Origin of the sequence: Chryseobacterium sp. AG363, from assembly GCF_003610675.1 — a bacterium.
Lineage (GTDB): Bacteria > Bacteroidota > Bacteroidia > Flavobacteriales > Weeksellaceae > Chryseobacterium > Chryseobacterium cucumeris.
The window spans coordinates 1102860-1160530 of sequence record NZ_RAQF01000002.1 but is presented as its reverse complement, the minus strand read 5'-3'; the positions used below and the strand labels follow the sequence as shown (position 1 = coordinate 1160530).

49 protein-coding genes (1 of these 49 only partly in view) are annotated in these 57671 nt (G+C 37.7%); 12 read left to right on the top strand and 37 right to left on the bottom strand.

What is annotated here, in order from left to right; all coding sequences use genetic code 11:
• Positions 1–210 precede the first annotated feature (210 nt).
• From DEU39_RS05160 to DEU39_RS05150, 3 genes are all read left to right on the top strand, one after another.
• The gene (locus DEU39_RS05160) at positions 211–1146 is read left to right on the top strand and encodes an NAD-dependent epimerase/dehydratase family protein (protein ID WP_120231178.1); all 936 of its coding nucleotides are present in this window, start codon (positions 211–213) and stop codon (positions 1144–1146) included.
• Positions 1147–1267: 121 nt separating this feature from the next.
• A complete protein-coding gene (locus DEU39_RS05155) occupies positions 1268–2176 on the top strand; it encodes a helix-turn-helix domain-containing protein (RefSeq protein WP_120232197.1) in 909 nt (302 codons plus the stop codon).
• Between the two features lie 7 nt (positions 2177–2183).
• The gene (locus tag DEU39_RS05150) at positions 2184–2873 is read left to right on the top strand and encodes a type 1 glutamine amidotransferase domain-containing protein (protein ID WP_228436652.1); all 690 of its coding nucleotides are present in this window, start codon (positions 2184–2186) and stop codon (positions 2871–2873) included.
• Positions 2874–3335: 462 nt separating this feature from the next.
• Here the strand turns inward: DEU39_RS05150 and DEU39_RS05145 are convergent, their stop codons facing one another.
• The 18 genes from DEU39_RS05145 to DEU39_RS05060 all read right to left on the bottom strand — a co-directional run bounded on the left by DEU39_RS05145 (position 3336) and on the right by DEU39_RS05060 (position 26398).
• Positions 3336–4853 carry a TSUP family transporter gene (locus tag DEU39_RS05145; protein WP_120231176.1) on the bottom strand — a complete coding sequence of 506 codons (1518 nt, stop codon included), beginning with the start codon at positions 4851–4853 and terminating at the stop codon, positions 3336–3338.
• A gap of 5 nt (positions 4854–4858) precedes the next feature.
• The gene (locus DEU39_RS05140) at positions 4859–7735 is read right to left on the bottom strand and encodes a TonB-dependent receptor (RefSeq protein WP_120231175.1); all 2877 of its coding nucleotides are present in this window, start codon (positions 7733–7735) and stop codon (positions 4859–4861) included.
• Between the two features lie 344 nt (positions 7736–8079).
• Positions 8080–9756 (bottom strand): NADPH-dependent assimilatory sulfite reductase hemoprotein subunit, encoded by a 1677-nt coding sequence (locus DEU39_RS05135; RefSeq protein WP_120231174.1) that lies wholly within the window; start codon positions 9754–9756, stop codon positions 8080–8082.
• Between the two features lie 34 nt (positions 9757–9790).
• The gene (locus DEU39_RS05130) at positions 9791–11503 is read right to left on the bottom strand and encodes a sulfite reductase flavoprotein subunit alpha (RefSeq protein ID WP_120231173.1); all 1713 of its coding nucleotides are present in this window, start codon (positions 11501–11503) and stop codon (positions 9791–9793) included.
• Positions 11493–12338: a uroporphyrinogen-III C-methyltransferase gene (gene cobA / locus DEU39_RS05125; RefSeq protein WP_120231172.1), complete on the bottom strand. Its 846-nt coding sequence runs from the start codon at positions 12336–12338 to the stop codon at positions 11493–11495. Before cobA ends, DEU39_RS05130 begins: the two co-directional genes overlap by 11 nt.
• Before the next feature lie 23 nt (positions 12339–12361).
• Complete coding sequence (gene cysK, locus DEU39_RS05120; RefSeq protein WP_120231171.1) at positions 12362–13273, bottom strand: cysteine synthase A; 912 nt, start codon at positions 13271–13273, stop codon at positions 12362–12364.
• 27 nt (positions 13274–13300) lie between these two features.
• Complete coding sequence (gene epsC / locus DEU39_RS05115; protein WP_120231170.1) at positions 13301–14131, bottom strand: serine O-acetyltransferase EpsC; 831 nt, start codon at positions 14129–14131, stop codon at positions 13301–13303.
• Positions 14132–14136: 5 nt separating this feature from the next.
• Complete coding sequence (locus DEU39_RS05110) at positions 14137–15375, bottom strand: sulfate adenylyltransferase subunit 1 (RefSeq protein ID WP_120231169.1); 1239 nt, start codon at positions 15373–15375, stop codon at positions 14137–14139.
• 94 nt (positions 15376–15469) lie between these two features.
• Positions 15470–16378 carry a sulfate adenylyltransferase subunit CysD gene (gene cysD / locus DEU39_RS05105; RefSeq protein WP_120231168.1) on the bottom strand — a complete coding sequence of 303 codons (909 nt, stop codon included), beginning with the start codon at positions 16376–16378 and terminating at the stop codon, positions 15470–15472.
• 12 nt (positions 16379–16390) lie between these two features.
• A complete protein-coding gene (locus tag DEU39_RS05100; protein WP_120231167.1) occupies positions 16391–17104 on the bottom strand; it encodes a phosphoadenylyl-sulfate reductase in 714 nt (237 codons plus the stop codon).
• 83 nt (positions 17105–17187) lie between these two features.
• Positions 17188–17604, bottom strand: coding sequence for an RrF2 family transcriptional regulator (locus DEU39_RS05095; RefSeq protein WP_062669451.1), 417 nt, complete (start codon positions 17602–17604; stop codon positions 17188–17190).
• A gap of 302 nt (positions 17605–17906) precedes the next feature.
• Positions 17907–18401, bottom strand: coding sequence for a GNAT family N-acetyltransferase (locus DEU39_RS05090; RefSeq protein WP_120231166.1), 495 nt, complete (start codon positions 18399–18401; stop codon positions 17907–17909).
• Positions 18402–18515: 114 nt separating this feature from the next.
• Entirely contained in the window at positions 18516–20660 is a 2145-nt protein-coding gene (locus tag DEU39_RS05085) for a zinc-dependent metalloprotease (protein ID WP_120231165.1), read from the bottom strand.
• Positions 20661–20741: 81 nt separating this feature from the next.
• Positions 20742–22007: an NAD(P)/FAD-dependent oxidoreductase gene (locus DEU39_RS05080; RefSeq protein ID WP_120231164.1), complete on the bottom strand. Its 1266-nt coding sequence runs from the start codon at positions 22005–22007 to the stop codon at positions 20742–20744.
• Between the two features lie 8 nt (positions 22008–22015).
• A complete protein-coding gene (locus tag DEU39_RS05075) occupies positions 22016–23014 on the bottom strand; it encodes a 4-hydroxyproline epimerase (RefSeq protein WP_120231163.1) in 999 nt (332 codons plus the stop codon).
• Positions 23011–24501 carry an aldehyde dehydrogenase (NADP(+)) gene (locus DEU39_RS05070; RefSeq protein WP_120231162.1) on the bottom strand — a complete coding sequence of 497 codons (1491 nt, stop codon included), beginning with the start codon at positions 24499–24501 and terminating at the stop codon, positions 23011–23013. Before DEU39_RS05070 ends, DEU39_RS05075 begins: the two co-directional genes overlap by 4 nt.
• Complete coding sequence (locus DEU39_RS05065) at positions 24498–25421, bottom strand: dihydrodipicolinate synthase family protein (protein ID WP_120231161.1); 924 nt, start codon at positions 25419–25421, stop codon at positions 24498–24500. The genes DEU39_RS05070 and DEU39_RS05065 overlap by 4 nt, the downstream gene beginning before the upstream one ends.
• Before the next feature lie 92 nt (positions 25422–25513).
• On the bottom strand, positions 25514–26398 hold the full coding sequence (locus DEU39_RS05060) for an AraC family transcriptional regulator (RefSeq protein WP_228436650.1): 885 nt from the start codon (positions 26396–26398) through the stop codon (positions 25514–25516).
• Positions 26399–26585: 187 nt separating this feature from the next.
• Here DEU39_RS05060 and DEU39_RS05055 point away from each other — a divergent pair, with 187 nt between their 5' ends.
• A complete protein-coding gene (locus DEU39_RS05055) occupies positions 26586–27974 on the top strand; it encodes an aminopeptidase P family protein (RefSeq protein WP_120231160.1) in 1389 nt (462 codons plus the stop codon).
• 20 nt (positions 27975–27994) lie between these two features.
• Entirely contained in the window at positions 27995–30166 is a 2172-nt protein-coding gene (locus DEU39_RS05050) for a S9 family peptidase (protein WP_120231159.1), read from the top strand.
• Positions 30167–30240: 74 nt separating this feature from the next.
• Here DEU39_RS05050 and DEU39_RS05045 read toward each other — a convergent pair whose 3' ends face one another.
• On the bottom strand, positions 30241–31224 hold the full coding sequence (locus tag DEU39_RS05045; RefSeq protein ID WP_120231158.1) for a hypothetical protein: 984 nt from the start codon (positions 31222–31224) through the stop codon (positions 30241–30243).
• 17 nt (positions 31225–31241) lie between these two features.
• A complete protein-coding gene (locus tag DEU39_RS05040) occupies positions 31242–32165 on the bottom strand; it encodes a hypothetical protein (RefSeq protein ID WP_120231157.1) in 924 nt (307 codons plus the stop codon).
• A gap of 385 nt (positions 32166–32550) precedes the next feature.
• Between DEU39_RS05040 and DEU39_RS05035 the strand changes: the two genes are divergently transcribed.
• Positions 32551–33156, top strand: coding sequence for a DNA-3-methyladenine glycosylase (locus DEU39_RS05035; protein WP_120231156.1), 606 nt, complete (start codon positions 32551–32553; stop codon positions 33154–33156).
• A gap of 3 nt (positions 33157–33159) precedes the next feature.
• Here the strand turns inward: DEU39_RS05035 and mug are convergent, their stop codons facing one another.
• Positions 33160–33663, bottom strand: coding sequence for a G/U mismatch-specific DNA glycosylase (gene mug / locus DEU39_RS05030; RefSeq protein WP_062669477.1), 504 nt, complete (start codon positions 33661–33663; stop codon positions 33160–33162).
• Between the two features lie 231 nt (positions 33664–33894).
• Between mug and DEU39_RS05025 the strand changes: the two genes are divergently transcribed.
• Positions 33895–34212, top strand: a complete 318-nt coding sequence (locus DEU39_RS05025) for a DMT family transporter (RefSeq protein WP_062669479.1) — start codon at positions 33895–33897, stop codon at positions 34210–34212.
• Positions 34213–34375: 163 nt separating this feature from the next.
• On the opposite strand, the gene DEU39_RS05020 is transcribed toward DEU39_RS05025, so the two are convergent.
• The 5 genes from DEU39_RS05020 to DEU39_RS05000 form a co-directional block, all read right to left on the bottom strand.
• Positions 34376–35077: a LytR/AlgR family response regulator transcription factor gene (locus DEU39_RS05020; RefSeq protein WP_120231155.1), complete on the bottom strand. Its 702-nt coding sequence runs from the start codon at positions 35075–35077 to the stop codon at positions 34376–34378.
• Positions 35058–36095 (bottom strand): sensor histidine kinase, encoded by a 1038-nt coding sequence (locus DEU39_RS05015; protein ID WP_228436648.1) that lies wholly within the window; start codon positions 36093–36095, stop codon positions 35058–35060. Before DEU39_RS05015 ends, DEU39_RS05020 begins: the two co-directional genes overlap by 20 nt.
• A gap of 184 nt (positions 36096–36279) precedes the next feature.
• A complete protein-coding gene (locus DEU39_RS05010) occupies positions 36280–36675 on the bottom strand; it encodes a DoxX family protein (protein ID WP_120231153.1) in 396 nt (131 codons plus the stop codon).
• A 353-nt stretch (positions 36676–37028) separates the two neighbouring features.
• Positions 37029–37532: a TlpA family protein disulfide reductase gene (locus DEU39_RS05005; protein ID WP_228436646.1), complete on the bottom strand. Its 504-nt coding sequence runs from the start codon at positions 37530–37532 to the stop codon at positions 37029–37031.
• Position 37533: 1 nt separating this feature from the next.
• Complete coding sequence (locus DEU39_RS05000; protein ID WP_120231152.1) at positions 37534–37962, bottom strand: rhodanese-like domain-containing protein; 429 nt, start codon at positions 37960–37962, stop codon at positions 37534–37536.
• A 150-nt stretch (positions 37963–38112) separates the two neighbouring features.
• Between DEU39_RS05000 and DEU39_RS04995 the strand changes: the two genes are divergently transcribed.
• Both DEU39_RS04995 and DEU39_RS04990 read left to right on the top strand, forming a co-directional pair.
• Positions 38113–39771: an FAD-binding dehydrogenase gene (locus tag DEU39_RS04995; protein ID WP_120231151.1), complete on the top strand. Its 1659-nt coding sequence runs from the start codon at positions 38113–38115 to the stop codon at positions 39769–39771.
• Between the two features lie 18 nt (positions 39772–39789).
• Complete coding sequence (locus tag DEU39_RS04990) at positions 39790–40593, top strand: SDR family oxidoreductase (RefSeq protein ID WP_120231150.1); 804 nt, start codon at positions 39790–39792, stop codon at positions 40591–40593.
• A 59-nt stretch (positions 40594–40652) separates the two neighbouring features.
• Here the strand turns inward: DEU39_RS04990 and DEU39_RS04985 are convergent, their stop codons facing one another.
• The 7 genes from DEU39_RS04985 to DEU39_RS04955 all read right to left on the bottom strand — a co-directional run bounded on the left by DEU39_RS04985 (position 40653) and on the right by DEU39_RS04955 (position 48263).
• Entirely contained in the window at positions 40653–41462 is an 810-nt protein-coding gene (locus DEU39_RS04985) for a phosphatase PAP2 family protein (RefSeq protein ID WP_120232196.1), read from the bottom strand.
• A 33-nt stretch (positions 41463–41495) separates the two neighbouring features.
• Complete coding sequence (locus tag DEU39_RS04980; protein ID WP_120231149.1) at positions 41496–43916, bottom strand: TonB-dependent receptor; 2421 nt, start codon at positions 43914–43916, stop codon at positions 41496–41498.
• Between the two features lie 51 nt (positions 43917–43967).
• A complete protein-coding gene (locus DEU39_RS04975) occupies positions 43968–44723 on the bottom strand; it encodes a hypothetical protein (protein WP_062669497.1) in 756 nt (251 codons plus the stop codon).
• A 97-nt stretch (positions 44724–44820) separates the two neighbouring features.
• Positions 44821–46071, bottom strand: coding sequence for a sensor histidine kinase (locus DEU39_RS04970; protein ID WP_228436644.1), 1251 nt, complete (start codon positions 46069–46071; stop codon positions 44821–44823).
• Between the two features lie 62 nt (positions 46072–46133).
• Positions 46134–46493: a four helix bundle protein gene (locus tag DEU39_RS04965; protein WP_174525188.1), complete on the bottom strand. Its 360-nt coding sequence runs from the start codon at positions 46491–46493 to the stop codon at positions 46134–46136.
• A 38-nt stretch (positions 46494–46531) separates the two neighbouring features.
• The gene (locus DEU39_RS04960) at positions 46532–47206 is read right to left on the bottom strand and encodes a response regulator transcription factor (RefSeq protein WP_120231147.1); all 675 of its coding nucleotides are present in this window, start codon (positions 47204–47206) and stop codon (positions 46532–46534) included.
• Between the two features lie 64 nt (positions 47207–47270).
• Entirely contained in the window at positions 47271–48263 is a 993-nt protein-coding gene (locus DEU39_RS04955; RefSeq protein WP_120231146.1) for an aldo/keto reductase, read from the bottom strand.
• Positions 48264–48488: 225 nt separating this feature from the next.
• Here DEU39_RS04955 and DEU39_RS04950 point away from each other — a divergent pair, with 225 nt between their 5' ends.
• From DEU39_RS04950 to DEU39_RS04940, 3 genes are all read left to right on the top strand, one after another.
• Complete coding sequence (locus tag DEU39_RS04950; RefSeq protein ID WP_120231145.1) at positions 48489–49760, top strand: NAD(P)/FAD-dependent oxidoreductase; 1272 nt, start codon at positions 48489–48491, stop codon at positions 49758–49760.
• Between the two features lie 33 nt (positions 49761–49793).
• On the top strand, positions 49794–50786 hold the full coding sequence (locus tag DEU39_RS04945; RefSeq protein WP_062669510.1) for an SDR family oxidoreductase: 993 nt from the start codon (positions 49794–49796) through the stop codon (positions 50784–50786).
• Between the two features lie 122 nt (positions 50787–50908).
• Positions 50909–52756 carry a chloride channel protein gene (locus DEU39_RS04940; protein ID WP_120231144.1) on the top strand — a complete coding sequence of 616 codons (1848 nt, stop codon included), beginning with the start codon at positions 50909–50911 and terminating at the stop codon, positions 52754–52756.
• A 164-nt stretch (positions 52757–52920) separates the two neighbouring features.
• On the opposite strand, the gene DEU39_RS04935 is transcribed toward DEU39_RS04940, so the two are convergent.
• The 4 genes from DEU39_RS04935 to DEU39_RS04920 all read right to left on the bottom strand — a co-directional run.
• Positions 52921–53865, bottom strand: coding sequence for an aldo/keto reductase (locus tag DEU39_RS04935; protein WP_120231143.1), 945 nt, complete (start codon positions 53863–53865; stop codon positions 52921–52923).
• 382 nt (positions 53866–54247) lie between these two features.
• A complete protein-coding gene (locus DEU39_RS04930; protein ID WP_120231142.1) occupies positions 54248–56056 on the bottom strand; it encodes a hypothetical protein in 1809 nt (602 codons plus the stop codon).
• A 251-nt stretch (positions 56057–56307) separates the two neighbouring features.
• On the bottom strand, positions 56308–57459 hold the full coding sequence (locus DEU39_RS04925) for an efflux RND transporter periplasmic adaptor subunit (protein WP_120231141.1): 1152 nt from the start codon (positions 57457–57459) through the stop codon (positions 56308–56310).
• 7 nt (positions 57460–57466) lie between these two features.
• On the bottom strand, positions 57467–57671 hold the final stretch of the coding sequence (locus DEU39_RS04920) for a CusA/CzcA family heavy metal efflux RND transporter (protein ID WP_120231140.1). 4133 nt of this gene lie beyond the right edge of the window; 205 of the gene's 4338 nt are visible here — the last part of the coding sequence; the start codon falls outside the window, past its right edge — the gene reads right to left on this strand; its stop codon occupies positions 57467–57469.

Genomic DNA, 57671 nt, shown 5'->3' with positions numbered 1-57671 from the left:
TGGTTAAAAATGAATTCAATGCTGTATTTTTATTTTCTCAGCCAAATTATTTCCTGCTTTTTTACATTGGTCAGAGATTATGTTACAACTTCCTTAGATTCAGTTACTCTGTTTTTATAGTTATGCCCGAATTTTGTATCAGAAATAAAAGAAACTGAAAGTATTGGGTTTATTTTCAGTGAAATAGGTAACTCTCAAAATTTAAAAATGATGCAAACTATATTAGGAGCCAACGGCCAGATTGGTGAAGAGCTGGCAAGAGAACTGAAAAGGAATTATACTTCAGATATCCGTATCGTCAGCAGAAAGACAAAAAAAGTAAATGATACAGATACTGTTTTTTCCGCAGATTTATCAGACAGGGAGAAGGCAGTTGAAGCTGTGAAAGGAAGTGAAATCGCTTATTTTACCCTGGGACTTCCTATGGATACCCGTTTATGGGAAAAGCAGTTTCTGACCATCATGAAAAATGTTATTGAAGCCTGTAAAATCAATGGTACCAAGCTCGTGTTTTTTGATAACACCTATATGTATCCTCAAAATAATGAAGTTTTAACTGAACAAACCCGATTTGATCCTGTCGGAAGAAAAGGAACTGTAAGAAAACAGATGGCCGAAATGCTTTTAAAAGAAATGAAAGCAGGAACCATAGAAGCAGTCATCTGCAGAGCTCCTGAATTTTATGGTCCCGGAAAAACACAAAGTATTACCAACAGTCTCGTTTTTAATGCCATTAAAGAAGACAAAAAGCTGAAAGTCCCTTTAAGAGATGATAAATTACGAAGCCTGATCTGGACTCCCGATGCGAGCCGTGCCACTGCTTTGATCGGAAATACACCGGATGCTTACGGACAGACATGGCATTTACCTGTAGATGATCATAAGCTGAATTATAAAGAATTCATTGCGCTGGCTTCAGAAGTTTATGGGAAAGAACTGAAATATTCGGTTATTCCAAAGCTCGCCTTTTCAATCGGATCCTTTTTCAATAAAAATGCAAAAGAGCTATTAGAACTGCTTCCCAGATATCAATATGATAACCTGTTTGATGATTCAAAATTCAGAAAGAGATTCCCGGAATTTCCGGTAACTACTTACAGACAGGGAATTGAACAGATTAAAAAAGAACAGCAAGCCGCAAAATAATCCTATCAAAATAAGTAACTTAGAGACACCATCACCAAAACCGAAGGACAAAATATTCCCCTCCTTCGGAGGGGTGGCGAAAATTCAAAGAATTTTTGACGGGGTGGTAAAAAAGAATAAAATGAAAACTCCAGAAAAAGTAACCTCCATCACAGCATTACACAGGTATCTGAATCTGAAAAGGCCGTCTAATCCTTTGATCAGTGTGTTTGATTTTAATGAAGTAACTATAGATCCGAAGACTGTTCTGAGTGCTGTGACCACAGATTTTTACGTGGTTTCCCTTAAAAAAGATTGTGCAGGGAGATGTAAATACGGACAGCATTATTATGATTTTGAGGATGGAATCATGTATTTTATTGCTCCCCATCAGGTATTACAGTTTGAAGATATTCTGCTTTCCGAAGTAAGAGGAAGTGTACTGGTTATTCATCCTGATTTTTTACAAGGTTATCCATTAGCCGCTATCATAAAGAATTACGGTTATTTTTCGTATTCTGCTAATGAAGCTTTGTATCTCTCCGAAAAGGAAGAAAAATCCGTAACGGATATCATGGATAATATCAGCAGGGAGATAGAAGCCAACATGGATAATTTCACCCAGGATTTGCTGGTTTCCAACATTGATTTACTGTTAAAATACTGTGACAGATTTTACAACCGCCAGTTTTTAACACGGAAAAAGGTGAATCATGATCTTTTGACACAGCTTGAAACTTTACTGGATGATTATTTTAAAAATGAAAAACTGCTGATTGACGGGATTCCTACTGTACAATTTGTGGCAGCTCAGATGAATATCAGCCCCAATTATCTGAGTGATATGTTAAGAGTTCATACAGGACAGACCACACAACAGCATATTCAGAACAGAGTGATTGAAAAGGCCAAAGAACTGCTTTCCACTACTACTTTATCTGTTTCTGAAATTGCTTATAATTTAGGATTTGAACATCCGCAGTCATTTCACCGTTTGTTTAAAAACCAAACTACTGTTTCACCTTTAGAATTCAGAAAATCTTTTAATTAATCGTATCATGATGAAAAAAATATTGCTAATCGTAACAAATATAGATCAGTATGCCAGTGGTAACTTTAAAACAGGTTTATGGCTTAGCGAGCTTACCCATATATATCATGCGGCAAAGGAAAAAGGATGGCAGGTCACCATAGCTTCTCCAAAAGGAGGAAATACTCCTGTTGACCCCGAAAGCCTGAAACCTCTGGTCCTTGATGGAATTTCAAAAAAATATTATGAAGATCCTGAATTCATGAATGAACTGGCCCATACAAAAAGTCTCAATGAGGTAAAGAATGAATCTTTCGACTGCATTTATCTGGCCGGCGGACATGGAACGATGTATGATTTCCCTGATAATACTACTTTACAGACTATACTCAGAGATCAGTATGAAAATAATAAAATGGTTGCTGCAATCTGCCATGGAGTTGGAGGATTGTTGAATGTAAGGCTTTCAGGAGGTGCATATATGATTAAAGGTAAATCGATCACTGGATTTGACTGGTTTGAAGAAACTTTGGCAAGAAGAAAAAATGAAGTTCCTTTTAATCTTGAAGCCGCTCTTAAAGAACGGGACGTACATTACAAAAAAGCATTTATTCCGATGACTTCCAACGTTATTGTTGATGGACATTTGATTACAGGACAAAATCCTTTCAGTTCCAAAGAAATGGCTAAAGTAGTAACTCTTGAGCTTGAAAAATAAAGAGCAGGGATTGACAGTACAATATATGTTGTAAGATAAAGCGAAAAGTAAAACGCAAAGCTTAAAAAAGTAAGCTTTTTAATAAAGTGAGCAAATGGTTGCGACTATGTCGCTGATGAAGGTTTGGCTATACATGCGCTCAAAAAGAATCAATTGCGAAATCTAAATAATTGATGAGAGACTAAGATATCCTGTATTTAATTTTATCGGAGATAAAATCCTTGCGCCTTACAGCAGTTTTTTATTAATCATGTTGCGTCTTTGCGTTTTCCAAAAACATTTTATATGTAGTTTAAAAAAAATAAAAAAACGCAAAGTTTTAATGGTTTCAGATTCTTACTAAAAATGAGTAATGATAGTGTCAATACACTGCATCATTAATTTCCCCCCTGATGCCTCAAAATAAAGTAAAACATTAAAATCTTTGCGTTTAATACTTTTTTTCTGTTTTTATATTTGTTCTTATGAGAAGATCGATTTTGTTATCGTAATAAGGCTCATGGCAATAACCACCATTCCTACCACCACGAACATTTTCTTTGTTGGAAGTTTTGACGTAAGCATCGCAGAAAACGGAGCGGTAAAAACACCTCCCAGCAAAAGCCCCAAAACAATATTCCAGTGGTGGATACCTATCGTAAAAATAAAGGTAATGGCACTGGTAATGGTTAGTAAAAACTTGGCAACGGTAGAACTTCCCACTACATATCGGGGAATCCTTCCCTCTTTGATCAGCGTTCCGGTTACCAAAGGTCCCCAGCCGCCGCCGGCAAAAGAATCTATAAAGCCGCCTGCCAATCCTAATATTCTGAGATTGGTTCTGCGTTTGGCTTTCGCTTGTCCGGTTTTTTTATCTTTAAATGCATTGTTTAAGATATTAATTCCAAGATAGAGCGTGTAGCAGGCAATAATTGGTTTTACGATGTGAGCATAATGTTCACCATAATGAGACAGTGTTAAAGCTCCGATAACAGAACCCACAATAGCCAATGGAAACAGCACCCATACCATTTTTTTATTGACATTTCCCAGTTTATAATGGCTGAAACTCCCGGCTGCTGTGGTAAAAGATTCTGCGGAATGAATACTTGCGCTTACAACGGGAGGCGGGACATTCAGCAGTAAAAGGATTGTAGTACATATCACTCCATAGCCCATTCCCATAGATCCGGCGACAATTTCTGCCATAAAGCCAGCAAACAGCATCCAGTAAAAAATATGGCCATCTTTATTCAGAAAATGCTGAATATCATCTGAAAGATTAAATTGATAAACTACAAGTCCAAATAATCCGAAAAGAAGTAAAACACCTATGATGGCCAGATAGATGTTAGCTTTTCTCTGGGCTGTTTTGGTAATACTGATCAGCTTTTGAATTTCCATATCCGGTTTTGCAGCAACTTTTCCTTCGGACAGATATTCTGTTGTAATCTTATTAAGTTCTTTTACTTTATAATCGAAATCGCCTGTCAGTTGATTACGGATATGCTGCATATTGTCCAATACATGATCCATTTCGTCAGGAATCACTTCGGTAAAGGTTTCTCTTAATCTTTTAGCGATGGTTGGAGATTTTCCATTGGTGGAAATAGCTATTTTAAGACTTCCCTTTTTAACAATAGATCCTAAATAAAAATCACAAAGATCAGGTTTATCCGCAATATTGACCAGTACACTTTTTTGCTGGGCTTTTTCTTTGATTTCCCCGGCCAGTTCAACATCATTTACCGCAATAATGGCCAGATCAGTATCGTTAAAATCATGATCGTCATATGCTCTCTCATGAAGTGTTATATTGGAAAACTGGTTTTGTAAAGTTCTGACCTCCGGAATGATTTCTTTGGCTACCAGTTTGATGGATGTTTCCGGTGAATTGCCCAGAACAGATTCCAGCTTTTCAAGGGCAACCTTTCCGCCGCCAATAATCAGCAGCGAAAGGTTTTCAAGTTTTAAAAATATGGGATATAAAGAATTACTCATCCTGATTACAGTTTTAAGTCATAGGTAAAAGCGAGATAATACAGTCCTCCGATTTCAGGACCTGCTGCATACTGGAAGTAACGGCGGTTCAGCAAATTGGTAGCTCCAATCTTAATATTGGCATGGATTTCAGGCAGTTTCCATGTTGCCTGTGCATCAATGGTGTAATAAGCGGGAATTTCTCCGGATGCTAAAGGACTTTCCCACATAAAACCGCTCTGCCATCTGGCTACAAGAGTGAATCCTATATTTTTAACAATCTCTCTGTTTCCCAAGCTTACATTTACCATCCATTTCGGAGTGTTGAAAGCTGTAATAAACAGGTCTGAAGAATTGTTGGAAGCCAGATCATTATAGGAAACATTGGTGTTGATATTGTAATTTCCTGTGATATTATATCGGATTCCTAAAGATGTTCCGTAGCTTTTGTAGGTACTGTTGCTGTTGGTATAAACCCTGTATCGGTCCTGTTTACTTCTGTCGAGCATGGCAAGAACAGCGGTATTGCTTCCTACCTGGCTGTTTTTAGGAACAGCCACTTCTACCTGGCCCAGGAATCCTTCGTAGATATTGTAATAAAAATCCCAGTCCAGCACCAGTTTATTATTGAAAAAAGTAGACTTATACCCTACTTCAAACGAATTGATTTTCTCCGGCTGTAATTTCTGAAGATTCGCTACCGTTAAAAGCTGTTTGTTATCCTGAGCTGCCTGAGCCTGGGTTTTTCCTGCGTCAACATCAGCGTTTACTGCTGAGGTAAATTTATCGATGGATGCCAGCGTATAAGAGTTTTCCAGATAGCCTAATCCATCATTCACTTTTGAAAGTCCGCCTACTCTTCTTACATTTCCGTTATTCACGAATGAAAGGGCTTCAAATAAAGATGGAAAACGATAGCCGTTTTGAAAAGAGGCCCGGAAATTATGCTGTTTTACTGGGGAATACACTACACTTATTCTTGGATTTAGTTTGGCTTCAAATTCCGGGTTTCTGTCGATCCGTAAAGCGGCATTGATTTTTACTTTATCATCAAAGAAAAGCCTGGTAATCTGTGCAAAAGCCCCATATTTCTGATAGATAACATCTTTCCCGAAAGTACCATTGGCTAAAGGAATGTTTCTTTCGTTCACGGGACGATTGAAATCGACAAAATTGTTTCCATCCGGAGTAATGCTGTACAGTCGGTAATCCACACCAGCCAGAAGGCTGAATATCTTCACAAACCTACTGAAATCATAAGTAAGTTCTCCCTGATAAAAGCGGGATTTCTGTTCAAGTTTCGCTCCACCTGTTGCGGGAGCTCCGGCTACACCTGCATTCGCTGAATCCCAGTTATTAATGCCGACGATGGTATTTTTCAACTGTTCGAAAGCAGCAGTTCCCGGTACTGCCTTGTTTTTGTCGGCTTCCCGACGGGCAAGGATGAAAGCATCATTAAGATTGGTTCCGGCATTCAGACTGTTCTGAAGTGCGGTCTGGAATATATTTTTCCAGTTGGCATTGGAAAGATTCGTCAGATCAAGATTATCTGCCAAAGGTTTGAGATTATAAGAATCTCCTGTATTTTCTATGGATACATAAGCTCTGAAGGTTAATTCTCTTCCTGTCAGTTCTACTTTATGGTTCTGAACTGTGGCATTCTGCAAACGGATTTTATTCCCTCTCTGGAAAGTTCCGTCCAGCAAGCCGTAGCGATACACATAAGATGTTCTCCACTGGTCTCCGAAACGATAATATAATCCAGCATCGAACTTAATGTTCTTCACGTCAGGGCTTACCAGATCTTTTTCCAGATATCCGGTTCTCGAAACGTTGAATGTGGTTGGTTTTCCGTTGTAATCTACTTTTACAGCTACACGGTTGTTTCTTTCGTCACCGTATTTATTCCAAAGATCTTCAGCCGGATTGTTGGCCAAAGCAAAGTTAGGATTGGCTGTTACCAATGAACCTGGATTCTGATCTGTCAGATTATTGGAAATCCAGTCGGTTCCACTGAAATAGGAAGCATTTACCTTTACGGCAAAGTTTTTATTGAATACTTTTGCAAACCGGATGGCACTTTCTCCCAGAGAACTTACTTTATGATTGACATTATCTACATTATTCACTCCGCCCCGGAAATAAACGCTTATCCCTTCAGAGGTAAACGGATCTTTGGTCTGTAAACTTGCCAGTCCGTTGATGGCATTCATTCCGTACAATGCAGAAGCCGCTCCGGGAGTCACTTCCATCGACTGAATATCCAGTTCCGTAGGTCCTATTGCATTTCCCAACGGTACTCCCAACGTTGCCGACTGTACATCTACGCCGTCTACCAATTGCATGAAACGGAAATTGTTAGGTGAATTGAATCCTCTTGAATTTGGAATTTTCAACGTAAGGCTTGAGGTTAAAAGCTGCAGTCCTTTTACATTTTCCAGTGTTTCATAGAATGAGGCTGCCGGACTTTCCCTGATGGTTTTAATATCTATTTTCTCAATAGCGATCGGTGATCTTAATATCTTTTCCGGAACTCTGGAGGCGGAGATCACCACATCATCAATAATGGTATTCTGAGGATTAAGGCCTACCGTTATTTTGTTGGAAGGTGAAAGTATTTCAACCGTCTGACTGGTAAAGCCATCTTTCCGAATCACCACCCTGAATGGTATGGTAACCCTTGTTCTGATTTTAAAATTACCTGCCTGATCCGTTAATGCGGTATCCTGCGTGTTTTCGATCTGTACTTTTACGGAGTCAAGACCTTTTCGTGTATCTGTATTTTTGATGCTTCCGCTAAGCTCTATAAGCTGCTGCTGAGCTTCTGCCAGATTAAAAAATAGAAATGTAAATGCAATAATGCCTGCTTTTGGTAGAAAATTTCCCTGCTTTTTGTTTTTCATTTTTCTTCATTTTTTAGGTTGAGAATGAAGCTGCCTGAATTTTTAAATAAAACATAAAGTTTTTAAACCATTAAGAGTTGATAAGATTTTAAGGTATTTAAGAGTGCTTTGCATTAAAGAACAGGTCTTAAAAAATCATTTGATTTTACCTTAACTTTCCTTAATAACTTTAATTCCTTAATGGTTTGATTTATTAAGTGGTGAACTAAGATGCCTTACTATTTCAAACAGCTTTGTTTGTATTGTTATTTGAGAATCAACAACACATACACATTCGTCCGCTTAAATGAAGAGGTTGAGTTTTTTTGTTTTTTTTCAGATCATAATGAAAATTAGCCATATAATTAATTTAAGGTGTGTAAGTAACGGTATGAAAAATCACCAAATGTTTCCTCTGCCAGTCTTTTCTGTACATAAATCCCGAAAAGTTCATCCAGCGTGGTCAGAATTTCTTCCTCACCAATGTTTTCTTTAAATTTTGTATTCAATCGCATTCCTAAGCGGTCTCCTCCAATGTGGAGATTATATTTCCCGTAAGCAGTTCCCACAAATCCGATTTCAGCATTAGGGGATCTTCCGCAGCCGTTGGGACAACCTGTCATACGGATCGTGATATCTTCTTCCAACAAACCATATTTTTCAAGGATAGGCTCTATTTTTGTGACCAGTGAAGGCAGATAACGCTGGGCTTCCGCCAGTGCCAGTGAACAGGTATTTAAAGCTACACACGCCACAGAGTTTTTACGTAAAGCACTTGCTCCGTCGGTATTTTCTGAAATTCCGTGCTCTTTTAAAATACCTTCGATTTCAGGCTTATCTTCTTCATCAATATCAGCAAGAATAAGGTTTTGGTTGCAGGTAAAACGGAAATTGGCTTTCCCTGTCTGTGCAATTTTTAATAGTCCTGATTTTAAAGGATATCCTTCAATATCAAGGATTCTTCCATGCTCTACAAATACGGTGTAAAACCACTTTCCTTCATGATTCTGTATCCAGCCGTAACGGTCTTTTCTTTGTGTAAACTTAAATTCGCGGGCCGGCTCAAAACTGAAGCCTGCTCTCTTTTCTACTTCAGCTCTGTATTGATCGATACCTAATTTATCAATGGTGTATTTTAATCTTGATAATTTCCGGTCGCTTCTGTTACCAAAGTCTCTTTGTACCGTGATAATTTCGTACACGGCTTTCAATACTTTTTCCTCGGTATCCACAAATCCAAGGATAGAAGCAAGACGGGCATACGTAGCTTCATTTCCGTGAGTGGCACCTAATCCCCCTCCGGCAGCAATATTGTAACCTACGATTTTATCATTTTCGATAATCGCGATTAAGGCAATATCATTGATGAATACATCCACATCGTTATTGGGAGGAACGGCTATTCCAATTTTCAGTTTTCTCGGAAGATATCTGTCCTGATACAAAGGATCTTCCTCTGCTTTACGGTCTACCAGAAGTTCATCATCAATCCAGATATCATAATAAGCTTTGGTTTTCGGAAGACACATTTCACTGATTTTACCTGCCAGTTCGTAGGCTTCCTGCTGTAAAGGGGATTCCGAAGGATTGGCTGTACAGGTTACATTTCTGTTGACGTCTCCACAGGCCGCAATAGAATCCAGATGCTGCAGATTGAAGCTCTGGATGGTAGGTCTTAAATGAGATTTTAAAATACCATGCAGCTGAATGGTTTGTCTCGTGGTTATTTTAATGGTTCCTGTTGAATGATCTTCAGCCGTTTCATTCAATCCTACCCATTGCTCCGGAGTTAAAAAACCACCGGGAAGTCTTAATCTGATCATATAAGAATACAGCCATTCCAGTTTTTTGGAGACGCGCTCTTCCCTGCGGTCTCTGTCATCCTGCTGGTACATTCCGTGAAATTTGATCACAGTCTGGTCATCTTCTCTGATGGCTCCGGTGAAGTTATCTGCAAGACTTTCCTTTAAAGTTCCTCTGAGTCCGTTACTGCCGGTTTTAATTTTTTCTACCGGTGAAAGGTTCTCTTTATTGTTGTTCATAATTGTTTCCTTTAATTTTTACTGGTATTTCTTTTTAATACACATCTTTAGCATATCTGCCGCTCAGTTCCATTTCTTCCAGGTAGGTTACAGCATCTTCTTTGCTGCGTTTTCCTTCAGTCTGGATAATGGTGAGAAGCGTTTGTTCTACATCACGGGCCATTGGATCTTTAGCACCACATACATACACCGATGCTCCGCCTTCAAGCCAGTAAAAAACTTCCTGGGCTTTTTGTTCCAACCTGTGCTGAACATATACTTTTTCAGCTGTATCTCTGGAAAAAGCAAGATCTAAATGCGTCAGACTGCCTGTTTTGAGAAAATCCTGCAGTTCTGCCTGGTAAAGAAAATCTGATACGAAATTCCTGTCTCCGAAAAACAGCCAGTTTCTTCCTTCTGCACCTGTGGCATCACGCTCCCAAAGGAATGACCTGAAGGGCGCAATCCCTGTTCCCGGACCAATCATGATGATATCTTTATCCGCTTCCGGCAATTTGAAATGCCCTGCTTCCTGAATATAAAATTCCAACTCTTCTCCTTCTTTAAATTCACTCAGAAAGCCACTGCATAACCCATTATGTTTCTGATGGTCAATAAAGAATTCTGATTTAGCAACCGTAATATGAATTTCCATATCACCATGAGCTTCCACAGAGGAAGAAATGGAATACAGACGTGGTGCCTGAGCGGTTAATATCTGTAAAATTTCTTCAAATTCGTCTGCATTTTTTACAGGATAAATTCTAAGAAGATCAAGAAGACTTAATCTGACTTCCGGAATGGAATGCCCTGTTATTTTTGCATATTGAGCCACTACAGATTTAAGTAAATAGCTGATGTTAAGATGCTTGAGTAGAAGTTCTTCCACAGTGTCTGTAACTTTTGCTGTTTCAACCTGTTTTTTAGGATTAATTCCTGTGAGTGTAATAATCTCATCTACAACCTCTTTTGAATTGAAAGGGATCACTCCCAAAGCTGCACCTGGTTGATAACTAAGCGCTTCTTCTGTTTCAATTTCAATATGATAGGTTTCTTTTTCTGAGGTAATATCGTTCAGATTGATAATGGCTGAAACTTTCCCCTGATATCTTTTTCTTCCGGCGGAAACTTTTGGGGCTGAAATATTTTTTGTACTCTGCCCCGCATTTTTATTAACTGTTTCAAATACATGCTCTATCCAGTGGGAAGCTTCCTGTTCGTAATCAATGTCACACTTTTTCAATGGAATAATACGCTGGGCACCTAATATTTCAAAGCGTGAATCCACATCTTCTCCAGTCTGGCAGAACAGAGGGTAACTACTGTCTCCCAATGCCAGAACTCCGTATTTAAGTCCGTTGAGATCAATTTCATTTTCATAGATATAATCGTAGAATTTTTTAGCAAGAGCAGGCGGTTCACCTTCTCCCTGAGTACTGATGACGACAAAAAAGAACTCTTCTTTGGCAAGATCTTTAGGCTTGTATTGGGAAAGGTCAGCCAGCTTTACCTGAAGCCCTTTTTTCTTTACGATGCCTGCCAGTGCAGTGGCCAGTTTTTTGCTGTTTCCGGTTTCTGTACCGTAAGCCAGCGTTATTTTCTTTACAGGATTCTGTGTAGTAGTATTCGTTTCCAGTGGTGGCAGAACGGCTGTAATTGATGACCCTCCGGCAATACCCGCAAGATATCCGCTTGCCCAGATGGCTTCGTCTCTGGATAAGTCTCCGGAGATTTGTTTTAATACATTTAATTTAGATTCAGACAGCATATTCAAAGAAATTTTGAGTAGTAGGGATTAGACTTCCGTTTTCCACTGATTTGAAATAAAGACCTTCCTGCTCGGCATTTTCAAGCCATGAAAATTCTTCATGGAGGTTTACAATTTTGCCCACTACCACCAATGAAGGGGAAGCAAAGGTTTTGTCTCCGAATTTTTCGTTAAAATCATCAAATGATGATGTGTACACCTTTTGAAAAGGTGTTGTAGCCTGTTCAATGACTGCAATTTTTTTATCACCTGAAATCTGAAGTGCTTTCAGTTTTTCCACAAGAGGAGTAAGATTTCCTTTAGACATATAGAAAACAAGGGTATCATTGGTTAAAGCAAGCTCTTTCCAGTATTCTTCAGTTACGATCTCCGATTTATAATAGGTCAGAAAACGAACGGATGTGGAATATCCTCTGGCCGTTAAAGGCATTCCTGCAAAGGCGGCTGCTCCTAAAGCGGCTGTAATTCCCGGAATAATTTCGTAAGGAATATAATTTTCTTTTAAAGCCTGTAACTCATCAAGAATATTCGAGAATATGGAAACATCCCCTCCTTTGAGTCTTACGATGGTTTTATTCTGACGGGCATATTCCACCATCAAAGTATTGATATGAGACTGAGGGGTGGAAGCATTTTTGCTGCATTCTTTGCCTACATAAATGATTTCTGTGTTTTCATTAACGTAGGTTTCCAGAATCTCAGGACTTACAAGACGGTCGCATAAAACAACGTCTGCTTCTGCGATTGCTTTTACAGCTTTTACAGTGATCAGTTCAGGGTTGCCGGGCCCTGCACCGATAAGGAAGACCTTTGGTGATTTTATATTTGTTTTCATTGAAGTAGTTGTTAATTAAGGAATTAGAAAAGTCCTTCTACCGACAGATATCTCTCTCCGGTATCGTAATTAATTGTCAGGATTTTAGCGTTAGGTGGTATTTCCGGTAAATGTTTGGCGATGGCTGCTAAAGCGGCTCCTGTGGAAACTCCGACAAAAAGACCTTCTTTTTTAGCTGCGTTAAGGGCATATTCATAAGCTTCTTCTTTGCCTACTGTAATCACTCCATCTAAAAGGGTAATATCCAGAATGGAAGGAACAAAACCTGCTCCCAATCCCTGCAATGGATGTGGCGCCGGGCTTCCTCCGCTTAATACAGGTGATAATTCCGGCTCTACAGCTATTACTTTTACGTTGGGATATTTTTCTTTAACCACTTTTGCTATTCCGGTAATGTGCCCTCCGGTTCCCACTCCGGTAATGATGTAATCCAGACCATCCGGAAAGTCTTTTAAAATTTCCTGAGCGGTGGTTTCTACATGTACTTTTACATTGGCAGGATTGTCAAACTGTCTGGGAATCCATGAGTTGGGCGTTTCTTCAGCAAGCTCATTGGCTTTTTCGATAGCCCCTTTCATTCCCTTTTCTCTTGGGGTAAGCACAAATTCAGCTCCGTACGCTTCCATGATTTTCCGGCGTTCTATACTCATGCTTTCAGGCATAACAAGGATTAGTTTGTATCCTTTCACGGCAGCAGCCAAAGCGAGTCCTATCCCTGTATTTCCGCTGGTAGGCTCTATGATAACGCTGTCTTTATTTAATAATCCTTTGGCTTCTGCATCTTCAATCATCGCCAGTCCGATTCTGTCTTTAATGCTTCCGCCAGGATTGTTTTTTTCAAGTTTGATCCAGATTTCATGATCTGAACCGAAGAGTTTGTTGATTTTCACGACGGGTGTATTCCCAATCGTTTCTAATGCATTCTGAAATTTCATATCAATGTACTTTTTATTTTTGTTTTTTTAGATCACAAAGGTTAATGATTCCGGTAATGAAGAATTATCCTTTATTTTTATTTCACTTTTGTGGTAGACCAGAGAGTTGGCAGGAACATCCTGTGTAACCCAGACATTTCCTCCGATAATACTTTCTCTGCCTATTGTAGTTTCGCCTCCCAGAATAGTAGCTCCCGAATAGATAATCACATCATCTTCAATATTGGGGTGTCTTTTCTGATGGGCTTTTTCTTTGGAAACATTCAAAGCTCCGAGGGTTACTCCCTGATAGATTTTGACATTATTTCCGATAACCGTTGTTTCTCCGATCACAATTCCCGTTCCGTGATCAATAAAAAAAGACTTTCCAATGGTAGCTCCCGGATGAATATCAATTCCGGTTTTGCTGTGGGCATATTCTGAGATGACCCTTGGTAAAATTTTCACTTTCTGACTCCAGAGCTGATGCGAGATACGATAGACATACGTGGCAAAAAAGCCGGGATATGCCAGGTATACTTCTTCCAGTGAGTCAGCAGCAGGATCAAATTCCAGAATGGATTTTGCATCCAGCACCAGCTGATCATAAATTTCTGGTAAAGCTTCAAAAAACCGATTAACCTGTTTTTCAGTAAGGGTTTTATCTCCTGTTACCGTATTGATAAGTTCTGAAAGTGTTTCCTGCAGTGCCTCAAAATTTCTTTTCAGCTCATCTTCAGTATTGTCATGCTGAGGAAGGAAAAGTGTTTCATACAAATCCTTCACCCACTTTTTAGTCTTTATTTTATCAAAGAATCCATGAATACTGTTTTGCTTAGTCTGATGAATTCTCTCTGTTAATTGATCGGAAATTGCCATTTTTTCTATTGAATTATACAGGCTGCTACCGTTGAATTGGACGTTTCATCCACCAGAATGGCAGAGCCCGTTGTTTTGTTATTGGTAAAGCTGTCATAGACCAAAGGCTGTGCCGTTCGCAGGGTAACTTTCACAATTTCATTCAGTTTAATCTCTCCATCGGCCTGTTCCCTGATAAGAGTATTCACATTGATCTTGTAATCAACCTCTTTTACTACTGCTTTTATCAGTCTGCTGTTTTGCTGCAAAAGGTATTTGTTTCCTGGCTGCAGCGGTTTCTGATCCAGCCAGCATAAAAGAATTTCAAGATCTTTTTCAACGGCCGGAATATGTTCTTCCGTGGCAAAAAGATCTCCACGGCTGATATCAACGTCATGAGCAATATGAATAACGGCTGGCTGGCCTTCAAAGGCTTCTTCTTTTTCAATGCCATTGATCTCAATTTTGGTGATTTCAGTGGCCAGGTTTGCAGGAAGTATATGGATTTTATCTCCTTTGGTGAACTTTCCGCTTAATATTTGTCCGGCATATCCTCTGTAATCATGCAGTTCTTCGGTTTGAGGACGAATCACGTACTGAACCTGAAAACGGCTTCCGTTATTTTTTTCTTCATTGATCGTTACTTCTTCAAGATATTCCAGTAAAGAATTTCCTTCATACCAGTCTGTTCTGGAAGATTTTGAAACAATATTATCTCCTTTTAATGCAGAGATCGGGAAATAACTTACATCATTCAGTCCAAGATTTTCTGCAATTTTTGCATATTCTGATTTTATATTTTCAAAAACTTCTGCCGAATAATCTACCATATCCATTTTATTAATGGCTACAGCTACTTTCTTTAATTGTAATAAAGAGGCGATGATGGAATGCCTTCTGGTTTGTTCAATCACGCCTTTTCGTGCATCAATCAGAATAACCATCAGATCTGAGTTGGATGCTCCGGTGATCATATTCCGGGTATATTGTACATGACCGGGAGCATCAGCGATGATAAATTTTCTTTTTGCCGTTGAAAAATAGCGGTAGGCAACATCAATGGTGATTCCCTGTTCTCTTTCTGCACGCAGACCATCTGTTAAAAGAGCAAGGTCTACTCCGTCTTCATTTTTGTTTTTAGAATGTTTTTCAAGGACTTCCAACTGGTCCTGCAAAATACTTTTGCTATCGTAAAGCAGTCTGCCGATAAGGGTACTTTTACCGTCATCCACGCTTCCTGCTGTTATAAATCTTAATATATCCATCCGATTGTAATTATAAATGATAAGTGATAAATTATGAATGATAATTGATGAAAATACTTTGTGTAATCATTAATCAATTATCTTTTATCATTGACTAAAAATAGCCTCCTTTTTTTCTGTCCTCCATAGCGGCTTCTGTTACCCTGTCATCAATTCTGGTTTCGCCACGCTCTGAGATTCTTGTAGCTACGATTTCTTCAATAACGGCATCTATCGTAACAGCATTAGATTCCACAGCTGCAGTACAGGTCATATCTCCTACGGTGCGGTAACGGATTTTCTTAGTAGTAATGACGTCTTCCGGTTCTAAAACCACATGGGAAGAATTGGCCAGCCACTGTCCGTTGAAATCGATTACTTCTCTTTCATGCGAAAAATAGATGGAAGGAAGTGCAATTTTTTCTCTTCGGATATAATTCCAGATGTCAAGCTCTGTCCAGTTGCTGATAGGGAAAACCCTTACATTTTCCCCTTTGTGAATCTTTCCGTTAAAGATATTCCAAAGTTCAGGACGCTGAAGTTTAGGATCCCACTGCCCGAATTCATCACGAACGGAGAAGATCCTTTCTTTGGCCCGGGCTTTTTCCTCATCTCTTCTGGCTCCTCCTATGCAGGCATCGAATTCAAATTCTTCAATCGTATCAAGAAGCGTATAGGTTTGCAGCCAGTTTCTGCTTGGGAATTTACCTTTAGCTTCAGTCAGTTTTTTACTTTTTATGGTGTCTTCCACTTTCCTTACTACCAGATTCACATCCAACTGCTGTACCAGCTGATCACGGAAATCCAATACTTCCGGAAAATTGTGGCCGGTATCTACATGAACAAATGTAAACGGAATTTTCCCATGGAAGAAGGCCTTTCTTGCCAGATGCGCCAGTACGATACTGTCTTTTCCTCCACTGAATAACAACGCCGGACGTTCAAACTGGCCTGCGACTTCTCTTAATATATAAATAGATTCGGCTTCTAACTGATCTAAATAATTTAAACGATGTATTGACATTTTTTTCTTTTTTTATTGATGAATATGCAGACCGCATTCTTTTTTGTTGGCATCTTCCCACCACCAACGGCCTGCTCTGAAATCTTCTCCTTCTTTGATCGCTCTGGTACAGGGCTCGCATCCTATGCTCACAAATCCTTTTTTATGAAGGTGATTGTAAGGTAAATGATGATCTTTTACATACGTTGTCACCTGTTCTGTCGTCCAGTGAAGGATGGGATGAAATTTTATGATTCTGTTATCCGGATCCCATTCCAGCTGAGGCATATTCTGTCTGTTGGGAGAATGTTCGGATCTCAGACCTGTGATCCAGACTTCGTAGCCTTCCAGTGCTTTTCTTAAAGGATGAACCTTTCGGATGGTACAGCATGCTTTCCTTTTTTCTACAGATTGATAGAAGGAATCAGGGCCGTTTTCTGTTACAAATTCTCTGAGCTCGTCCGTATCCGGATAATAAGCTTTGATGTTCTTTTTAAAGAAAGCCTTGGTGGAAGTCCAGGTTTCATAAGTCTGTTCAAAAAGTCTTCCCGTATCCAGGGTGAAAATTTCAATATTTAAATCTTTAATCAGATGAGTGATGACCTGATCCTCGTAACTGAAACTGGTTGAAAAGATCACTTTACCTGGGAATCTTTCAGTCAGTATTTGCAGTGCATTAGTTTGAAAAGAAGCTTCATCAGCCTCTTTCACAAGATTTTCGAATTCATTTTTCAGACTGTTTTCCATTTTGAATTGAGATTTAAGTCTTGCAAATATATATAAAATTCTATAACTCCTATCAAAATAGTAGAATTTAAATAAAAAAAATTTTATTCTTTATTGATGAACTTGGTTAAGGTAGCTTCCATCATGCTTTTTCTGGTCTTTTCACGAACGATCATAAGTTCTTTCCTCAGATAGCATACTGCTTCGTCTACACAATCATCACATGCTTCGTAAAAATTTAAAGAAACGCATGGCGTAAGAGCGATCGGGCCGTCAAAGATTCGGTAAATGTCTGCTAATGAGACCTCATCGGGTGATTTTAAAAGATAATACCCGCCTACTTTGCCTTGCTTGCTGTTAACGAGTTTGGCTCTTTTTAGTTCGAGAAGAATCTGTTCCAGAAATTTCTTGGGAATGTTTTCGTCCTGTGCAATAACGGAAGTTGGCAGAAAGCCCTGGTTATAATTCCTTGCTAATCTGACCATTGCTTTAAGCGCATATTTGCAACGTTTCGACATCATAATTTCTGCAAGTTATGATAAATTATCTGATAAATGAAATGTTTTTATAGCTGAAAACTTTGTATTTTAACCACAAAAGCCACAAAAGATAAAAACACTTAAGTTGATTTTAAGTACAGATAAACTGCTAAGAAGTTCACTTAAGTTTAAAAATCGAAGATTTTTATAATACACAAACATCTGTGTAAATCCGTGAAATCTGTGGGAAAAGCTAACCACCCCGGCAAAAATTCTTTGAATTTTTGCCATCCCTCCACAAGAGGGGAATTCTAAGCCCTCCGTTTGTAATATGAGCCATAAGTTTACTCTTTCTGTAAAATAAAATAAGCCAGTTCTCTATCCTCCCGTTTTAGATTTTCAACTCTTTTAAAGCCGCTTTTCAAAAGTACTTTTTGGGACCCGATATTATCAAGATCAGTTACTGCTACGATATCTTTCTGATGATTTATTGATAAACAGTGGTCAACAAGTGTTTTACAGACGTCCGTTCCGAGACCTTTACCCCAGTATTTTTCATCTAAAGTATAGCCTATTTCCATCTGATCAGGATTGTCGAGAAAGATTCTAGCAAGGCACATTCCAACAAAATCATTGTTCTGGGCTTGGAAAATTCCCCATCTGCTGAATGGTCCCTCTTCATAATCTGCCAATGCTTTGTCAAACATTTCTTTATATTCTTCCGGGGTTTTGTAGGGCAGATATCGGGTTACATTTTCATTTTCAAAAAGAGTGGAAAATAATGAAAATTCTTCAGGGGTAAATTCACGGATAATGATCCTGTCGTTTTTATAATGCATTGAATATTGTTATCAAAGAATAAAATTACATAAATAAATGAAGAACTGCTCATAAACAGGATAAAAAAATTGGGCTTACAATGAAGCCCAATCAACTGTATATGAATAGTAATACTATTTTTTAATGAATTTCTGAGAAGTTTTCCCTAAAGAGGTTTCAATATCAATCAAATAAGTTCCGCTTAGGAAGTGTTTAACGTCAACCTTATCACCAATAACTTTAGCATTCATTTTTCTTCCAAACATGTCGTAGACAGAAATTGATTTGATTTCCCCCTTTGTTTTAATTGTCAAAACATCAGAAACCGGATTTGGATAGATAGATGTTTCTATGTTTGTTGTATCAACATTTGCAGTGGATAATAGTGTACAAGGTGTTGTAATACTTCCATATGGTTGTGTGTTGTATGCAAACTCAGTGACAGAATAATTTGAACCATTTGCCCCCACAATCACTTTGAAATAACCGTTAATGCTGTAGCCATCGAATTGATTTCTAAAACCAACATAAGCTGTTTTTCCGGACCAGGTAGTATAGGTAGGAGTATACACATCCAGTTGTCCGGGAGTCCAAGTTGGATACCCTATATTATTTGCATTCGTTATGGTGGTGCAAGCCGGAATTAAACTGATATTTCGTGTTCCTGTTTCACAAACCAATCCTTTCCAATAGGTTTCCAACTTTAATTGATTGGCAGCATAGTACCAAGCGCCATATCCCGCATCATCACTAAGTTCAGGGTTAATGATAAAATATTTCCAAGGTGCTCCGGGGTTGGTTGTTACTGTTGTTGCTGTTGGGTTGGCATAGCTTTCTAATGGAGTCCCGGTAACTATTTTATAAGGATCTTTATAAGAAAAAGTTAATGCTAAAGCTGTGGTTGATCCTAGTGAAGTTGTGCCTCCTGTTATAGCTGGATTCAGGAATGTAATTGAAGAATTCAGGACCTGACTTTTGGGATGACTGGTTGCAGCACCATTTATGGTAAGTGCAGCAGTTGTTGGGCTTGTAACTACTATAGTTGCTGCTAGTCCTGCTGGTAATGAAGAAGTGAAATGTGTTCCTGCTGTAAGAGTTGTTCCATTGGGTACGGCAAATGTTGCTGAATTTAATGTAATTGTTGATGTAGGAGCAGAGGCTACTGTTCCATCTAATGATACCCTACCGTTATTGTCTAAGTTCTCTGTAAATGTACTGTTGCTAAGGGTCAGCCTAGGTGGCGTATTAGCAACTCCGGTTGCAGCTAAGTTGGCAGGCTGCCATAAATTTATTCTTGAAGGATGGTTTAATGCTGCCAGCATTCTGTTAACCTGTCCATTGGTAAACATTTTATAACAGCCGGCAGAACCATTGTATCCCATATAGTTTTCAACATTTACTTTTTGTCCAAGACAATTGTTACCAGAGTTACATCCCAATCCGGAAGAAGTATTTTCTACAGGGGTGTCTGCAACTCCATCCCCATCATTACCTGGATTTGCAGTTGAACAAAGAACATTGAAGGTGTGCTGAAGATTTAGCCAATGCCCGAATTCATGAGTGAATGTATCAGAAAACTCGTTTGAAGCTACTGTTCCTGCAGCATTAAATATATAACGTCCATTATAAACAACTCTGGCTGTATTTACTGAAGTCATGTATGAATCCGGATACCAGGCAACTCCTGATTGATATAAATCCTTATTGGCATATAGGTCATTTTGGATATACACATTCATATACTTTGTATTATCCCAAGCATCGGAGCCAATTTCTGCATCATATCCGCCTCCATTGCCATATCCGCCTTTGAAAGGGTGAAATACTACTCCACTTGTTGCTTTTCCGGTTGGATCAATTTTAGCTAATCGAAATTCAATGCTTAACGCTCCTCTGATAGATTGGAAATCAGGATCAACGGTATTTGAATCCGTGTTGATTCCATTGAAATTTAAGTTGATTTGTTGCAGTAAGTCAACTACTTTTTGGTAATTTACTTTTACATTACTTTGAGATTCTCCATACACATGAAAAACCACAGGGATGATGTAGGTTGGATTGCTGGCCCTATTATTCAATGAATTTTTGTCTGATCCCATTTTTTTTACGAAATCTTGAGTGTATTTCTCAAAATTTTCATATTCAGCCTTAGATTCAGGGTGCAGTTCAAAATGTTTTTTCATCATTTCATCTGCTTTACACTCACGAGGTCTGTTTTCCTGAGCAAAACCTATTACTGGAAATAGGGAAACAATTAGTAGTAATTTAAATTTTTTCATAAATTTTGGATTTGGTTGTTAATAAATTATTTAAGTAATCAAATTGTTTTAGCTTTAATTTGGTGTGTTATGTGATGTTTTTTAACTAAATCTATCAGGGTTGAATATTTCTATATCAACCGTTGGCTTTTCGTCATTGGCAAGTTCTGAAACTGTTTTTCCAAAAATGGGTCCTAGGCTTAGTCCCATCATACCGCCGCCGCCTGCGATAATCAGGTTCTTCAATTGGGAAGACTGTCCTAAATACGGAAGGCCATCCGGGGCGCAGGGTCTGTATCCAAACCAGATTTCGGATTCTTTAGGGGATTCAACCTTAAAATCGGGTAAATATTTGGGGATGGATTGGATGATTCCTTCTACCCTTTTCATATTAATTTTATCCTGATGGGAAGCCAGCTCCATCGTTCCGCCGAAACGGATCTGTCCATTCATTGGAGTCACTGCTACTCTAGCTTCGAGTAATAAAGCGGCATGCTCTAATGTATTATGCGGATTTTCCGGTTGGTGCATCAACGAATAACCTTTCCCGGGCATTAATTGTATTTTAATACCTGCTTTTTGTGCAAGCTCAGGTAAAAATGAACCTCCTGTCATGATAAACTGGTCGGCTGTAAATTCTTTACCATTGGCAATGACCGTTTTAATCGTATTTCCAAAAGTTTTAAAGCCCGTTACTTGATGATGAGTATGAAAAACGACACCTTTATTTTTAAGATAAGAGATCATTTGTTTCATCAGTTTCATGGGATTCATATGGCCGTCGCACTTATAATTAACCCCACCGGTTACATCCAGCCGGACATTGGGCTCCAGCTCCTGAATTTCTGATTGATCCAGAATATCAACAGATAATCCCATATTGATGGCTTTGTAAGCCAACTCTGTCTCTTCTTCTGCCACTTTCTCAGTTTTATAGAGCATTAGAATACCATTTTGATTCAGTTCAAAATCAAATCCGTCTTTTTGGGCAATTTCATCATACAATTTGCTGCTTGCCAGATTAAGATCCCGGATTGCAGCAGCAGAGTAATCAACATGTTTCTGGTTGGAATGTTTCAAAAACTTCAATCCCCAGGAAACCAGCCTGGAATTGAGTGAAGGTTTTACATAAAACGGACTTTTACTGTCAAACATCCAGCGTATTCCCTGAGCAACTACACCCGGTGCGGCCAACGGGGTAAAATGACTGGGCACAATCATTCCTGCATTTCCATAAGAACAGTTGTTGGTAAGATCATTTTGTTCCAGAATTTCCACCTGCCATCCTTTCTGTAAAAGATAGTACGCTGAGCTTAATCCTGCTATTCCTGCACCGATAATCAGTGCTTTTCCTTTATTCTGTGTCATATGCTTGTTTACATCACCTGAAAACCCTGCCAATAAGGATCTTCATCATCAATAATAATATGATTATATCCGGTAATTCTTGCCCAGCCTTCTACTGACGGAATAATGGCTGGTCTCCCATCTAAAGTAGCAGTCTCTTCAATTCTCCCGATAAACTGGGAACCGATATAGCTTTCATGAATAAATTCTTCCCCTTGCTTCAGTTTTCCCTTAGCATACCATTGGGCCATTCTTGCTGATGTTCCCGTACCACATGGCGAACGGTCTAAAGCATTTTCACCCACCAATACTGCATTTCTTCCACTGGCTTTAGGATCTTTAGGTTTCCCCGTCCACTGAATGTGGCTTAATCCTGTAATATGTTCAATTTCCGGATGGATGAATTCATATTTTTCGTTGAGCAATTTTCTGATAATTTTTCCATAATGGATGAGCTGACTGGCCGTAAAATCAGAGATATCTCTGAAATTTTCCTGAGGATCTATAATAGCATAAAAGTTTCCGCCATAAGCGACATTAGCACTTATTAAGCCAAGATCCGGACATTCAACTTCCAGGTTTTCAGCGTAGAGGAAAGATTTTATATTCGTCAGCTTTACAGACTTTACTTTTTTCCCTTCCTGCATATAATCGATGAGAATAAGCCCTGCAGGGGTTTCAAGACGTAATTTTCCCGGAATTTTAGGTACAACAAGTCCTTCCTCAATAGCAATGGTAACTGTTCCAATGGTACCGTGTCCGCACATGGGAAGACATCCGCTGGTTTCAATATATAAAACTCCGATATCGTTATTTTCATCGACAGGAGGATACAGCATACTTCCGCTCATCATATCATGACCACGGGGTTCAAACATCAATCCTTTTCTTATCCAGTCATATTCTTTCATGAAGTGAAGCCTGCGTTCCATCATGGAATTTCCTTTTAAAATAGGTGCACCTCCTGCAACAAGACGTACAGGACATCCACAGGTGTGAGAATCTATACAAAAAAAAGTTCTGTTCATGTGGTCTGTAATTTTAAAGATTCTGAATTCATTACTCCATCCACCATTCTGCTGATTTGTAATGGATTGCCATTTTTAAGCTCATCGGGTAGAAATTCATCCGGCCAGTTCTGGAAAGAAACAGGACGAACGAACCGCTTTACAGCATCCGGCCCCACAGAGGTAAAACGGGAATCAGTAGTAGATGGAAACGGACCACCATGCTGCATGGCATATACAACTTCTACTCCTGTAGGCATTCCATTGAATAGTAGCCTTCCACATTTATCTTTGAGAATATTGATCAGTATTGGATTATTACGTACATCTTCATCGGTGGCTGCAATGGTAATGGTTAACTGTCCTTTTAGCTGCTGGGCAATCTTCATGATCTCTTCATCTGTTTCACACGCTACAACAATACCAAACGGGCCAAAGACTTCTTCACTCAAGACGGGATTATTCAGGAATGTTTTAGCATTTGTCTTTATCACTGAAGCACTTCCCTGATCATTTTCTGCGTCTGTATTTGATGAAGCAATTATTTCAATATCTGTCTGCTCTGTTGCAATATTTCTATTTTTTTCAAAACTTTCCAATATCCCTTTGTGAAGCATTGTAGCGGGAGCCACATTTTGAATTTCCTCTTTTAGAGCATTGATAAAGCGGTCAAGTGTCTTTCCTTTCAAAGCAATAAACACTCCAGGATTGGTGCAAAACTGTCCTGCTCCTAACGTTAAAGAAGTACTATATTCTTTTGCCAATGCTTCTGCTTTGTTTTCAAGCAAGTTTTGAAAAGCAAATACAGGATTGATGCTTCCCATTTCTGCAAATACAGGAATAGGATTTTCACGGCTGTTAGCAATATCAAACAAAGCCTTCCCTCCATTGAAGGAACCGGTAAACGCAACTGCCCTGATGTCTTTATGCTGAGTTAAATAACCTCCGATCTCATAGGATGTTCCGGTAATATGACTAAAAACTCCTTCAGGCCATCCAAAGGCTTTAACAACGGCTGTTATAGCATCTGCCATCATTTGTGAAGTCTGAGGATGTGCCGGATGTGCTTTTATAATGACAGGACAACCCGCACCGATAGCACTGGCAGTATCTCCTCCTGCAGTAGAAAATGCAAAAGGAAAATTACTGGCTCCGAAAACAACGACAGGTCCGATGCCTACATTATATTTTCTGAGATCTCCTTTTTGTTTTTCAGGCTGGGCAAGATCAATTCGGACTTCTGTATATATCCCGGAAGCAACAGCTTTTGCATAGCTTCTCCATTGTCCTACTGTTCTGGCCTTTTCGCCAATAAGTCTGGCTAATGGCAATGACGTTTCCTGATGAGTAACTTCCAGAAGCTCAACTCCTAATACTTCGATTTGATCAGCGACAGCATTCATAAATTCAGCCCGTTCTGTGACTGTAGTGTTTTTAAGAAACTGAAAGGCTTCAGCAGCCTTTTGGATTCTTCTATCAATATTTTGTGTTGATGTTTCTTCCATCATATTTGTTGTTCTGGAATTAATAATACGGGACGATTCGCTCTGCCTTCTTCAATGATTTTTTGAATTCTTTCAGCTTCCTCTCCATGAAGTTCAAGACGTGGGGCTCTCACATAAGGATTGCTTATCCCTTCTGCTGTTGCAGCCAGTTTAATATACTGAATAAGTTTAGGGTGAATATCGAGCTCCAGCAATGGCATAAACCATCTGTAAATTGCTACAGCTTTATCATATTCATTGGCTTTCACATAGTTGTACATTGCCATGGTTTCATTAGGAAACGCATCTACAAGACCTGCCACAAGACCGTCTGCTCCAAGCATCAGGGTTTCCAGACAAATCGTATCTACCCCGCCAAGAATTTTGATCCTTTTTCCAAAACGGTTGATCATTCTGGTTACGTTCGCCAGATCTCTTGTCGATTCTTTTACAGCCTGAATGGTCGGATATTCAATAAGCTCTTCAAACATTTCAAGAGTAACATATATACCATAATCTACAGGATTGTTATAAATAAGGATCGGAAGATCTGTAGCAGAAGCCACTGCTTTGAAATATTCAACAACTTCATGATTATCAGCTTTGTAACGCATTGGAGGAAGAAGCATCAGCCCGTCTGCCCCAAATTCTTTTGCCTTCAGAGCAAAGCTGACTGCATTTCTGGTGGTGTTTTCAGAAAGATTGAGAATGACAGGAATTCTACCCTGTGTTATCTTTTTGGCATATTTCAGCAGTTCAAATTTTTCTTCTGTTTCCAAAGCACTGGCTTCTCCTAATGTTCCTGCAAGGATAATCCCGTGAACTCCTGCTTCAATCTGGGCTTCTGTATTGGTGGCAAACATGTCAAAGTCTATCTCACCTTCTTTTGTAAAAGGCGTTAATACAGCGGGATAAATACCTTCCCAGTTTAGTTTTGTACTCATATCAAATAATATTTATCCAAAACTAGCAGAATTTTAAAACGGTAAATGTTAATATTTTAATAGGTTCTCACCGTATTTTAACATGTTGTTTTTTATTGCTCTATGGTGGCTTCTTTGTAGTGCTTCAGGTATTCTTTAGGAGAATATTTCATAATGGATTTGAAAACCCTGTTAAAATTGGTAAGGCTATTGAATCCACTATTAAATGCAACGGAAGAAATACTATACATATTACTGGCTGTCAATAGTCTGCAGGCCCGTTGTACACGAAGTTCATTTAGGTATTCAATATAAGTGATGCGGGTACGTTTTTTAAAAGACCGGCAAAATGCCTGAGGTGTCATACAGGCTTCTTTGGCAATAAGATCAAGGGTTAGTTTATGTTGGGCAAAATTTTTCTTGATAAAAGTCTGTGCATTTATAATTCTTTGATCTGTATCAGAAACAGGATTAGGCAGATTTTTTTCTGAGGATAAAGGAATATGCAAATGCCTATTTTGCATAAGGTGGTTTAAAATCCTTATAAAATCAATAATTTGATCTACACCATTTGTTTTTTGCAGTGCAGCAATATCTCCTGCGATATTTTCTTTAAGTTTGGCTGCTACCTGGAAACCCACTTCTGAATGATTGATGAAGTTTTTAAGTTCTTCAAATTCCGGTAAGTCAAAAAATGCAGCAATCTTTTTATGAGGATCAAAGAAAATAGAGATAGCATGAACTTTCTGCTTTTCGTTTTTCTCAAAACTACCCCTGAAAACATGGGATTGATTAGCTCCGAGATAGAAAATATCACCTGCCTCGAAATTAAAGAGATTCTGTTCTATGGCCAGTGTTCCATGCCCTCTAAGAATCCACATGATCTGTGTTTCTGTATGACGATGGAAATAAGGATAGAAATTAGGCATTATATCTTCCTGAATGCGGATACTTTTATTGGTATCGGCAGGAACAGAAAACTGGAGACTCTTCATCATAATATGAAAGCTTTACCGGGTTATTAGATTAGCAAGGTTAAAATATTGCTGAAGTTAAGCAAAATATGAACATTAAATATCATATTAAAATCCAAATTTTACATATTCTTATTTTTAATGAATAAAGTACTATAAATAGTACAAAAGCGTAACTTTAAACTTTTAAAATAAAAAGTATTCATAATATATGTTTTCAGCACAAACTTATCAAGACAGAAGGTCAGTATTACAAAGAAGTGTCTCTAACGGAATCTTATTATTTCTTGGAAATATAGAGAATCCTGTGAACTTTGAACATAATCCTTATTATTTCCGTCAGGACAGTACCTATTTATACTATTTTGGAATTCAGGAACCCCACATTGCGGCTATTATCGATATTGATGAAAATAAGACCATTGTTTTCGGAGATGAACTAAGTATCGATGATATTGTATGGATGGGCAGGCAGGAAACCTTGAAAGAAAAAAGCCTGAAGTCCGGAGTACAGGAAACTTTACCTTATGCAGATCTTTTTCAATATATTGTAAAAGCAAAAGCTTCAGGAAGAAAAGTACATTATCTTCCTCCCTATCAGTCTTCCAATAAAATTGTACTGGGAGACCTTCTTGGGACTAAAATTGCAGAACTGCAACCATCTGTGGAAATGATGAAAGCCATTGTAAAACAGCGTTCCATCAAAGAGCCTCAGGAAATTATACAGATTGAACAGGCCGTGAATGTATCCAATGAAATGCATTTGCTGGCAATGCGTGCAACGAAGCCGGGAATGAAAGAATATGAAATTGCCAACGCGATTCAATATCTTGCAGCGAATAAAGAATGTCAGATGTCTTATCCTCCTATTGTGACCATCAACGGAGGAATTCTGCATAACCATTATCGTCTTAATACCATAAAAGAAGGCGATCTTTTCCTGAATGATTCCGGAGCAGAAACCGCAATGGGATATGCGGGTGATCTTACCAGAACCTTTCCTGTAGGGAAAACTTTTACCACGAAGCAAAAGGAAATGTACGAAGTGGTTTTGAACGCTTTTACTCATGCCCAAAACCTTTTGAAACCGGGAATACGATTTAAAGATATTCACCTCAAAGCGGCACAACATCTGGTAGAAGGGCTTATCGATCTTGGATTGATGAAAGGAAATCCTGAAGATGCTGTAAAGAATCATGCTCATACCCTATTCTTTCAGTGTGGACTCGGGCATATGATGGGACTTGATGTACATGATATGGAAGATCTTGGAGAACAGTATATCGGTTATACAGAAGAAGAACCAAAAGATACCAAAACATTCGGACTGAAATCTTTACGCTTAGGGAAAGCTTTGGAATCCGGTTTTGTTGTAACTGTTGAACCAGGTATTTATATGATTCCGGAACTGATTGACATTTGGCAGGCTGAAAATAAAAACGTAGACTTTATTAATTATGATAAAGTAAATGAATACCGGAATTTCGGAGGAATCCGTGTGGAAGATGATTTCCTGGTCACAGATAACGGATACAGACTTTTAGGTAACGGATTAATTAAAACCGTTGAAGAAATTGAAAATTACAGAGCTGAACATTGAGTTTAATTCAAATACGATCTATGAAGAATATAAAAAAACTAACAGCTATTGCCTTGTATTTCCTGTGCTTGTCACCATTCGTGGCACAGAAGACACAATGGACTCCAGATGGCAACGCTTATTATTCATTTACTAAAAAAGGAGTGGAAATTGTTGATCTATTGCATCCCGGAAAAGATCAGACGCTTTTAAACAGTAGTGAACTGATTCCTGCCGGAAGTTCAGAAGCCTTACAGGTACAGAGTTTTCAGGTATCTCCTGATGATAAAAGTTTATTGCTTTTTGCCAATACAAAGAAAGTATGGAGAGATAATACCCGAGGAGATTACTGGATTTTCGACAAAAATACTAAAAAGCTTACCCAATTGGGAAAAGGATTACCTGCTTCCTCACTGATGTTTGCAAAGTATTCTCCGGATGGCAAAAAAGTAGCTTATGTATCTAAGCATAATATTTATGTGGAAGATCTTGCCAGCAATAAGCAGGCTAAGATCACTACAGATGGTACAGACGGAATGATCAATGGAACTTTTGACTGGGTATATGAAGAGGAATTCGGAACCCAGGATGGTTTCAGATGGTCGCCGGACGGCAGTAAAATTGCTTACTGGAAGCTGGATGCACGTGGTACGAAAAACTTTCTGATGATCAATAATACAGACAGTCTGTATTCTTTTACCGTTCCGGTAGAATATCCAAAGGTGGGAGAAGATCCTTCCGGATGCAGTATCTGGTTTTATGATCTTGCTTCCCAATCTTCAAAGAAAGCCGATATTGCAGGGGATGAGAAGCAAAACTATATTCCAAGAATGGAATGGGTGCTGGATTCTAAATCCATTATTCTGCAGCAACTGAACAGAAAGCAGAATCAAAGTAAAATTATCGTAGCAGATGCCAATTCCGGAAGCTGTAAGGTCATTCACACAGAAACCGATGCGGCATGGATTGATATAAAAACCCGATGGAATGACAACGATCCAAAAGGCTGGGACTGGATTGATAATGGTAAAGAATTTTTATGGCTTTCTGAGAAGGACGGATGGAGACATATTTATAAAATAGATATGAACGGTAAAGAGACCTTAATTACAAAAGATGCTTACGATGTAATTAAACCAGAATTCTTTGATGTTAAGAACAACCAGATTTACTTTTTAGCTTCCCCGAATAATGCCACTCAGAAATACCTGTACAAAGTAAGTATGAAAGGAGGAAAAGCCCAAAGAGTAACCCCTGAATCCTATACAGGCTCTAATACTTATACGATATCACCCAATGGAAAAATTGCCATGTTTACCAATAACAGTATCAATGCATTTTCCGCAGATGCAGTGATATCACTTCCGGAACATAAAGAATTGGTTGCTGCCAAGAGGTCTGCAAAAGCAGATCCTGCAAAATCTAAAACTGAATTTTTCCAGATTACTACCCAGGACGGTATTACATTAGATGGTTGGGTAGTAAAGCCTAAAAACTTTAATCCTAATAAAAAATACCCAATCGTTTTCTATGTATATGGGGAGCCTGCTCTGCAAACAGTCACAGATGATTTTTATACCGGCTGGAATTGGTTATATGCCGGAGATATGGCTGAAGACGGTTATTTATATGTTTCTCTTGAAAATCGGGGAACACCTTCTCCGAGAGGACGTGAGTGGAGAAAATCTGTCTATCGTAAAATAGGTCAGATGAATATCCGTGATCAGGCGATGGGAGCAAAAGCTTTATTTGCAAAATGGCCTTATATTGACACTTCAAGAGTTGCCGTATGGGGCTGGAGCGGCGGAGGCTCTTCTACCCTGAATCTTTTGGGGCAGTATCCCGACATTTACCAAACTGGAATCGCTATTGCACCGGTTGCCAACCAGTTATTCTATGACAATATCTATCAGGAACGTTATATGGGGCTTCCACAGGAAAACAGAGAAGACTTTGTGAAAGGCTCACCATTGTTTTATGCTAAAAACTTAAAAGGAAATCTTCTGTTGGTTCATGGAACAGGTGATGACAATGTACATTACCAAAATACGGAAGTTTATATTAACGAACTGGTAAAATACAACAAACAATTTCAGCTGATGTCTTATCCTAACCGTAGCCACGCTATTAATGAAGGTGAAGGAACCTTGCTGCATCTGACAACTATGTTTACCAAGTATTTAAAAGAACACTGCCCTCCGGGAGCAAGATAAAAATATACAAAAACCTGCAATATTGCAGGTTTTTGTATTTAAAGAGTATTTGTTATTAAACCTGGTATTGTAAACTACGATTTAGTAATGATGATATAGTAACTTGTGTCACCACCAGTTGGTATATTGAGAAAACATTCATCGTGGGTTAACTGATTGGATTCTCCACTGACATATTGAAGGAAAAGTGCCACTTTTTGATTGGGTACTGTTGTTTGTAATGTATGCATTAAGATCTGAGCATTTGAAAATGAATAAGCTGTATTTGTTGCATTTCCAGAATCATCCCTGCCTGCGGTAATAATTCCTCTTGAAACAGAATTAGAAGTATAAGTACTGCCGGATGCTGTGGCAAAAACGGTATTTATATTGATCTGTCCGGAGAAACTATAATTTTGAGTGTTATTATATCTGTTGCAACGTACTGATCCCCAGGATTCAAAAGAATATACGCCAGGCTCAGGAATTACAATATATTTAACATTACTTACCGACTGACCATTCACTGTTGCTGAAGTATCTGTACCAAAAGTAAATCCTGCGCTATTGCCTTTTAGTCCGGCATCATTAATAATAGGAATATTGATATATTGATTGGGGTCATATAGCGAAAATCCTCCGGTGTTGTTAGAAAGTGAATAGGTGGCAGGATATTTAGAAAGTTGCTGATAATACAAATATTTAACAGTAACTGGCATTATTGCACTATTTCCGGAGGCATCCACGCCTAATTTATTGAAAGGAGGAGTATAAGCCGGTGATGAAAGTCCAGGTAAATTTTCATGCCTTATATTAAGTACTCCGGCAGAGTTTACATGTAATAGGGCTGTGGGCGTGGATGTCCCTATATTAATTCCCACATTTCCGGTATTGATTACTTTCATAAGTTCTGAAGATGAGGAGTCATTAATTTCCAAAGCTTTAGTTGTGCTAGTATTGTTTTTAGATACAACATCAAGAGTGGCGCTCGGTGTAGCTGTATTGAATCCTATATTTCTGCTTTGAGCAAATAAAAAGAAGGAAACAAATGTAAAGGGTATAAAGAATATTTTGTTCATTACCGTTTTATTTGCAGTTATAACTTAGAAATAATGAATGTTACTTTTTTATCAGCAGCCCCTGAAAGAGAACATGCATTTGTGTTGAACTGATCACCTGTTCCCCAGTTAGTAAATAAAGCAACTTTCTGATTGGCTGTTGTAGTTGCTATAATAGAAAATATGCTATTTTGTGAGGGATAATCATATTGCCCTGGGCTGCTTAAATTACCTGTACTGTCACGTAGAGGAAATAGATTGGAGCGTATACTGGTCTGTTCGTTATAAGTAGTACTTCCTGCAGATGCCAGATAAATGCTGCTGGCTACACCTATAAAATTGTTCCCTCCACTACTACCGGAAATAGCACCTGTACAATTTATATAATACTTTAAATTTAGCTTGTACACGCCAGGATCAGGAATGGTAATGTAAATTACATTGGTTGCCGGATTACTTCCTCCGGAGATCCTGTTTAGCGTTGCAGATGTATCAGTCCCCAATGTTACATTTAGTGAATTACTGGCAATACCGGTAGCCTGGAAAGGTAGACTATAGAAAATACTATTATTGTAAAGAGAAAATGCTGAAGTAGTCTGAGAGTTATCGATAGTAATGTATGAATAAAGTACAGCAGGTACATAGGTACCTACATATCCATTGGCATCTACTGCAATAGGGGTTACACCGGATGCTAATTGGGGAAGATTTTCGTAGCGGATACTTCCTTTGGTATGCAGCTTTGCAGTAGGGATAGGTGCGTTTATTCCCACATTTCCATTATCAAGAACTGTCATCATTTCCGTTCCTGTGGAATTGTTTATTTCTAATGCTTTTGTAGTATTGGTATTGCCTTTTGAGACAATATCCAGTGCTGCAGATGGGGATGGCTGATTAATGCCTACCTGGGAATGGCTTAATGCAAAAGTAAGCACAAAAGCCTGTAATAATATTTTTTTCATCGTGTGTTATTTGATGACAAATCTGCATCAAAAATCAAAATATATCAAATAAATATATACAACATAAATACATCATGTATACAGCGCAAATTTCGCATTTAAATTTAAATGATTCATTTTCAGTTATTTAATTATTTTATTGCTACATCAAAATAGATTTGTTTACTTTTATTTAGATATTGAAAACGTGAGCTTTAAAAATTATTATCATACATATTACGTATGAATACTCTTCTTTTAACAGTATAAATATTAAAAACAAAAGCGTATTGAAAAATTACTGCGCTTTACATATTTATTATTTATTAAAATAAACTCATCTTCCTGAATTTCATTTAAGATAAATTATCATTATTTTTGAATTGATAATTCTAATATCACGGATTTGAAACTACCACGCTCCTATTACTCCAATCAAGATGTTCTTTTTCTGGCTCAGGATCTTTTGGGAAAAGTACTTTTTACCAAAATCAATGGTGAAACAACAGCCGGAATTATTGTAGAAACAGAAGCCTACTTTGGCGTTAAGGATAAAGCTTCCCATGCCTATGGAGGCAGACGTACAGACCGTACAGAAACATTATACAGTCATGGCGGTGTATCTTATGTGTATCTATGCTATGGGATTCATCATCTTTTCAATGTGGTGACTTCAGTGCAGGATGATCCTCATGCCGTTCTTGTGAGGGCTATAGAACCTTTAATTGGAAAAGAAATTATGGAACTGAGAAGGAATATGTCTGCTTCTAAACCTTCTATTTCTGCAGGTCCGGGATCAGCAGCGAAAGCATTAGGAATTGACCGGACATTCAATAAAAAAGATCTGGATGGACATGAGATCTGGATTGAAGACCATGGGATTTCATATCCTCAGTCTGAAATCATTGCAGGTCCTCGTATTGGTGTTGCCTATGCACAGGAAGATGCGCTTTTACCCTGGCGTTTTTTTGTGAAAGGAAATAAATATGTGAGCAAACCCAATAAAGTATAAATATCAGGATTCATGAACCGAATGATAAAACTCTTTATAATACATCACCAGGCTGTCAAGAGAGAACCCCCGGTTCAGCCCACTTGTATTGGGCAAAACCCAGACTTTTGCCCCACAAAAATCTTCTGACTGCTCTCCCCAAAGAATTTCTTTTTTCTTAGAAAATGCCTTGTAAGCTGCTTTACCGAGAAAAGCAATATATTTCGGCTGGTACTTTGTTATTTTCAGTTTAAAACTTTCAAGAGATTCATCAAATTCCTCCTTTGAAAGTTCATCTGCACGAGAGGTTGCTCTGGCCACAGCTGTGGTTAGTCCATATCCAAAATCAAGAAGAGAAGTATCATTCACCGCTTCTATTTCATAGGATGTAAACCCTGCCTGATGCAGTACTTTCCAAAAACGATTACTCCTTCCTGAAAAATGGTGACCATCATTGGATGATTTTAAGCCAGGATTAATTCCACAAAAAATAATGTTGAGATGCGTTGAAATAATGTCTGTCAGCATAATGATATTAAGTTACTTCGAGGTATAAAGGTATCACTATTTGTGTTATCCAATTCCATTATATCATATGAAACGGTTCATCTTCGGTAAAATACATTCTATCTCTGTTTTTTACCGGATCACATAGTTTGTAGGGCTGATTATAAATTGGTAATGATAATTTTGTACCGTAAAAGAAATGAATTTTCTTTAAAAGATTTTCATTCTCAATATCATTAAAACAGAAATAGTATGAACTGGATTGCATTAATTATCGCAGGGATTTTTGAAATCGGATGGCCATTAGGGCTTAAACTATCCCAACAGCCGGAAAATAATAAATGGAGCTGGATCATTTTTTCGATTCTATGTATGACTGTCAGTGGTGGATTTCTTTGGTATGCCCAAAAAAGTATTCCTATAGGAACGGCATATGCAGTCTGGACAGGAATTGGTGCAGTAGGAACTTTATTGGTGGGTATTCTTTTTTTTCAGGATTCAGCCAGTATCTTAAGGTTATTGTCTGCATTACTGATTGTTGTAGGGATTATTGGTCTTAAGTTATTTTAAACAAAAAATTGGCTTAGGATGATTAAACATCTTAAGCCAAAGCAGTATTCAACATTCAAATCATAAACTATCTCTATTTATATTGGTCGCCCTTTGAATTGAAAGACTTAAAATTTTCCTCCCTTTGACGGGGTGGTTTTGAACAGGATTTCACTTCTCAATCCTAAAGCTCTATCAATGGCTTATAAGTTCTTCCCACGGGAAGTTGTTTTCCATTGATCTGAATAATATTGGCAGATTTTACTTCTATTTTTGATCTTGATATGATATAAGATTTATGAATGCGGGCAAACATTTTGGGATTTAGAATTTCCTCCATTTTACTAATGGGCATTTTAAAAGTGAAAGTCTCTGTCTTTGTATGAATATGAATGTATTCTCTTAAACTTTCAATATAAAAAATATCCTGGAGAATAATTTTAACCTTCTTTTTACCACTGTTCATGAAAATAAAATCACGTTCGTAAACTTCGAGTAAAGCATCATCTGCTTCCATCAAATGCTTGAATTTTCCAATAGCAGTCAAAAAACGCTGATAAGGGATGGGTTTCATCAGATAATCTGCAATATCAAGCTCATAGCCTTCTACCGCATACTGATGATAAGCAGTTGTAACAATCACAAAAGGAGGATTTTTTACATTTCTGAGAAAATCAAAGCCTTTTACTACCGGAAGATGGAGATCAAGAAACATTAAATCTACATCATGAATACTTAAAAGACTGCTGGCATATACTGCATCTGCACATTTTCCTACGAGATTCAGTTCCGGATCTCTGGAAATGAAATTTTCCAGGATATCTGCAGCAATAGGTTCATCTTCTACAATAATACAGTTGTATCTTTTAGTGGCTGGTTGTATCATAGAAATCAATGGTTAAAGTTACACTATAACGGTTATTCTTATCTTCTACAGAAAGCGAATGGTTGGGATAAAGCAATTCTAGCTGTCTGCGTATATTTTTCAGACCTATTTTTGTAGAATGCTCATGGGGCTGTTTCTGCTTGGAGTTTTCTATGAAATAAGTAAGGATTCCGTTTTTTAATCGGATATCTACGGTAATGAATGCTTCTCCCAGACTTTCGGAAACACCATGTTTAAAGGCATTTTCTACAAACTGTATCAATATCAGAGGTGAAATTTTCTGAAAAGGATTATCAATATCTTCTATAAAACTAACGGTAAGCTGATGGTAACGAATCTTCTGAATCTGGATGAAATCTTTAATATTTTCAATATCCTTGGTTAGAGAAATCGTTTTTTCTGCAGCTTCATAAATATTATACCGCATTACTTTGGAAAGCTGAAGAATAACATCTGGAGTTTCATCTGCTTTTTTCAGAGCCATTCCGTAAATGTTATTAAGCGTATTGAAAAGAAAATGAGGGTTGATCTGTGCCTTCAGCATGGTAAGCTCCTGATCCAGTTTTTCAGCTTTTAATTGAGAGATCTGTTCTTTAAGTACATTCTTTTGCCGTGTAATTTCAACCCCAAAAATAAGGCCTATCATAAAAATCAGATCCATAAAAGAATTAAAAACCACATAGCCATTGATAAATCCTGAAGTATGCTTTCCGTCCAATGTCTCTGTAACGCCATAGATATACGGATATATGATATAATGGGTTAAAAACCGGTGACCCAAAACAGATGCTGTTACAATGAAAATACAGAAAATATATTTAAAAATAAGTTTAAGATCCACCTTTTCATATACATACAGCAAAGCATACGCTAATGGAATTTTCACAAAAAGATATCCGAGCTCCAGCATAAATGTATTCTGAAGTCTTATCTGCCATTTGAAATCCGGAAACTGATATCTGGACCAATAAAAGTCAAGGTAAACCTCCAGAATATAATACAATATCCAAAAAAACAAATGAATCCGCCATTTGGATTGACTGTCTGATTTCAAGCTTATTATGATTTAAAAGTACAAAGTACTATTTGTTCTCTCAAATATAAAAAATAAGTCTATCAAATGGACGTAACCATCTATAAACTATCAGTTTTGATTATGAGCGGTAATAATGTTGGAGGAAAAACAGATGATTTATGAAGGTCTAACTCTTCTTTTTACTCATAAAATGCAAAGAAACTTTGGGGTACATAAGATTCAAAAAGCAGAAGATCAGTAATACATTGAATTCAATACCATTTGTTCCTCCACCTACCACAAACCATCCATTTTGCCAATGGACATAATAGATTCCCAAAATGAAAATCAGAATATTACAAACAGCTATTGGTTTGATGTATCTATCAATCCAGATTAATGGTACTGATAAAAGATGAATCAGTTTTACTATCCATGCTATATAAATTCCTACAGGATTGAAACCTAATCCATTCAGGTAGATCTGTCCAAAATCATTCACATCCCCACTGAAAATGGAAATCACACTATGCATCAGTAAGATCACTGAAAGCGCAAAACGAAGGTAGAAACTCTTTTTCACAGAAACAAAATTAGAATACAAAAACAAGGATTCAATATTTTGTATATCAACAACTTTGAAATCAGTATAAAAGTTTTGTTTCGTAGTAATAATAACCTTTATTATTGAACGCTATTTTAATGAGATATTAAATTTTACACATATTTCAATATAAAGTGATTTAATTGGTAAATTTTATTATATTTACGTCCAGATACAATGATGAGTTCCCTCATGATCATTACTATATTTTTACAGATATTTTAAATGATTAAGACAAGATTCTAATACACAAATACTTCTATCTTTTTCAATTAAAAAAGAGTGGTAAAATAACTTACCACTCTTTGTCTTATATCCGGAAAAAAACTTTCTTAATTCTGTGTCAGGCTTTTCTTAATGAAATCTTCAAGTTCTTTACCATGAAGGTTTTTAGCTACAATAGTTCCCTGCCCGTCAATAATGACATTAAAAGGCAGTTCTTCGATTTCATAAAGCTTTGCTACAGGGCTTTTCCAGAATTTTAAATCACTGATCTGTATCCACGTAATCTGAAATCTGTCAATGGCTTTCTGCCAGCTTTCTTTATTCTTATCCAAAGAAACACCTACTATTTCAAACTGATTATTTTTTATCTGTTCGGAGTAGGTATTGTACATTGTTTTCAACTGAGGTTGTTCCTCTACACATGGAGCACACCATGTTGCCCAGAAGTCGATCAGAACCAGTTTTCCTTTTAATGCTGAAAGAGAAAATGAAGTTCCATCTGCCTTTGTCATTGTTATTTCAGGAGCTTTCTTCCCTACTTCTATGGTGTTCTGGGCAGAAATATATCCTGAAAACAGTATGAAAAATAATATTGTTAAAGAGTTCTTCATATTAATCATTTGTAGGATAATTTTTATCCAGCCAATCTGTTTTGATGTTTTTCGGAAGATTTAAAAGCTTTGCATTTGTGAAGCCCAATTCCATTAACAATGCAAATGCAGGACGGATATTAGGACATTTTACAAAAGGACAGCAACCGCAATAGATCACAATTTCTCTGTTCTTAGGAATATCTTTAAGATAATTTCTCAGTTTTTCCAGATTTTCAGGTTCATGAGTCGGTCCGATGTCTACAGAACCTTTCACAATAGCTTCAGGTCCTACCGAAATGATGACCAGATCTTTTGTTTTTTGATTTTCAATTCTGGAAGCCAGTAATGCCGGATCCATCAGCTGGCTGTCTTTCCATGGATCCTGTTTTTGCTGTGCCTGACTGAATATTGAACAAACCAGGCAGGCAATGATAAACAAATACTTCATTCTTCTATTTTTCACAAAGATAAGTTGAAAAGTTCAGAGTTCAGGGCTGATTACTCAAAGCAGGTTTATTTAAATTTTTAATATTAAATCCGATTCCGAATAATTTTATACATTTATCTAACATATTGTTGAATCAAAACACGCTTAACAATGGAAGAAAAATTCCAGCCCGATGCAATTATTATCGGAACCGGACTGGCAGGGCTTACCGCGGCGATGGAAATTACCAATGCCGGAAAAAAAGTATTGCTTCTGGATCAGGAAACAGAGCAGAATATCGGCGGACAGGCATTCTGGTCATTTGGAGGATTATTTTTGATTAATTCTCCCCAGCAAAGAAGAATGGGAATCAAAGATTCTTATGAGCTGGCATTGCAGGACTGGAAAGGTACCGCTGGTTTTGACCGTCCGGAAGATTACTGGCCCCGCCAGTGGGCTGAAGCTTATCTGAAATTTGCTGCCGGTGAAAAGTACGATTATATTTCCAAACTGGGAATCAGGCTGATGTTTATGGTGGGCTGGGCAGAGCGTGGTGATGGATCGGCAACGGGTCATGGAAATTCCGTACCCCGTTTTCATGTGAGTTGGGGAACAGGCACAGGCGTGGTAAAACCCTTTGTAGAAAAAGCTTACAAAGCTCAGGAAAAAGGTCTGCTTCAGATGAAATTCAGACATTGCGTAACTGAAATTATTACAGAAAATGATAAAATAAAAGGTCTTAAAGGAGATATTCTGGAAAATGATACCCAGGAAAGAGGTGCTGCAACCAACAGAAACGTTATCTCCACATTTGAATATTCAGCTCCAAATATTATTATTGCTTCCGGAGGAATTGGTGCCAATCATGACCTGGTAAGAAAAAACTGGCCGGAAAGATTGGGAAAAGCACCTGAAAATATGGTTTGTGGTGTTCCGGCCTATGTGGATGGTAAAATGATAGGCATTGCAGAAAATGCAGGTGCTCATATTATCAATCCGGACAGAATGTGGCACTACACGGAAGGCTTACAAAACTGGAATCCAATCTGGCCCAACCACGGAATCCGCATATTGCCGGGGCCATCATCGCTATGGTTTGATGCTAAAGGTGAACGTCTCCCCGCTCCTTTTCTTCCGGGATTTGATACGCTGGGGACTTTACAGTATATCCAGAAAACAGGGTTTTCCTATTCATGGTTTATCCTTACACAGAAAATTATCAAAAAAGAATTTGCCCTTTCAGGTTCGGAGCAGAATCCGGATATCACCAATAAAGATTATGCTCTTTTTCTGAAAAGGATTTTTGGGAAAAAGGCACCCGCATCTGTAGAAGCTTTTAAAGAGCACGGTAAAGACTTTATTGTTTCAGATAACCTGGAAGATCTGGTTAAAAGAATGAATGAATTGGCTGGAAATAATCTCCTGAAATATGAAAAGATAAAATCACAGATTGAAGCCAGAGATAGAGAACTGGATAATAAATTTTCAAAAGATACGCAGGTTAATTACATCAGGAATACAAGAAATTATTTAGGTGATAAATTAGGGCGTGTAGCGGCACCACACAAAATTTTAGATCCGGAAAACGGACCTTTGATTGCAGTACGTCTTAATATTTTAACCCGAAAAACGTTGGGCGGAATAAAAACCAATCTGAATGGTCAGGTATTGAGAGAGGATGAAAGCATCATTGAAGGATTGTATGCTGCAGGAGAAGCTGCGGGCTTTGGCGGTGGCGGAATGCACGGCTACAGAGCTCTGGAAGGAACATTTTTGGGAGGTTGCATCTTTTCAGGAATGAAAGCCGGACAATATATTGCCCGACTTTAAAATTAAATACTAATGAATATGAGTAATTATTTTAATCATAAAGTCATTTGGATTACAGGTGCATCATCAGGCATTGGAGAAGCTTTAGTGAAAGAGCTTTGCAGGAACAGCAATGCAAAAATTATTCTTTCTTCCAGAAAAGAGGGCCAGCTTCATTCCGTGGCTGAGAAAGCTTGTTTGAGCAGAGACAGATATGCGGTCATCCCTTTAGATCTTAAAAATTATAAAGAAATGCCTTCCATTGCAGCAAAAGCAAAAGAAAAATTTGGAAAGATTGATATTCTGATCAATAATGCCGGAATGTCACAGAGGTCGTTAGCCATGGAAACCGATATTGAAGTAGATAAACAGCTTATCGATATTGATTATATAGGAACAGTAGCTCTTACAAAGGCTGTTTTGCCTTATATGATCCGAAATAAAGGAGGACAGATTGCCGTTGTATCAAGTCTAATGGGAATTTTCGGTGCTCCTATGCGAAGCGGATATGCCGGTGCAAAACATGCTTTACATGGATTTTTTGATGCCTTGAGGGCAGAATTATTCAGCCAGAATATTAAGATTACGGTGATCTGTCCGGGTTTTATTCAGACTGATATTTCTATTAATGCTGTTACCGGGGACGGTTCATTACAGGGCACGATGGATGATGCTACGAAGAATGGCATGCCCGTAGATATCTTCGCAAAAAAAATGCTTTATGCCATAGAGAAACAGAAAAGACAACAAGCGATAGGCGGTAAAGAAGTGATGGCTGTTTACCTGAAACGATTTTTTCCAGGCTTATTAGCGAAAATAATCCGTAAAGCTAAGGTGGTGTAAAGAAAAAGCATCATTCAAGAAGAAATGATGCTTTTAATAAATATAATGAAGAATGTGTTTTAAAAGGTCTTTACCAGGCCTATACCCACTATTTTATTCTGATAAAATGGCATTACCATGGTGGATGAAAACGAAGTCTTAACTTTATTTTTTCCTCGTAATAAATTATCAATTTTTGGAAACAGCCAATATGCCAGTTCTGTAGAAAGAATTCCAAATCCGGCTCCTGCTATGACATCTCCCAGCCAATGTTTATCATTCAGCATTCTGTAAACTCCGGTGAAAATTGCAAACGGATATCCTGAGATACTGAGCCAGAAATTGGTGTCTTTATATTCCCGGAACATAAATTGTGCTGAAGAAAATGCCGTGGCAGCATGCCCTGAAGGAAAAGACAACGTATTAGAACCGTCCGGTCTTTCCTCTTTGACCAGATACTTTAAAGGCATAGTAAAGGCAGCCGCAATCAGTTGTGACGAAGCGTAAATAATGGTTCGGTCTCTCAGATTATGTTTTCCTTTTATCCCGATTGCATTAAGTCCATATACCATTACTGCCGGAGCATATTGGGTATAATTATCCAGTTGTATCTGTTTAGGCTGATGTTCGTTGATTTCAACCTTTGTGGATAGATTAAGCTGCTTCAGATTCTTGATGGAAAGACCTGCTACTCCGTAGGTAATAAATGCGCCAGGAATGATCAGGCTTTTATAGTTAAGTGTGTTTTTTTGAACTTCTTTTGTGCCAATGCTATCGTCTACATATTGTTGAACACGTATCGTGTCATTGGTGTTCTGAGCATTGATCCGGCTTACCACTGAGCTCAAAATCATTACGTAAACCAGCGTTTTTTGAAACTGTTTTTTCATTTTAAATTCCATTTAAAATTATCCGATTCTTTGTTAAAATTTATAGCTGTATCCCAAACGAACCACCTGGGTTTCGTAGTAATCATTGCTGGTATAAGCAAATCCGTTGCCTTGTACAGACTTCTTGATCACCATTGTATTAAGCAGATCTGAAGCATTTAAAAAGAGTTCCCCTTTCCCTTTCTGAATGGCTTTTTTCACGCCTGCATCCACTGAGAATCTTGATTGTATTCTTCCCTGAGGAATAATATCCGGAGCCAGATACACCAACGTAAACTGCATATCTAACCCTTTTGAGCAGTGAAAAACATTGTTCATCTTAACATTCCCCGAGATAGCGGTTTGCTGGTCTGCGGAGAATGTATTAGGCTGGGGATACAGATTTTGTACAGTAAATGCATTAATCTGATTACGGTATATATTTCCGTTGACATTCAGGGAATAAACATCCGATACTTTTTGGTTCCAAATTGTTTCAAACCCTGTATTATAGCTCTTTCCTGCATTTTGAAAGATGGCATAAATAAGGGTGCTGCCCGGAACAATACTGGAAATCCTGGTGATCGTTCCGTTGGCAAAACGGTGGTATAGTGCAGAATATAAATATCCGCTATTCCAATTGTGCTTATATCCAAGTTCAATAGAGTTCGTAAACTGTGGACGTAACGCCGGATTACCAACCTTAATAATCTCTGCATCATCATATTTCGGAAAAATCCTGATATCCACTTCATTGGGGCGGTCTACCCTTCGGTTGTAGAAAACAGAGAACTTATTACGGTCATCAAGCTTATATGCCAGCCTGAAATTCGGGAATGGTTGGGTGTAGTTGTATCCGTCACTTTTATAGGTAGGATGATTAGGATTTACATCATACTGAATTTTCACATATTCTAATCTAAGTCCCAATTCTGCTTCCCATTTTTCATTTTCAAAAATATAATTTCCATAGACGGCAGGAATAAATTCTTTATAATCAGCCTTTCCACCCGCAGAAACATCCAGAACAGAATTGGTTCCCGGAATAAAATTCATATTGGTAGGAATGCTTCTGTTTCTCAACTTAATTCCTGTTTCTATTCGCCCATATTTCAATGGTTTTACATAATCTATATTGAAATCGTATACCTGTTCATCTGATAATAGTTTAAACGCATCAGTTCCTGTAGAAGACGGCAGATAATTATCATAGAAATATTTTTCATCCTCTCTATGGAACGTATAGTTGAATCCCACGTTCAACACATGTCCGGCTTCTTTGAATTTATGCTGATAAGAGGCTGTTCCCATCACGGTTGTTTTCAGCTCATCCTCCAAAAACTGCCACAGACGCAGGCGTTGAGACTTATCTCCATTGAAAAATGGCTGATCTCCTCTGTCGATAATTTTTTCACTTCCGTACATTCCTGAAATGGTTAAGGTATTTTGAGAATCAATATTCCAGTCTATTCCGGCCTTAGTGGTGAAGAAATTGGTGTTTCTGTTTCTTTTCAGCTGGGAATTAATAATTGTTCCGTCATCATAAGTACGGGTTACAAATTCATTCTTGTTAAGGGTTTCTGTATAAAGATTATCTGCCTGTAAGAATATATTGACCTTGTTTTTTCTGTAATTCACAGACAGTGATGGATTAATTTTAGGCGTAAGAGTATATTGTGGTCTTATAGTGGGAAGATTTTCCATTCTCACCCAAAGTGAGCCTAAACCTGCGGTGAATCCTACTTTTCCGTTCCATCCGTTCTGTTTATTTTTTTTCATGATAATATTGATGATTCCGGCATTTCCATTCGCATCGTATTTCGAGGAAGGATTGTTGATGATTTCAATTTTATCAATCGCAGAAGCAGGAATATTATCCAATCCGGTCTGGCTTCCAAAACCGGTGAGAGCTGTCTGTTTGCCATCAATCAGAACGGTTATTTTATCATTACCTCTAAGCTGTACTTTGCCATCCTGTACTGTAATTCCGGGAAGATTCTGCATGCTTTGTAATACAGAACCACCACTTTGGCTGATGTTATCTGCTACAGAATAGGTTTTCTTATCCAGACGGCTGTCTATTTCATTCTTTTTGGAAGCTGTAATGGCAATCGCCTCTATTTTGTTTTCTGTTTCCTGTTGCGGAACTAGCTCAATGGCAGGAATTTCCAGAAACTCAGAAAGACTTCCTATAAAAACGGGCTGTACTTGCGTATGATATCCTGTGAGTGAGGTTTCCAGAAGATAATGATCTGGTTTTATTCCGGTAAGAGAAAATCTTCCTTCTTCATTGGTAATTGTTCCGGCTGTAAAAGTGCTGTCTTTTTCTTTCTTTAAAATAATATGAGCATAGGGTAATGCCGTTTTGTCGATACCTGTGATCCTTCCTGAAGCGGTTACAGAAGCGGTCTGGGCAGAAACAAGAGAAGAAACCATCATACAGGTTGGAAAAAATAACAGGGCTGCCTTATTCATTCTTCTAGTTTTATTTTCTTTAAAATATTTTTTATTATAACAGGTGTTGGATTATTCGTTTTGAAGGGGTAATTCCCGGCTGTGTTTTCTTTGTGAAATGATGATCATCAATACCATCAGAGCAAGAGATATGAGAGATGCATTGAGAGTTCCCATATCCAGTCCTCCCTTCGCTAAAGGTTTGGTTAAAAGATCTCCGAAAGTAGCACCAAATGGTCTGGTAAAAACAAAAGCAATCCAGAACAGCAACACATGATTGATCTTCGTGAAATAATGAATCAATACGACTATTAAAATAATGAGTCCTGTAATCAAAGCTCCGGTCATATATCCCAGTCCTAAATTATCACTCAGAAAATCTCCGAAAGCAGTTCCCAGGCTGTTGGAAAATAAAATGGCAGTCCAGTAATACAGTTCTTTATTCTTTTCAAAAATGGGATAAACCTCAAGATTTCCATATTTTTTGTACCATAAAAACAAAGAAAGCAAGAGCCCCGAAAGTAGAATTAAACTACCAGTCAGATAGCCGGTTTTCAGAGTTCTGTCGATGCAGTCAGAGATTTCCGTTCCTAAAGTGGTTGTTCCTATAATCACCATCCAATAGACGGCTGGTATATATTTTTTCACACCAAGCTGCACGGATAAAATGATGACAAAGAACACCAAGGTAATCAGACTACCTGCTACGTAGCCCAGATGAAGCGTCATAGAAATAAAATCTCCTAAAGTCTCTCCTAATGTGGTGGCAACAATTTTCATGAGCCAGAATAGAAGGGTTACGGATGCAACTTTGTTTACAGTTTTCATTTTCTAAATACAATTTATACCTCAGTATGTTTTCAATACAAAGGTGCAAACCGATTTAGAAGAAATTTAGAATTATGGGAAACCGGGATTTTTTTAACTATAATTTAACAGAGAAAATATGGTGTTGATTTTCAAACCTGTAATTAACAGACCTCTTATGAAACCTGCAGATTTCCTGAATGATAGATAAGCCTAGCCCGCTTCCGCTATTATCTGTTGAAAGTTTTGAAAATCTTTTGAATAAGAAATCTGTATTCAGTTTCTCAGTCCCTGAATTGGAAACCTCAAAAACAGAATGGGTAAGCTGTACGGAAATGCTGCCTCCTACAGCTGTATGACGAATGGCATTGATTAAAAGATTGTTGATTAATATTTCTGCCAGAATATTGTTTCCTCTTACCTGTACCTCATTTGTGATGTGTTCTGTAACTGAAATATTTTTTTGCTCAAAATGTTCTCTGAGAATATCAATGCTTTGGTGAAGCAAAAGATCCAGCGAAATAATTTCCGAGCTGTCGAACTGGTTATTATCAATTTTAGCAAGCAGCAAAAGGTTTTTATTGATACGGGAACTTCTTGTAAGCGCCCTGTTCATATCTTCTGCAATGCGGTATTGCTTTTCGGTAAGGTTTTGATCCTGAAGCAAAATGTCCAGTTTGTTTTTAATAATAGCTAGTGGAGTCTGCAGTTCATGGGAAGCATTTTCGGTGAATTCTTTCTGGGTTTTGTAAGTAGAAACATTTCGTTCTATGAGTTTGTAAAGAGACTGATTGAGTTCTTCAAATTCAGCAGTATCAGAAGCTGGAAATTCTATCGTACTCTGGCTGTTAAGATTGAAAGTTTTCAGCTGATCCAGTGTACTTCTGAACGGCTTCCAGACAGACGATGAAAGTTTTCTGTTAAGATATAAAAGTCCAAGAACAATCACTACGAAAAAAAAGATGGTAATTAGGGCAATAACGGCAATGGTTTCATGAGATTCCTCAATATTGGTTTGTATAGTAAAAAGATAAGGTTTGCCATGAATATAAATTACTTTTTTAAGACATCTGTAACGCTCTTTTTTCTGTTCCAAAATAAAAGGCAGATGCTTTTCGTAAGTATAAATACTGTCCTGTTTTACCTGACTGGGAGAAATTCTTTCAATACTGGTTTCGGGCTGAATATGATTCCATAATTCAAGGCTTTTGTTCAATGCTTCTTCAGAAAGTTGTAACTGATTGAATTCATAAGCCGTTTTCTCTACAATAATCTGATTATGCTCATCCAGCTCATTTTTCCAGATCGTATCCACCACAAAATAATAGACAGGAATACTGATCATCAGTACAATAAGTACGTAGATCAAAAAGGGTTTGGTAGTTTTGGTGAGTAGAGGCTTCACAATAATGATGAATTATAAATTATGAGTTATGATTTATTTTTTGTTGTAATGATGATGCTTCGGATTATTTTTAATATTTCTGTAGCTTCATTATTGATGCTTTCATATTCTGTGGATGATAAATAATCTGTCTGAAACAAAAGCTCAATCCAGTAAATAGATTCATCACATTCTTTTTGAGCAACAGCCAGTTTATGAATAAAATCTGCTTTACTTTCAGCATTTTGTGATTCTCTTACTAAGGCTCCTACTGCTGTTCCGCTTCTTAAGAGCTGTTTACTCAGAACATATTCATTCTTAGTGGCTGTAAGATATTTATAAAGATTAATAATCCTTATAGCAAAACCAAAACTTTTATCTTTCAGCACATTTTTCTTTTCACTCATAATAATTCATCATTTATAACTCATCATTTATAATTACTCTAGCTTTCCCACTTATACCCCGTTCCATACACCGTTTTAAGATAATGCCCGCATCCTGCATCATAGAGCTTTTTCTTAAGATTTTTTACATGAGCATAAACAAAATCATGATTGTCCAGCATATCTGCGAAATCCCCGGAAAGATGTTCCGCAAGGGTACTTTTGGAGATGACTTTATTTTTGTTACCAATAAAATAAATTAAAAGATCAAATTCTTTCTTTGTCAGAGAAATCACTTCATCATTCACTGCCACAGTTTTGGCCCATAAATCTATTTGAAGCTCATTTTGTTTTACCACATTGGAACTGCTGAACCGTTTCCGACGGATAATAGAATATACTCTGGCCATAAGTTCAGAAAGATGAAATGGCTTAGTAAGATAATCGTCAGCGCCTAGTTTTAGTCCTTCAATTTTATCATCAAGGGCATTTTTAGCGGAAATAATAATTACTCCGTCCTGTTTCTGTTGCTTTTTTAATGCTTCCAGAATGGTAAGGCCATTTCCGTCCGGCAGCATAATGTCCAGTAAAATACAGTCATAGTCGAATGCTTCTATTTTACCCATAGCTTCACCAAATGTGCTGGCAGATTCACAGAGGTAATTTTCTCCGGACAGATATTCGGAAATGCTTTGAGCAAGTGCTGCTTCGTCTTCAATGATAAGAATTTTCATGCGATAAAGCTATCATTAAATTTAGAAGAAATTTTGAATTTAAATCATAAAAAATGAAAATATGTTATCTCTCCGGAATCTGCGCCTTCTCATAGATCAGTCCTTCATTTTTCAATTCTTTCCAGAATTCAGAAGGAATAGTAGTGTTAAGAGCCTGCAGATTGTCTTTCACCTGCTCAGGCCGGCTGGCTCCAGGAATAATAGAAGCAAATTCGTCGGCTGCCAGTACAAAATGAAGGGCGGCATCAATAAGGCTTATATTGTATTTTTCAGCAAGAGAACTCATTTTTTTCCGCTTTTCATACATTCCTTTTGGAATTACATCTTTATAATTATAACGTTCTTTTCCTGCTATATATCCTGAATTATACCCTGCTCCCGAAACCAGTTTTACCCCAGCATTTTTAACAGTCGGAAGAAGGCGGTCCACAGCATCTTCATGTTCAAGAATAGAATATTGTGTGGCCGAAAGACAGATATCCGGATCAGCAGATTCGATACAGTCTAAAATAGGTTCTATCTTATTAACACCCATTCCCCAGGCTTTTATTACTCCTTGATCACGAAGCTCAGAAAGTATCTTAAAAGCACCGTTTCTCGCCTGCTTCAGAAAATAAGGATAACGATCTCCTACCTGATCTTCAGAAAGGTCATGGACATAAACAATATCAATATGACTCAATCCGGTTCTTTGAAGGCTGTCTTCAATAGATTTCTGTACGGCGTCGGCTGTATAATCATGCAGGAAGTCGTAATCAAGAGGTTTTTTCCACATGGTTGGAGGAACATCAGATTCAGGAACCTGATGAAAAAGCCTTCCTACTTTGGTTGAGAAAATAAAGTCATCCCTGTCTTTATCTTTAAGGAAATTTCCAAATCTCCGTTCACTTTTGGTCAATCCGTACCATGGAGAAGTATCATAATACCGGATTCCGATATCCCAGGCTGCCTGCAGTATTTCATGAGCCTGTTCATCTGTAATATTTTCAAAAGCTGTTCCTATTGCTACACCCCCTATTCCCAGTTGGTGCTTTTCGGTTAAAATGTGTGATTTCATATATGAAATATTTAAAGTGTTGGATGATCAGTAAAGTACAAACATCGTGCTGGCAGTGAATGAAACGTTAAAAAGAAAATACCTGTTGAAACCTGAAATTCTTAATGAGAGCTGATATTAAGGCTGTTTTGGCAATTTATAGATTATGTTAAATATTTGTTTTGTCGTTCTTTTGGTCTTGTTATTGAATGAAATTCAGTACACCATTTGAAATAATCACATACTATGAAAAAGCACATTCTAATCGTAGGAGGAGGATTTGCGGGTATTAATCTTATCAAGTCTCTTCAGAATGATAAAAGGTTCAGAATAACGCTGGTTGATAAAAACAATTATCATTTTTTTCCTCCGCTTATCTATCAGGTAGCTACTTCGTTTATAGAAGCTTCCAATATCAGTTATCCTTTCAGAAAACTGTTTTCAAATAATAAAAATGTGAAATTTCACATGGGAAGCCTGATGAGAGTACATCCGGAAAATAAGACAATAGAAACAGATACCGGAAATCTCAGCTATGATTATCTGGTGCTGGCATTGGGCACAGAGTCTAATTTTTTCGGAATGGAAAATGTAAAAAAGTGTGCTCTTCCGATGAAAAATATAGAAGAAGCACTCTATTTGAGGAATCATATTCTGCTGACTCTGGAAGAAGCGGCCAGAAATAAAAATATTAAAGAAGCCGAAAAACTTCAGAATATCGTGATTGCCGGAGGCGGACCTACTGGAGTAGAACTGGCAGGTATGCTTGCGGAGATGGGAAAATATATTGCCCAGAAAGAATATCCGGAAATCAAGCTCGGACTTTCTAATCTCTATCTTATTGATGCCTTACCTACTTTACTTTCGCCCATGAGCCAGCTGGCTCAGAAAACGGCTTATGATAAGTTGAAAGAATTAGGAGTGAAAATCCTTTTGAATGTCTCTGTAAAGGATTATACGGATAATAAAGTCATCTTAAGTGACGGAAGCTCTATTGAAACGGAAACCCTGATCTGGACTTCAGGAGTTATTGGAAAAGAAATCCCAGGATTACCGGAAGAAACTATTGGAAAAGGCAGAAGAATACTGGTGGACGACTATAATAAAGTAACCGGAACTACCAATATTTATGCGTTGGGAGATATTTGTCTGATGCTTTCAGAAGAAAAATATCCTAAAGGACATCCTCAACTTGCTCAGGTCGCCATTCAGCAAAGTAAAAACCTCGCTGCCAATTTTAAACGGATAGAAGATGGAAAAGTGCTGGAGCAATTCAGGTATAATGACAAAGGAAGTATGGCCATTATTTCTAAATACAATGCGGTAGTAGATCTTCCGAAAAATTCCTTTAACGGTTTTATAGCATGGCTTACCTGGCTTTTCATCCACATCATTCCGCTGGTAGGGTTTAAAAATAAACTTCAACTTGCGATGGACTGGTTCAGGTTATTTATTACCAATAATCCATCCATCAGGCTTATACTTTTTCCAAAAAGAAATACAGAAAACGGATCATGATAAAAAAATAAGAACACTTAAATCCATCATATTATGAAAAATCAAAGAAGACCACCATTTTTTGGAGAAACAGTCGTTATCACAGGTGCTTCAAGCGGAATTGGTAAGGCTACGGCAGAGGCATTTGCAGAACAGGGAGCTGATCTTGTGCTGGCAGCAAGAGGAGAAAAAGCGCTTACAGAGACTGCAGAATTATGCAGAAAACTGGGAGCAACAGTGCTTGCTGTTCCTACAGATACTTCTGTTGCAGAAGATGTTCAGAACCTTGTCAAGGAAACCCTTGAATTCACCGGAAAAATTGATTATTGGGTCAATAATGCGGGAGTGTTGGCATTTGGTAAATTTGAGGAAATTCCAGTTGATGTCAGTGATCAGATTGTTAAAACAAACCTTTTGGGATATATGCATTCGGCACATGCAGTGCTTCCTGTTTTCAAAAAACAGAAAAAAGGAGTCTTACTGAATAATATTTCTATTGGCGGATGGATGCCGGCACCTTATGGAACAGCATATACAGCCTCGAAATTTGGTGTGCGCGGAATGGTAGAAACTTTGCAGGGTGAAGTTTCAGACTTTCCTGATATACATATCTGTGCGCTTTATCCCGGTTTTCAGAAATCATCAGGAATAGAACATGCTGCCAATTATTCAGGGATAAAACTCAGCACACCTCCTCCATCGTTTGATCCTCGTAAACTGGCAGCTTCAATTGTAAAAACAGCCAAAAATCCAATTGAAGCTTCTTATCCCGACTGGTCAGCAGTAGTTTTTAAAAATTTATATGAATTGTTTCCTGGAATAATTCGTTATACATCTTCCACTGGGGTGAGAATGTTAATGAGAAAAGCCAATAAAGATGAAAATACCGGAGGAAATGTACAGAACCCTTCTACAGGAAGTATGAGAATTGACGGGAAAACGCTATTTTCTATTCCTAAGAAACCATTAATTCTGGCAGGTGCAGGAATCCTTGGAGCACTGGCTGTTGGGTTCATTTTTTCAGGGAAATCTAAAGAAATAAGATAAGGTTGATAGAAATAAACTTTCATTGATATATTTTGAAAAAGTCTCTTTACTATATTTTTTGTGATATATTTCATAAATTTACAGAACTGTATCAATCTGATGATAGTTAAAATATTTCCAAGGTGAAAATTCACAACAAAAAAAAGTACCTCAGTTTCCTTAAATTTAAAAGAGATTTCCAGAAATACGGACTGGAAAAAGCACGCAGTTATGAGCTTATTCTGCATTGGCTGAACAACAGACTGAGCAGAAACCAATTTCTTGTTCTTTCCGGAATTCTGGTGGGCTGCACAGCTGGTCTTGCGGGAGTTATCCTGAAAACACTGGTGCATAATATCCATTATTTCATTACCAATAAAGTTCATTTTGAATATCAGATTTTATTCTATATTGTTTTTCCTTTTTTAGGAATTGTTCTGACAACGATGATCGTTTTAACTTTGTTTAAAGGTCAGGATCGTAAAGGTATTGGAGCTATTTTATACGAAATTGCACAGAATTCCAGTATCGTAGCTTCTGTTAAAATGTATTCTCAGGTGATACAAAGTGCTGTTACCGTAGGATTGGGAGGTTCTGCAGGATTGGAAAGTCCTATTGCCGTTACCGGAGCCGCTATTGGTTCAAACTATGCCCAAACGTACAGACTGAGCTATAAAGAACGTACTTTATTGCTTGCTGCAGGAGCTACTGCCGGGATTGCGTCTGCTTTCAATGCTCCTATTGCGGGGATTATGTTTGCCTTTGAAATTCTTTTAACCGGAGTGGTTTTCACAGACTTTATTCCGTTGGTCGTTGCTGCGGTCTGCGGAAGTCTTTTATCAAGGATTTTGCTTCAGGAAGATGTTCTTTTCAGATTTTATACCAGAGACCCTTTCAACTATAAAAATGTTCCGTATTATCTTATTTTAGGGATTGTTACAGGATTGTATGCCCGCTATTTTGTGATTATTTCTCAGAAAGTAGAACATTTTATAAAAGGTCTTCAGCTTTCAAGAATGCGTAAAGCGATGTTCGGAGGAGCTGTACTTTCCCTGTTATGCGTACTTTTTCCTCCTTTGTTCGGGGAAGGATATGAAACGGTAAAAGCTTTCACCAATGGAAATACCTACTCTATTATTGAAAATAGTTTTTTCAGGTATTTTGAGATCGGAGACTGGACCATTATCATATTTTTGGTTCTGGTATTGCTTTTAAAGGCCTTTGCCACCTCATTTACGATATTCAGTGGTGGAAATGGAGGTAACTTTGCTCCTTCTCTTTTTGCAGGAGGAACTTTAGGCTATTTATTTGCATTAATTTGTCAGCATATTGGTTTTACAGATGTTCCGATGACTAATCTTGTCCTCGTGGGTATGGCTGGTGCTATGAGTGGAGTTCTGTATGCTCCTCTTACCGCTATTTTTCTGATCGCAGAATCAAGTTTCGGATATGATTTGTTTATTCCTCTGATGATAGTTTCCATCATATCCTATCTCATTGCAAAATGGTTTTCCCCGATTTCTCCTGAACTGAAATCATTGGCAGATGAAGGAAAAATATTCACAAATAAACATGACAAAAACCTTCTTTTTGCTTTAAGAACCGAAGACTTTATTGATAAATATTCGCAAACGATCAATCAGAGTGCCTCTGTTACAAAACTGTTTGAAATGGTAAAGAACGGTAATAAAAATATTTTCGCCGTAGTGGATGAGAACAGAAAGCTCAAAGGAGTTTTGACGCTGGATGACATAAGACCTTATCTTTTTAACAAAGACATTGAAACTTCCCAGACGGTTACCCAGATCATGAAAGCGCCGCCTGCCGTTCTTCACCGTGAAAATAAACCCCTGGATATTCTTCAGACTTTTGATGATACAGGTGTATGGAATCTCCCTGTAGTAAGTGATACCAATGATTTCATCGGTTTTATCTCAAAATCCTCAATATTAATGAGCTACAGACAGCTTCTGAAGGAATATTCCGATTAATATTGAGAGAAGAATATCACAACTGAAGAACTCCATTCCCCTCCTCCGGAAGGGTGGCGAAAATTCAAAGATTTTTTGACGGGGTGGTTTTCGCCGTTGAATCATAAAAAATCCGTTCAGCAATGAACGGATTTAATTTTTAATCTGTAATGAAAGTTGAAAAATTAGTTGCTCGCCTTATTCAACAGCTCAATATCTTCCTGATCCAGAACAAGTTTTGGTGCATTGAAGACCGTTTCAAGCTGGGAAGCACTGGTAGCACTTACAATGGGTGCTGTAATCAGAGGATTAGATAACAGCCATGCCAGAGAAACGGTTCCCTGCGTTGTATTATGCTTTGCACTTACCTGATCCAGCGCTTTTAATACTTCAAGTCCTTTCGGATTTAAATACTTTCTTACGCCCTCTCCTCTAGCACTTTTTGCCAGATCTGCTTCATCACGGTATTTACCCGTTAAAAAACCTGCTGCCAAAGACCAATAAGGGAATACACTTAAATCAAACTGCTCTGCCAGAGGAGCATAATTTTGATCAAATCCTTCTCTTTCCATTAAATTGTAATGAGGCTGTAACGCAACATATTTAGGAAGGCTATTCTTTTCTGCAGCTTCAAATGATGCTTTCAAACGTTCCGGAGATAGGTTGGAAGCCGCAATATAACGTACTTTTCCAGCCTTAATGATCTCATCATAAGCAGAAAGAGTTTCTTCTACAGGAGTAGTATTGTCATCAAAGTGTGTATAATAGAGATCAATATGATCCGTCTGAAGTCTTTGCAGAGACTCATCTACAGATTTAAGAATATGTTTTTTGCTGATATCATAGCCATGTTCTTTCGTTTCTGAGCCTACTTTCGTAGCTAAAACGATATCATTACGGTTAGATCTGCTCTTCATCCATTTTCCGATGATCTCTTCAGACTGTCCGCCTTTTCCATTCACCCACCATGAATAGGTATCTGCAGTATCTATAAAATTGAATCCTGCTTCAGCAAAGCGGTCCAGTATATCAAAAGACTGTTTCTCGTCCAATGTCCATCCAAAAACATTTCCTCCGAAGTTGATGGGTGCAATCGTCAAATCGGTGTTCTTGATTTTTCTTTTTTCCATAAAAATAATTTTACTAAGTGACCTCTAAGGTAGGGAATATTAAGCCCGGAAAATATTTAAAATGACCATTCCTGCCATAGTTATTATAAATGGGAATGCTGATGTTTCCTAAGTTTTTTTATTACTTGAATGTGTTGGAAAAGCGCAAAAGCGCAAATAATTTTAAAAGCTAACTGCTTTAAGATACAAAGATTTTATCTCCGATACAATTGAATACTATTTATTTTTATATCTCTTTCTGAAAATCTTACATTGATTAAAGTTGAAATGTTCTTAGACCTTTGCCGCTTCTAACAGAAATACATGTGATTTCATTAGTAACAGAAAAAATAAAAACAGCCATGTAAAAGCTGTTTTTATTATCTATCAATTAAAAATACGGTTATTTTTCAACCTGAGGAATTTCAATAGCGATAAGCTGAAGTTTATATTCCTGTAACTGATGGTGAATGGTTGACAAACCGTTGCTGAAGAATGGTGATGCTTTAAAAAGCTCATGATAATATTCGATACCCTCAAGAACATTTTTCCTGAAAGCATTCCATTTTTTTGTGTGCGAATGGGTAATCTGTGCAGTGGATTCGGTGATTTCCTTTCTCAGATAATCCACATACATTTTTAATTCATTAATAAACATATTCGGACGTTGGTTATCTGAAAGGATATTGGTATTTCCGTAGATATGTTTTACCATTTCCGAAAGAGAAACTTCCTTATCAAAAAAGGCAATATTAGGTCCCGGACATATCACAACGCCTTGCTTTTCACCTTTAATTTCAAGGTTCTGTTCCATGTATGCCGCATTCACAAGTCCTACACACAGGCAGGCTTTATCGGTAATTTCGGATTTTCTTTTATTGAATTCTTTTTCAGTGAATGCATCTTTATTTTCGTAAAGCTCTTTCAGTTTGATATCCTGAAACTTTCTGGAAGCGGTACAGGTTCCTTCTGGAGAAAATTCTTTGCTTAGTGCGAGAAGTTTTTTAGGACAAGAACTTCCATATTTCCCTTTTGCTTCTTTTTCAAACTTCAATACTTCATTAGATGTACCTTTTACAGTATTGAAAGGTACTCCCAATGGCGAAATATTGCTCAGATAGAAATCCTGCTCTTTTGATTGTACAAGTAAATTTCTGGTTTCTGTATCTACAGATGTGGCTTCGGGTACCAGTAAAAACGGTGAACCCCATCCAACACTGTCTACGCTATAATTAGCCAATAAAAACTCATGTTCTTCAGAAGTTCCTACTCCACCCTGAACGGTAATTTTCATTTCTAAAGGTTCGGAAACTACATGCTTTCCTTTTTGTTCCAAAGCAGCTGTCATTAAGGCGTGAGCTGATTGGATCAGATCGTTTTTTTTCTGCTTGAATTCTTCCATGATAGGCCCGAGAAGCATTCCTTCAGTAGCAAATGCATGGCCTCCGCAATTCAGTCCGGATTCTATTCTGTATTCTGAAACCCATAATCCTTTTTTAGCCAGAAAATTTCCCTGAATCATAGCCGAACGGAAATCGCTTACTTTAAGGATAATTTTCTTTTTGATGTTTCCATGTTCGTCCGGGAAAAAGTCTTCAAACTCTTCCATATAGCTGTACAAACGGGGATTCATGCCTGCAGAAAGAACCATTGATGATGATAGCTTACTTTTGGCAAATCCACGCAGTGAAGCATGCGCATCGTTATACATTACAGGAAGCTGTTCATTATTCTGATAGTTGTCTTTATCTACTTTCGTCATGATATTGACATCAATACTTCCCGGTTTTAAATTCGATTCGATAAAGTTTTTGATATTGGAACTCCAGTTATCTTTTTGATTGATAATGTTTTGAAGGCTGTTTTTTAGATCTGAAGTATTCGGAAGCATAGCCATGAATTCCTTCAAAGCTTCCTTGTTTTTGCTGATTTCCTGTTTGAAAGATTCAAATTTTTCATTCACGATATCATCTACCATATCCAGATAAGCGGTAACTCTTTTTGCTCTGTAATCTTCTGTTTTTGTTGAGATCCCGAAATAGTCAAGATTGAACTTTTTGTTGTAAAAGTTCTTCATTTTTTCCAGGATTTCATCATCAATAATAGAGATGACGGAAGAAATTCCATACTGGGCAACACGAATCGGGCTGTCTATGGTATAAGCCAGTCCCATTACCGGAATATGGAAATTGTGCAAAGGTTTTTGTGTCATAAAGTTTTGATAAAAGTTTTTTAATTATTTATCTAGAAATCCTTTACAACTATTCACTTCTTAAAAATATTATTTTAAAATGAATTATGCGTTAAATAGTATTTTAATTATTAAAAACATGTCAAATGTCATTTTTTTGAATTGTTTAAAATAAAAAAGATCAGCTGAATAACTGATCTTTTCTTCTTGTCTGTTTTATTCTAACCGCAAAAGTCACAAAAGCTTTTGTGACTTTTATGATTTCACTTTAATTATTCTGCTTTGTTTTTAAGCATCATCAGAAGGCTGTAGGCTCCTTTCTGTACAATTTTCTTATCCTTTAAAGCATCTGCTTTTACAATCTCCGTAAACTGATCGTCAGCAATTCCGGTGACCACTGGAATCATTTTGTAATTGGATTTTCCAAGATCTTCAAAAACATAATTTTTATTTTCAAAAGACACTACAGCCTCGTTAGGAAGTCCCATTGTATAACGACTGCTGATATTCACTTCGGCGTTCACGTACATTCCTTTTACAAATTCAGTATTCACAGAAGATAATCTGGCAATTGCCGTTGCAGAACCTCCGTTTTCAATACTGGGAACTACGCTGACAATTTTAGCATTGGATTTCACATCCGGATTCTGATTGTTGTACACGAGAATTTCCTGCCCCACTTTTACATCATTCACATCATTTTCAAAAACCTTTAATTCTAAAAGTAATCCAGCTGGATTAATCAGCTCAAATAATGTATCTGCCGGATTGATATACTGCCCGTTATTCACAAGAATTTTACTTACAAAACCTGTAAAAGGAGCATAAATGTTGATTTTACTTCTGATATTTCCGGTAGTCAGACCTTTGGCATTAATTCCGATGATTCTCAGTTTTTCTTCCAACCCTTTTAAAGTGGCGTTCAAAGTAGAATAATCTGCCTGAGCAGTCTGTAGGGTTTTGTCACTGCTGGCTTTGCTTGTATTCAGATCTTTCTGACGGTTGAAATTCAGTCTTGCCGCTTCGAGCTGAGCTTTGGTCACCAGATAATCCTGCTGCAATTGTATAAACTGAGGGTCTTCCACTACTGCAAGCACTTGTCCTTTGCTGAAATGACTTCCATTAATGATATTGATCGATTTGATATGTCCACCCATAATACTGGAAACTAAACTGATATGCGATGGTGCAATTTCTGCCTTTCCGTTTAATCTCACCAGTTTTTCCATATTCCTGTTCTGAATACTGGTTGTAGTTAATCCTACAGACTGAATCTGTTTTTCTGTAAGATGAACGGAGTTTTTGTCGTTCTTTGAAAATTTCGTGTTTTCATACACCGTTTTTTCCTCCTCATTTTTTCCTGAACATGAAGATAAAGTAAGGATGAAAGCCACGCTGTATAGGGATATATTCTTGAAATGCATGTTGATATTATTTTGAAATTAAGAATTGAAGTTCAGCTCCGATCTGATTCAGTTTTTCAAGCTGATCAATATAATCTGCTTTGGTTTTTACGGCCTGATTCACCAGTATGACCCAGTCCAGATAATCTATTTCTCCAACCTCTATCTGTTTCTGAGCAGTTTTTAGAATAGTTTCGGATTTTGGAAGCTGTTTTTGTTCATAATTTTCGATG

Bases quoted from the DNA above. Each gene is read 5' to 3' on its own strand.
- cysD (WP_120231168.1), bottom strand. From the start codon at position 16,378: ATGTCAATACATCGTTTAAATTATTTAGATCAGTTAGAAGCCGAATCT.
- DEU39_RS04995 (WP_120231151.1), top strand. From the start codon at position 38,113: ATGGAAGAAAAATTCCAGCCCGATGCAATTATTATCGGAACCGGACTG.
- DEU39_RS05085 (WP_120231165.1), bottom strand. From the start codon at position 20,660: ATGAAAAAATTTAAATTACTACTAATTGTTTCCCTATTTCCAGTAATA.
- DEU39_RS05045 (WP_120231158.1), bottom strand. From the start codon at position 31,224: ATGAACAAAATATTCTTTATACCCTTTACATTTGTTTCCTTCTTTTTA.
- cobA (WP_120231172.1), bottom strand. From the start codon at position 12,338: ATGAAAACAAATATAAAATCACCAAAGGTCTTCCTTATCGGTGCAGGG.
- DEU39_RS04930 (WP_120231142.1), bottom strand. From the start codon at position 56,056: ATGACACAAAAACCTTTGCACAATTTCCATATTCCGGTAATGGGACTG.
- DEU39_RS05050 (WP_120231159.1), top strand. From the start codon at position 27,995: ATGAAGAATATAAAAAAACTAACAGCTATTGCCTTGTATTTCCTGTGC.
- epsC (WP_120231170.1), bottom strand. From the start codon at position 14,131: ATGGCAATTTCCGATCAATTAACAGAGAGAATTCATCAGACTAAGCAA.
- DEU39_RS04965 (WP_174525188.1), bottom strand. From the start codon at position 46,493: ATGAGTGAAAAGAAAAATGTGCTGAAAGATAAAAGTTTTGGTTTTGCT.
- DEU39_RS04975 (WP_062669497.1), bottom strand. From the start codon at position 44,723: ATGAAAACTGTAAACAAAGTTGCATCCGTAACCCTTCTATTCTGGCTC.
- DEU39_RS05065 (WP_120231161.1), bottom strand. From the start codon at position 25,421: ATGAGTACAAAACTAAACTGGGAAGGTATTTATCCCGCTGTATTAACG.
- DEU39_RS05160 (WP_120231178.1), top strand. From the start codon at position 211: ATGCAAACTATATTAGGAGCCAACGGCCAGATTGGTGAAGAGCTGGCA.
- DEU39_RS05140 (WP_120231175.1), bottom strand. From the start codon at position 7,735: ATGAAAAACAAAAAGCAGGGAAATTTTCTACCAAAAGCAGGCATTATT.
- DEU39_RS04960 (WP_120231147.1), bottom strand. From the start codon at position 47,206: ATGAAAATTCTTATCATTGAAGACGAAGCAGCACTTGCTCAAAGCATT.
- DEU39_RS04980 (WP_120231149.1), bottom strand. From the start codon at position 43,916: ATGAATAAGGCAGCCCTGTTATTTTTTCCAACCTGTATGATGGTTTCT.
- DEU39_RS05025 (WP_062669479.1), top strand. From the start codon at position 33,895: ATGAACTGGATTGCATTAATTATCGCAGGGATTTTTGAAATCGGATGG.
- DEU39_RS05080 (WP_120231164.1), bottom strand. From the start codon at position 22,007: ATGACACAGAATAAAGGAAAAGCACTGATTATCGGTGCAGGAATAGCA.
- mug (WP_062669477.1), bottom strand. From the start codon at position 33,663: ATGCTGACAGACATTATTTCAACGCATCTCAACATTATTTTTTGTGGA.
- DEU39_RS05075 (WP_120231163.1), bottom strand. From the start codon at position 23,014: ATGAACAGAACTTTTTTTTGTATAGATTCTCACACCTGTGGATGTCCT.
- DEU39_RS05000 (WP_120231152.1), bottom strand. From the start codon at position 37,962: ATGAAGTATTTGTTTATCATTGCCTGCCTGGTTTGTTCAATATTCAGT.
- DEU39_RS04990 (WP_120231150.1), top strand. From the start codon at position 39,790: ATGAGTAATTATTTTAATCATAAAGTCATTTGGATTACAGGTGCATCA.
- DEU39_RS05110 (WP_120231169.1), bottom strand. From the start codon at position 15,375: ATGGATATATTAAGATTTATAACAGCAGGAAGCGTGGATGACGGTAAA.
- DEU39_RS05070 (WP_120231162.1), bottom strand. From the start codon at position 24,501: ATGATGGAAGAAACATCAACACAAAATATTGATAGAAGAATCCAAAAG.
- DEU39_RS05155 (WP_120232197.1), top strand. From the start codon at position 1,268: ATGAAAACTCCAGAAAAAGTAACCTCCATCACAGCATTACACAGGTAT.
- DEU39_RS04945 (WP_062669510.1), top strand. From the start codon at position 49,794: ATGAAAAATCAAAGAAGACCACCATTTTTTGGAGAAACAGTCGTTATC.
- DEU39_RS04985 (WP_120232196.1), bottom strand. From the start codon at position 41,462: ATGAAAAAACAGTTTCAAAAAACGCTGGTTTACGTAATGATTTTGAGC.
- DEU39_RS05005 (WP_228436646.1), bottom strand. From the start codon at position 37,532: ATGAAGAACTCTTTAACAATATTATTTTTCATACTGTTTTCAGGATAT.
- cysK (WP_120231171.1), bottom strand. From the start codon at position 13,273: ATGAAATTTCAGAATGCATTAGAAACGATTGGGAATACACCCGTCGTG.
- DEU39_RS05100 (WP_120231167.1), bottom strand. From the start codon at position 17,104: ATGGAAAACAGTCTGAAAAATGAATTCGAAAATCTTGTGAAAGAGGCT.
- DEU39_RS05090 (WP_120231166.1), bottom strand. From the start codon at position 18,401: ATGCATTATAAAAACGACAGGATCATTATCCGTGAATTTACCCCTGAA.
- DEU39_RS04955 (WP_120231146.1), bottom strand. From the start codon at position 48,263: ATGAAATCACACATTTTAACCGAAAAGCACCAACTGGGAATAGGGGGT.
- DEU39_RS05055 (WP_120231160.1), top strand. From the start codon at position 26,586: ATGTTTTCAGCACAAACTTATCAAGACAGAAGGTCAGTATTACAAAGA.
- DEU39_RS05135 (WP_120231174.1), bottom strand. From the start codon at position 9,756: ATGAACAACAATAAAGAGAACCTTTCACCGGTAGAAAAAATTAAAACC.
- DEU39_RS05150 (WP_228436652.1), top strand. From the start codon at position 2,184: ATGATGAAAAAAATATTGCTAATCGTAACAAATATAGATCAGTATGCC.
- DEU39_RS04925 (WP_120231141.1), bottom strand. From the start codon at position 57,459: ATGCATTTCAAGAATATATCCCTATACAGCGTGGCTTTCATCCTTACT.
- DEU39_RS04950 (WP_120231145.1), top strand. From the start codon at position 48,489: ATGAAAAAGCACATTCTAATCGTAGGAGGAGGATTTGCGGGTATTAAT.
- DEU39_RS05095 (WP_062669451.1), bottom strand. From the start codon at position 17,604: ATGATGTCGAAACGTTGCAAATATGCGCTTAAAGCAATGGTCAGATTA.
- DEU39_RS05145 (WP_120231176.1), bottom strand. From the start codon at position 4,853: ATGAGTAATTCTTTATATCCCATATTTTTAAAACTTGAAAACCTTTCG.
- DEU39_RS04935 (WP_120231143.1), bottom strand. From the start codon at position 53,865: ATGGAAAAAAGAAAAATCAAGAACACCGATTTGACGATTGCACCCATC.
- DEU39_RS05130 (WP_120231173.1), bottom strand. From the start codon at position 11,503: ATGCTGTCTGAATCTAAATTAAATGTATTAAAACAAATCTCCGGAGAC.
- DEU39_RS05040 (WP_120231157.1), bottom strand. From the start codon at position 32,165: ATGAAAAAAATATTATTACAGGCTTTTGTGCTTACTTTTGCATTAAGC.
- DEU39_RS05060 (WP_228436650.1), bottom strand. From the start codon at position 26,398: ATGATGAAGAGTCTCCAGTTTTCTGTTCCTGCCGATACCAATAAAAGT.
- DEU39_RS05020 (WP_120231155.1), bottom strand. From the start codon at position 35,077: ATGATACAACCAGCCACTAAAAGATACAACTGTATTATTGTAGAAGAT.